We start from the raw sequence: 57,671 nt of genomic DNA on the forward strand, positions 1-57,671 counted from the left end.
ACCTAAGCCCGAAGCAACAAACCAGCAATCGCCAATCCGCTTGAGTTTCTTAAGAGCGAGAGACTTCGTCGCCAGCAGCGCCGCCGCCCTCGTTCAGTGAGTGGGCTTATAGAGCTAACCCCTTTTCTAAGTCAACACACCAAGCCAAAGTTTTTTGACATTTTTGTAACATGTTGATTCAGCTGCCATTTTCCTCGCGCTCCTTATCCACAGGCGGCGTTTTCGCGACAAATTTCCGAAGATTTCTTTATCGGCTGGTCAAAAAATCCTCGAATTACCGCCCGTAATTGGCGAAAGATCCCGTGAAAACAGTGCTTTGAGCCAATTTATGGTTAATCGAGGATTAAACCTACGCTGGCCGGCGAGTTTCCGTCACAAATCAGCAGCTGCAATTTCGGAACCTATCACCGATTGAGGTGTTGTCTTTCCCATTGAAGGAAGGAGACCGACATGGCTGCCAACACCGATGACATCAGAGCATCTGTCAGCAAGGACATCGCTGCGCTCCAGCAGGAAGTCTCTCGTCTGCAGAAGATGATTTCCGCCCAAGGCGCCGAGGCCTATTACGAAGTGCGCGGCCGCGCCGGCAAGGCCTACGATGAAGCCTTGCCCCGCGCAAAAAACGCCGTCGCCCAAATCCGGGCCGAAGGGGCAGCCGCCGCCGGCGCCGCCCGCGAGCATGCGGCAGCAACGACCACCGCACTGGTGCTTGCCGGGGCGGTCGGCTTCCTCTTTGGCTACCTGCTATCCGGCAATTCACAGCCGCAGCCTCGCCATTGGTGGCACTGAGCGCTCAATCCGCCCCGAAGCCAGCTCTATTACGCACCTGCCGACCCATTTTCGGCAGGGTGCGTAAACGCTTATGTCTCAGAAAAACCAATTTTTAATGCGAGGGATGGCAACATAAAAAACGAACGGGAGGACAACCAATGGACAATAAGAGGGCCAATTGCATCATTGAAGTCAGCGCCGACGGCGTCAACGGCCGTTACGCGGTCGGCATCATGAATATGCGTCAGGCGCTCGACCTGCCTGAAATGCCAAGCCTGTCCTATACCCATCCCGACCCAGTAAAGGCTGCTGCCGGCATCGTCGTCAGTCGCAAGGAACTGGCCGGCTTCATGGCCTGCCGCTGAGGCGGCGCGACCAACCGGTTTTTCACCCAGACGGCGCTTTATCCGAAGCGCTGACATCGTTTTGCGCCCTATCATTCCTTGGTTTTAGTTTGTCATGCTGGCATCGTTGGGCCGTTCGTGCCAAGAAGCGGCATCGAGGCTGGACATGGATGGCAGATGAGGGACCGGCGCCCATCGCATAAGACACGCGTGCGGCTGAAGCCTGCCGCCGATATGGCAGGCAAGCGGGTCACCCTTCCGCGCGCCCTTTCCAAGCTCGGCTATTGCTCCCGTACCCAGGCCGAACGGCTGATTGCCGAAAGCCGCGTCGCCGTCGACGACCGTATCGTCAGCGATGCCTCTGCATGGGTCGATCTTTCGACGGCGAGGATCAGTGTCGACGGACTTGTCATCGCCGCCGAGGCGAAAATCTATCTGATGCTCAACAAGCCACGCGGGCTCGTCACGACCCGCCATGATCCCGAGGGCAGGCCGACGGTCTATGATTGCCTCAAGAATTTCGACATCCCGCACCTCTCTCCGGTCGGCCGGCTCGACAAGGCAAGCGAAGGCCTGCTGCTTTTCACCAATGACACCGAGTTCGCCCAGACCCTGCTCGATCCGATCACCCATGTGACCAAAACCTATCATGTCCAGATCGACCGCCTCATGGACGACGAGGAAATTGCCGCTATGACATCCGGCATCCGGCATGACGGCGAGTTGCTGACGGCAACCGCCACACGACGCCTGCGCCAGGGCGACAGGAACTCGTGGATCGAGGTCGAGCTCGATGAAGGCCGCAATCGCCAGATCCGCCGTATGCTGGAGGCGCTCGGCACCGAATGCTTGCGCCTTGTGCGGGTCGCCATCGGCGGGCTCGAACTCGGGGAACTTCCAAAGGGCGCCGTGCGTGCGTTGACAGAGGCAGAGTTGCAGGGGTTGCGCCGACGAGCCGGCATGGAAAGGGCGAGACGTTGACCGATGTGCCGGAGATGGCGCCGCATGACTTCTGGCAGGAGATCCATCCGCCTGGCACCTTTCCCGACGATCGGGAATTCACCACCTTCTATGTCGCCGCGCTGGAAGACGGCCGCCAGCTTCGCCTGCCGATACGCGTGTTGGCAGATGGCGATCACGCCCTCGCTTCGCTGATCGTCAACCAGGCGAGCTTCGCCGTCCTCGACGCGTTGGCCGACGGTCTCGCCGAAAAGATCAAACCCATGGGCGTCGATGTCATCGCCGGCCTGCCGACGCTCGGCTTGACGCTTGCCGCCGCCGTTGCGCAGAAGCTCGGTCACGACCGCTACGTCCCGCTCGGCACCTCGCGCAAGTTCTGGTACCGCGACGAACTCTCCGTTCCTCTGTCATCGATCACCACCCCGACACAGGACAAGCGCCTCTATATCGATCCGCGCATGCTGCCGCTGCTGACGGGGCGGCGCGTCGCCCTGATCGATGACGTCATTTCCAGCGGCGCCTCGATCGTCTCGGGCGTTGATCTGCTGACGGCCACCGGCATCGAACCTGTCGTTATCGGCGCGGCCATGCTGCAATCGGAGCGCTGGCGCGATAGCCTCGCAGCCGCCGGGCCGCAATGGATCGCTCGCATCCGCGGTGTCTTCGCAACGCCCGTGCTGGAGCGGAATGCCGAGGGCCGTTGGCAGGTTTCGGCCCGACCGAAGAGATGAGATTGTTCAATTTTTGCCGGCTGGCGCCTCTGTACAGCAGATGAGGAACGACTACAGTCCGCCCAAGGCCTGTCACCCGGAAATCTGCAGCGGTTCCGGTACAGCGACATACCCCCATCGATGAAACACCGGATCCGCCCATGTCGTTCGAGCAAGCATCCCTGCTGATCCTTCTGCTGGCGATGCTCATTCTCTTCTCGCTCGAGCGCATACGCATCGAAGTGACTGCGATTGCTGGCCTGCTCGCCGGCTATGCGCTCGGACTTTATCCGGCCGACCAGATCTTCGCGGGCTTCGCCAGCCCCGTCGTTATCACCGTCATCGAAATCCTGCTGATCGTTCAGGTGCTGGCGCACGCCAAACTCTTCGACAGCCTCGCTGCGCGTGTCGCGGCCGCAAGACCGTCGAACTTCAAGATCATATCAGGCGCTTCCTCGCTTGCCGGCGTTCTTTCCATCTTCATGAACAATATCGGCGCCTTTGCAATCACCTTGCCGGTGGCGCTGCGGCTCGGCGTAGCACTCTCAATCCCCCGCCGTCAGCTCATCATGCCCATCTCGTTTGCCGCCTTGCTCGGCGGCCTCGTCTCGCTGATCGGCACGCCGGCCAACCTGCTCGTCAGCGACGCGCTCGCCAAGACGTCCGGTGCGGGTTTTCATTTCTTCGATTTCAGCTATGTCGGGCTGCCAGTCGCAATCGCCGGCATCCTGCTCATCGCCGTTCGGGTCCGATACCTGTTCCCGGAATCTGACGCATTGCCGGCAACGCTCGCCCAAGGCTCGCGTCGCATCGTTGTCGAACGTTGCATTCCCAATGCTTCGCCGCTGATCGGCACACGGCTTTCCGAGTGTCTGACCCGCTTCGGCATCAAACCGCACGCGCTGATCCGTGACGGCAATTTCGTTTTTGGCCCCCTCGACCAGTCGATGATCAGCGCGGGCGACGTGCTGCTTGCCGAAGGCGCCGATGACATCTTTGCCGGCCTTGCCGCCACACAGGCTCTGGTGGCCGATGCCCATCTGAATGGTCGGCCGCCAGATTTCACCCGGGTCGAATCCGTCGTCATGCCCGAAAGCACGCTGGTGGGTTCGCGCGTCAGCTCACTCGAAGTCTTCAACCATCGCGGCATCGCAGTCACTGCTCTTTCCATGCGCACACCGCGTATCGAAGGCCGCTTTCTCGATCTGCAACTGTCGATTGGCGATATATTGAGACTGGAAGGGCCGCGTGCGGCAATCGCCGAAGCGCTGGAGGAAAGCGAGTGCCTGCCGCTTGCTCCGACGGCTTCAGCCGAACCGGCCCTCCTCTCCTGGCGGCCTTTCGCATTGTTTGCCTGCGGCGTCGCGGCGTCGGCGGCGGGCCTGCATTCCGAGGTCGCTTTTGCGGGTGTCGTCCTCGTCCTCGCTTTGCTCAATCATCTCAACATCCGCCAGGCGATGGCCGACCTCAACTGGCCGATCATCATCATGCTCGCGGCGATGATTCCGATCGGCCAGGCGGTAGCCAGCACCGGGGCGGCCGAAACGATTGCCGGCTGGCTGAGCCTCATCGTGCCGGTTAACCATCCGCTTTCTGGCATCGCCCTCATCCTCTTCCTCGCGATGGCGCTGACGCCTTTCGTCAACAACGCGACGGTCGCAATCGTGCTCGCCCCGATCGCACTCGAATTTGCGAGGATCGGGCAGCACGCACCGGACGCCTACCTGATCGCGGTCGCCATCGGCGCCTCGCTCGATTTTCTGACGCCCTTCGGCCATCACAACAACACGCTGGCGATGGGCATCGGCGGCTACCGCTTCAGCGACTTCCTGCGGGCCGGCTGGCCGCTTGCCGTTGCAACTTACGGACTCGCTCTGTTTCTTCTGGCTCTGTTCTGGCTGTGATGCGATACTTCGGCTCGGCTTGACTTCGCCGGTAATGAAACTAGAGCAGGAAGCCATCAGCCAAATACAAGGACAGTCGAGCGCCGTGCGAATCCTCTCCGAAGCCCATTTCCCGGAACTGCCGAACTACTATCGCGGCAAGGTGCGCGAGAATTACGACCTTCCCGACGGAAGCCGCATTATCATCAGCACAGATCGGCTGAGCGCTTTCGACCGCATTCTCACTTGTATTCCCTATAAGGGCCAGGTGCTGACGCAGACGGCGCGTTACTGGTTCGAGGCGACGAAGGACATTTGCCCGAACCACGTGCTCGACTATCCCGATCCGAATGTGGTCATCGGCAAGCGGCTCGACATCCTGCCGGTCGAAATCGTCGTGCGCGGTTATCTCGCCGGCACCACCGGCACCTCGATCCTGACCCTCTATAAGAAGGGTGAGCGGGAGATGTACGGCATGCGTCTGCCGGACGGCATGCGCGACAATCAGATCCTGCCGGAACCCGTGATCACGCCGACCAGCAAGGAATTCGACGGAGGCCATGACGAACCGCTGACGCCCGCGGAAATCGTCACGCGCGGCCTTCTGACCAGCCAGCAGTGGGAGACCTTGTCGAAATATGCACTCGCGCTCTTTGCCCGCGGCCAGGACATGGCCGCGAAGCAAGGCCTGATCCTCGTCGATACCAAATATGAATTCGGCACCGACGGCGACGGCAACATCATTCTCGCCGACGAGATTCACACGCCGGACAGCAGCCGCTACTGGCTTGCCGAAACCTATCCGGCAAGTTTTGCCGCCGGCAAGCGCCCGGAAAGTTTCGACAAGGATTTCGTCCGCGCCTGGGTGGCGGAGCGTTGCGACCCCTACAAGGATGAAATCCCTGAAATCCCCACCGAACTGATCGAGCAGACCTCGGCCGTCTATATCAGGGCCTACGAGGCGATAACCGGCGAGCGCTTTGTCCCGGACAATAGCGGCGAGACGCCGCTTGCCCGTGTCCGCAACAACCTCGTCCCCTATTTCCCTTGAACAGGCGACGTGCGAAAGCCGCCGGGCCTTGCATCGGCTTGGCAGTTTTCGCTGAATAGCGCTAGCATCGGCAAAAAGGGGTACCGGGCGAGGCCCGGCGGGGGACGGATGGTAAGAAGGCCGAGACGCAAGGCCGAGGAAACGCGACAGGACATCCTCTCCATGGCGGAGATGCTGTTTCGCGAACGCGGCTTCGCCGCAGTGTCGATCGCAGATATATCAGGCGCGCTGCACATGTCGCCCGCCAATGTCTTCAAGCATTTCCGTTCCAAGGTGGCGCTGGTCGATGCCATCGCCGGGCGACATCTCGACAATGCCGCCGAGCGTTTCGTCCCTCTCGACCAGGACATGCCCGCGAAGGAGCAACTGCTCCGCTTCGTCCTGCGCCTGCTGGAGGGCCATCTGCAGGATATCCAGAAGAACCCTTACATTTTCGAAATGGTGCTCTCGACCATCGAGGCCAAACTCGAAGCCGGCAATCGCTATCGCGCCCGTATCGAGGAAAAAATCGGCGAGATAATCCGCAAAGGCATGGTGGAAGGACGTTATCATTGCCGCGATCCCGAGCGTGCGGCACAGACCGTCGCCGATGTGCTCGCCTGCGTGCTGCACCCTGTCCTCATCGTCCGCGACGATAAGGAGACGCTGGTGCATCGTGCCGAGGAAATCGTAGGCTTCGTCGATGCCGCACTGCAAAATAGCGCTTGCTAAGTGACGGTTGCTGACTTACGTCACTTCGTAAAGCTTTTGTTAGACTCGGGATTATGGCATTTGAGGCCAAGCTCATCCTGACGCTTATATAAGCCTGCGCTCGGCCCGGCCGGGCCCGTGGATCGAACGGCGATTGCCACCGCATGAGGGAATTCAGAATGATTTGGCGTGCCGTCCTCATCTCCTCGGCCCTGCTGGCCGGCGCATTGCTTGGCGCCTGCAGCGACAACGCCGGCAAGCCCGCGGGCAATGCCGGCGCGGCCGCGCAGCAGGCGACCCCCGTTGGCGTGATCGCCCTGACGAAGGCAAGTTTCCCGATCACGACAATTCTTCCCGGCCGCGCCGAAGCTTTCCAGACGGCCGATATCCGGCCGCAGGTAAGCGGCATCATCCGCGAGATCGCCTTTAAGGAAGGCGGCGAGATCAAGAAGGGCGACCTTCTCTATCAGATCGAGGATGCGCCCTATATCGCCGCCGTCGAGCAGGCCAAGGCGGCCATCTCCAAGGCCGAGGCGAGCGTGCCGAGCGCTGAAAGCAATCTCGAACGCTATCAGCGCCTCGTCGGCAGCGGCGCCACCCAGATCGAATACGAAACGGCTAGAACGACGCTTCTCCAGGCGAAGGCTGAAGTGGAATCGACGAAAGCAGCGCTTGCCGCCGCGCAGATCGACCTCGACCATACGAGAATCGTTGCACCCTTCGACGGTGTCATCGACCAGACCGCCCATAATGTCGGCAACGTCGTCTCGGCCAACCAGACGACGGCGCTGACGACGATCCGCCAGCTCGACCCGATCTACATCTCGCTCACCGAGTCGAGCACCAATCTGCTGAGGCTGCGCGACGCGATGGCCGCCGGCGATATCAAGGGCGCGGAGAATGTCGCCTTCCACCTGATCCTCGAAGACGGCAAGGAATATAATCAGCAGGGCAAGCTCGACATGTCGAAGCAGGTGGTCAGCGAGACCACCGGGACCTTCATCATCCGTGTGCTCTTCCCCAATCCCGATCGTATCGTGCTGCCCGGCATGTATGTCCGCGCCACGGTCGAGCTCGGCGCCGAAACCGGTTATGCGCTGCCGCAGCTGGCGACGAGCCGCGATGCCAACGGCCGGCTGACGGCGCAGTTCGTTTCCGCCGACGGCAAGGTCGAAACCCGCGCCTTCGAAAATAGCTCGCCCTCCAACAATTCCTGGCTGGTGACCGACGGCATCAAGGACGGCGATCAGCTGATCGTTACCGGCCTGCAGTCGGTCACGGCAGGCATGCCGGTGAAGCCGCTTCCGATGAAAATCAACGACAATGGCGTGGTCGTGGCTGCCGAGCAGCCCGCGGCCGGTGACGCTGAGAAGCCCGCAGCGAAGTAATCGCTCCGAGCCCGCATCGTCACCGTCTCAGCCGCACAGGAACAACCGATGGCCAAGTTTTTCATCCGACGTCCGATTTTCGCTTGGGTCATTGCGATCACCATCATGCTCGCCGGCCTGCTGGCGATCTTCACCCTGTCGATTTCGCAATATCCCGACATTGCCCCGACGACGGTGCGCATCAACGCAACCTATCGTGGCGCCAGCGCCGAGACGGTCGAAAAATCGGTAACGACGATCATCGAAGACGGCATGACCGGCCTCGACGACCTCACCTACATGACCTCGACCTCGTCGACCGGATCGGCCAGCATCCAGCTCACTTTCGGAACCAGCATCGATCCCGATATCGCCCAGGTGCAGGTGCAGAACAAGCTGCAGCTGGTCCAGTCGCAGCTTCCGGGCGACGTTATCGATGCCGGCATCAGCGTGACGCGCTCGACCTCGAGCATCCTCCTCGTCGGCTCGCTCGTTTCAACCGACGGCAAGCGCAATTCGGTCGATCTCGGCAACCTCATGTCGACCTCCATCGAGGACCAGATCCAGCGCCTGGAGGGCGTTGGCAGCATCAACGTCTTCGGTTCCGGATACGCCATGCGCGTCTGGCTCGATCCCTTCAAGCTGGTGAAATACCAGCTGACGCCGAGCGACGTCACGGCGGCGATCCAGGCGCAGAACACTCAGGTTTCCGTCGGTTCGCTCGGCGCCCAGCCGACGATCCCCGGTCAGCAGCTCAACGTCACCATCACCGCGCAAAGCCAGCTGACTACCGTCGCCGATTTTGAGCACATCATCCTGAAGGTCGAAAAGGACGGCGCGACCGTGCGCCTGAGCGATGTCTCGCGCATCGAGATCGGTCAGGAAAGCTATGGGGGCAGTTCGCGCTACAACGGCCTGCCTTCGAGCGGTTTCGCCGTCAACCTCGCGATCGGCGCCAACGCGATCGATACCGCCGCCCGCGTGCGGTCAGCACTCGATGTCATCGGCGGCACTCTGCCGGAAGGCGTGAAGATTACCTATCCCTACGACACGACGCCCTTCGTGGAATTGTCGATCGAGAAGGTCGTGCATACGCTGATCGAGGCAATCGTGCTCGTTTTCGTGGTGCTGCTCGTTTTCCTGCAGAATCTTCGGGCAACGCTGATCCCGACCATCGCCGTTCCTGTGGTGCTGCTTGGCACTTTCGGAGTGCTGGCGGCCACTGGCTATTCGATCAATACCTTGACGATGTTCGCCATGGTTCTGGCGATTGGCCTTTTGGTCGACGACGCGATCGTCGTCGTCGAAAACGTCGAACGCATCATGTCCGAAGAGAAGCTTTCGCCGCTCGAAGCGACGGAAAAATCGATGGGCGAGATCACCGGCGCCATCGTCGGCATTGCGCTCGTGCTGACCGCAGTCTTCATTCCGATGGCCTTCTTCGGCGGTTCGACCGGCATCATCTATCGCCAGTTTTCCATCACCATCGTCTCGGCCATGCTGCTGTCGGCGCTCGTCGCCATCGTGCTGACGCCGGCGCTCTGCGCCACGATGCTGAAGCCGGTCAGCGAACACAGGAAACACCGCGTCGGCGACTGGTTCAACCGCAACTTCACGCGCTCGACCAACGGCTATGTCACGACTATCGGCTATCTCTTGAAGCGGCCGATCCGCGTCATGCTGGTCTTCCTTCTCGTTGGCGCCGGCTGCGCCTATCTCTTCACCCGGCTGCCGAGTTCCTTCCTGCCGCAGGAAGATCAGGGCGTGCTGCTGACCATCGTCACCACGCCGCCAGGCTCGACGACGCAGCAGACTCAGGCCGTCGTCGAGAAGGTGGAAAACTACTATCGCGAGAATGAGAAGGATGCCGTCGAATCCGTCTTCGGCGCACTCGGCTTTGGCTTCAGCGGCTCCGGCCAGAACAGCGCCATCGTTTTCACCAAGCTCAAGGATTTTTCGCTGCGCACTGATCCAAATCTGAGCGCCCAGTGGGTTGTCAACCGGGCGCTTCGCAGCTTCTTTGCGATGCGCGAGGCACAGGTTTTCGCGCTCCTGCCGCCGGCGATTCAGGGCCTCGGCGTGTCGAGCGGCTTTTCCATGTATCTCGTCGATACCGGCGGCCACGGCAACGACGCGCTGACGGCTGCTTCCAAGCGCCTGATCCAGATGGGCAACAGCTCGGGCAAGATCGTGGCGCTGCGCAGCAGCAACAAGGAAGTCGAGCCGCAAATGCGCATCGTGCTCGATCAGGAAAAGATCGGCGCCATGGGCGTCGACATCGCTTCGGTCAATTCGATGCTGTCGATCATCTTCACCGGCCGCGACGTCAACGACTTCACGCTGAACGGCGAGATCAAGCCGGTCTATGTCCAGGGCGACGCGCCCTTCCGCATGCAGCCGGACGATCTTAATCACTGGTATGCCCGCAACACGGCCGGCGAGATGGTGCCCTTCTCCGCCTTTACCAAAACCGAATGGGTGAAGGGCGCACCTTCGCTTGCCCGCTTCAACGCCGTCAGCGCGATTCCGCTCGATGGTGCCGCCGCACCTGGCGTGTCCTCCGGCGATGCCATGAACGAAATGGAAGCGCTGACCGAGCAACTCGGCGGCGGCTACACGGTCGCCTGGCAGGGCATTTCCTATCAGGAGCGCCTTTCCGGCTCACAGGCGCCGATGCTCTATGCGATCTCGGTACTCGTCGTCTTCCTCTGCCTGGCAGCACTTTACGAAAGCTGGTCGATCCCCTTCTCGGTGATCATGGCAGTGCCGGTCGGCGTCCTCGGTGCGCTGGCGGCGGCAACACTCTTCGGCCAGGCCAACGATGTGTATTTCAAGGTCGGCTTGCTCACCACGATCGGCCTGGCGGCGAAGAACGCGATCTTGATCGTGGAATTCGCCAAGGATCGCATGGAAAGCGGCATGGGCCTTTTCGAGGCGACGTTGGAGGCGGCGCGGCTGCGCCTGCGGCCGATCATTATGACATCGCTTGCCTTTATCCTCGGCGTCGTGCCTCTTGCGATCGCCACGGGCGCGGGCTCTGCGGCCCAGAACGCTATCGGCCTCGGCGTTCTCGGCGGCATGCTGTCGGCAACGATGCTCGGAATTTTCTTCGTGCCGTCCTTCTACGTCGTCATTCGACGCATCTTTGCCACACGCGACAAAAATGCGGCAGGAGTGTGATATAAATGCACTGTGATAATGCTGTTCCGATTGCTACATTGCGCCCGACTGCTTCGGTGTGTGTGTTTGTGGTAGGACGAGGCGCGGCTGCGATAGTGAAGCATGAAGCTTCGGACAAGAATTGACTTGCTCGAGTACAGGATGAAATGAATGGTATCTCTTCGTTTTGCCACACCGGCATTATTGTTATTACTGTCGGGCTGCGTTGTTGGCCCGGATCATGCTCCTCCTGAAATGCCGCTGCCCGCCAAATTCGGAGAAGGCGGCACGAAAAGTGTAGGTGACGTTGCTACCGCAGCCTGGTGGACCGCCTTCAACGACCCTAAACTGAATGGCTATGTTCATGCCGGCCTCGATCAGAACCTGACGGTTCAGCAGGCGATCGAACGCATCAATGCGGCCTCTGCAAACGTCACCACCGCCGGCGCGGGCGCCCTGCCGAACCTGAATGTCGGCGCTTCGCACACGGTCAGTGGTCAAAAGGGCGAGCTGCGCTCGCAGTTCGACACACGCAACACCAGTGCCGGCGAAGTCCAGCTGACCTGGCTGCTCGATCTCTTCGGCCTCTACAAGCGCAGCACCGAAAGTGCTCTCGCCTCGCTCGATTCCGCATACGCATCCGCTGACGTCGCCAAGCTGACCCTCGTGCAGGATCTCGTCTCGAGCTATATCGATGTTCGCTATTATCAGCAGCGCCTGGCGCTTTCGAAGGCCAACCTGAAGTCCCGTCAGGAAACCTACGAACTGACCAAGTTCCAGCTTGAAGCCGGCGCCGCCTCGCGTCTCGACGTCGTTCAGGCCGAAGGCCTCGTACAGTCGACGCTCGCCGAAATTCCCGGCCTCGAAACCAACATCCGTATATCAGCCCATCACATCGCCACGCTGCTTGGCCTGCCGGCCTCGGCCCTCGTCGACGAGCTGCTGAAGGGTCGCGGTCAGCCGGTCTTCCGTGGCGGCATCAACTCGGGCATCCCGGCGGACCTGATCCGCAACCGTCCCGACATTCGCGTCGCCGAGCGTGATCTCGCTGCCGCAACGGCCAATATCGGTGTTGCCGAGGCGCAGCTCTATCCGAGCATCTCGCTCAGCGGCTCGATCTCGCCGTCCTACATCAACCAGCGCGGCATCCATGGCGACCTGACCCCCTGGTCCTTCGGCCCGACCCTCAACCTGCCGATCTTCGATGGTGGCCGTCTGCGCGCCAACGTCAAATCGGCGCAGTCCACTGCCGCGACCGCCTACCTCAACTGGAAGTCGACGGTGCTGACCGCGGTCGAACAGGTCGAGAACGCGCTTGCCGCTGTCCGCCGCGACGCCCGCACGGTCGCAGCCCTACAGGCTCAGGTGAAGACCACGCAGGAAACGCTCGAACTGTCGACCGCGTCCTACAAGGACGGCGCCTCCTCGCTGCTCGACGTTCTTGATGCACAGCGCCAGGTCTCGCTTGCCCAGGCAAGCCTTGCCCAGGCCGTCCAGCAGATGGCCAAGGACTACGTCTCGCTGAACATTGCGGTCGGGGGCGGCTACGCGCCCGGCGGCAAGACCACAGTAGCGGTGACGCCGGCGCCGGCAAAGGCAAAGGCCAAGAGCTGATCGGCATTTCGCCTTCCTGGAAATGCAAAACCCCGCGATCGCCTCGCGGGGTTTTTTCATGCCCGACGAATCCCGGAATAGTCGCGCGCCAGACGAATTTGGATTCGACAAACAGAAACGGCTGCTATAGGACTGATTAAACGATTAACCAGAATGCTCCTGACCATGGCTTCATCGCGCTCCGGACCGAACCTCAGCAGGATAGCGACCTCGCTCGGCGTCTCCATTGCCACGGTCTCGAATGCGCTTTCCGGTAAAGGCCGGGTCTCGGGGCAGCTGGTCGAACGGATCCGCGAACACGCCGCCGAACTGGGTTATGTCCCGAGCCAGGCAGGCCGCGCGCTCAGGACCGGCCGCAGCGGCGTTCTCGGCCTGGTTTTGCCCGATATCGCCAACCCTCTGTTCCCGAAGATCGCACAGGCGATCGAATTTGCCGCCTCCGCCGCCGGTTACGGCGTGCTGATCGCCGACTCCCGCGGCGATGCTGCCGCCCAGACCGAGGCGATCAATCGTCTCGTCGAACGCGGCGTCGACGGCATGGTCATTATTCCCCGCCGCGCCACCCGCATTTCGTCCGCCGCCTGCCCAGTCGCTCTCATCGACACCCCCTCGACGCCAGGCAACACCGTTTCCGCCGACCATTGGCAGGGCGGCCGCGAAATCGCTCTCCATCTCGCGGACCTCGGCCACCAGCGCATCCTCATCATCGGCAACAACCAGGAATCCAGCGTTCAGAACGACCGCGCCGATGGGGTTCGCGCCGGTATGCACGCGGGCATGCATGCCGAAACGCTGTGGATCGGGAAGGTGGAGCAGGATGGCGGCAGCGGCTGTCCGCTCGGCCTTGCCGAAAAGGTGCGGGAGGGTTTTACCGCTTTCGCGGCTCTTTCCGATCTGCAGGCATTACGCGCGCTGACCGAGCTGCAGCAGGCCGGCATCAGCGTTCCCGGCGATGTCAGCGTCACCGGCTTCGACGACCTCATCTGGTCGCCTGTTGTCACACCGTCGCTGACGACGGTCAGGATGGACATGGATAGAATTGCCGGAATTGCGGTATCGGCGCTGGCCGATACCATCAGTAAAAGCCGCACCCGGGAAGGCGCGCTCGTTACCGCGGAAATCGAACGCGTCCCAATGCAGCTGATTGTCCGCCAGTCGTCCGGGCCTGCGAGTCCGGCACCAAAAACCTCAGAGATGGAGAACATGTAAGATGAAAAAAGCTCTCATGGCGTCGGCGGCGCTTGCCGCAGTATCGCCGTTTGCCGCCTCCGCAGCCGAACGAACGCTGACCATTTCCGTCTATGCCTTCGCCCAGGACGACTTCAAGACGCTGGTCTATGATCCGTTCGAAGCCCAATGCGGCTGCAAGCTGGTGGTCGAGACCGGCAACAGCGTCGAACGGCTGGCCAAGATGGAGGCGAACAAGGCCAACCCCGTGGTTGATCTCGCCGCCGTTTCGATGGCGGATGCGCTTGCCGCATCGCGCGCCGGACTGACCGACAAGATCGATACGACGAAACTTGCCAATTTCGCCAAGCTCTACGACGTCGCCAAGGATCCCAACGGCGACGGCATGAGCGTTGGCTATACTTTCTATGCCACGTCTATCGCCTATCGTTCCGACAAGATGAAGATCGAGTCCTGGGCCGATCTTCTGAAGCCGGAATATGTCGGCCATGTCGCCTTCCCGAATGTCACCACCAATCAGGGCCCGCCGGCGCTCTATATGCTGGGCCTGTCGCTCGGCAAGGATACGCCTGATCTGCAAGGCCCGATCGCGGCACTGGGCGAGAAGAAGGACGACATCGTCACCTTCTACGAAAAGTCCTCGCAGCTCGTGCAGCTCATGCAGCAGGAGGAAATCTGGGCAGCCCCCATCGGCCGTTTCTCCTGGGCCGGCTTCACCAAGCTCGACCTTCCCGTCGCCTGGGCAACGCCGAAGGAGGGACAGACCGGCGGCATGAACGTGCTGGTGTTGACCAAGGGTTCGAAAAACCAGGATCTCGCCATGCAGTTCATGGATTTCTGGCTCTCGACCGAGATCCAGACCAAGCTCGCCGAAAAGCTGATCGATAGCCCTGCCAACAGCGAGGTCAAGCTTTCCGAAGCTGCCGCCGGCAACCTCACCTATGGCGAGGAAACGGCCAAGAGCCTCAAACTGATCCCTTCCGCCATCGCCCTCGACAACCGCGCCGGTTGGCTGAAGACCTGGAACGAGAAAGTCGGCCAGTAAAGCCCGCATGAAGCCGCCCCGGCCGCTCGCCGGGGCCATCTCCTCTCCTGGAAAGGCGCCTCATGTTCCAGAACCGCGCGGAAGCCTTGGCGCTTGCCCTGCCGGCAGCCGTCTTTGCGACGGTGGTCTTCCTGCTGCCCGTCGCAATCCTGCTGTCGGAGGGTTTTCGCGCCGGCGGCGCCTGGACACCGTCGGCGTACACAGGCTTCTTTTCCGAGACTCTGAACCGAACCGTTTTCCTGCGCTCCTTCCGGCTCGCCATCGAGGTCACCGCCGTCTCGGCCGTCATCGGCTACGCCGCAGCCTTTGCCATCGTCAACCTGCCGGCGAACGGCAAGGGCCGCATGATCGGCTTGATCACCCTGCCGCTGATGATCTCGCCGGTGGCGCGCACCTATGCGTGGATCGTCATTCTCGGCCGCACCGGCATCGTCAACCAGGCAATAACGGGTCTCGGTTTCAGCGCCGACCCGCTGCGCCTGCTCTTCACCGAAACCGCCGTCTTCATCGGCCTCCTGCAGCTCTTTCTGCCGCTGATGATCCTGTCGTTGATCAGTGCGCTCGAGAACATGCCGAGGGATGCGATCCCGGCCGCCCGCGTACTCGGCGCCAACTGGTTCCAGGTCTTTTGGAAGGTCGTCCTACCGCTCACGCGCGAGGGTCTCGTCATCGGCGGCACGCTTGTCTTTACCGGCTCGCTCACCGCTTACATCACCCCCGCCATCCTCGGCGGCTCCAAGGTGCTGATGCTCGAAACGCTGATGTACCAGCAGGTGTCCGTCGCCAATGATTTCGTCTCGGCAAGCGTCATCGCCTTCATCCTCATCGTCATGAGCTTTGCCGCCAACATCCTGCTGAAACGCCTTGCGACGGCGAGGAGCCGCAGATGAGCATTCGCCTTCTTTCGCCCGTCGTGCTCTTCCTGCTGCTGGTCTTCCTGATCGGCCCGTTTCTGATCATCATCGCCGCCTCGCTGTCCGCGGGCGACACGCTGGCCTTTCCGCCGCAGGGCCTGTCGCTGCGCTGGGTGATGAAGGTCTTCACCATCGAAAGCTTTCGCGACAGCTTCGCCATGTCGATGTTCCTCGCCGTCTTCGGAACGCTGGCAGCCCTCATCCTCGGCATCCCGGCCGCCTATGCCCTGTCGCGTTACCCGCTGCCCGCAGCAGAGACCGTCCGCACCATCGTCTCGCTGCCGATCATCGTCCCCGGCATCATCGTCGGCCTGGCATTGCTGCGTTATCTCGTCGTGCCCTTCGGCTTCAACATCACGCTCGCGCTCTTCTTCGCCCATGCGGCCCTCGTACTGCCCTATGCCGTGCGCGTCGTTTCGGCGAGCCTCGACAACCTGCGCTCGGATATCGAGGAAGCGGCCGTCCTGCTCGGCTCCTCCAGGCTCGGCGCCTTTTTCCGCGTGGTCATCCCGAATATCCGTGGCGGCATCCTGGCGGCCTTCATCCTCGGCTTCGTCACCAGTTTCAATCAAGTGCCGGTCTCTCTCTTCCTTTCCGGGCCAGGTGTCCGAACCCTGCCGATCGACATGCTGGGCTATATGGAAACCACCTACGACCCATCCATTGCGGCGCTCTCCGCCCTTCTCGCTTTCCTCTCGATCGGCATCGTCTTTCTCGCCGAACGCTTCCTGGGATTCTCGCGTTATGTTTGATGCCTATCTCCAACTCGACAAGCTGACGCTTCGCTATGGTGATACGGTCGCCGTGAGGGATCTCGACCTTGCGATCGCCAAGGGCGAGCTCGTCGCTCTTCTCGGCCCCTCCGGCTGCGGCAAGACGACAACGATGCGCGCCATTGCCGGCCTGCTGAAGCCCGCTTCCGGCCACATCCGCCTCGACGGCGCCGATATCACCCGCGTCTCCGCTAACAAGCGCGCCGTCGGCCTCGTCTTCCAGTCCTACGCGCTTTTTCCGCATCTGACGGTCTACGAAAACGTCGCCTTCGGCCTGCGCCTCAAGGGCATTTCGGGCGCGGATCTCGATGCCCGCGTCGGCGCTGGTCTGAAATCCGTCGGCCTGACCACTTTCGCCGGCCGCAGGCCCGCCGAACTCTCCGGCGGCCAGCAGCAGCGCGTGGCACTGGCGCGCTCCATGGTGATGGAACCGAAGGTGCTGCTGCTCGACGAACCGCTCTCCAATCTCGATGCCCGGCTTCGCCTCGAAATGCGCGCGGAATTGCAGCGCGTGCAAAAGGAGACCGGCGTCACCATGATCTTCGTCACTCACGACCAGGTGGAAGCCTTGGCGCTCGCCGACCGCATCGTCGTGATGCTGAACGGCGGCATCGAACAGATCGGCACGCCTGAGGAGATCTATAACAATCCCGCCTCCGCCTTCGTTGCCGATTTCGTCGGCTTCGAGAATGTCTTCGCCCTGAAGGATGGAAAGCTCGTGACGCCGCACGGCCCGGCAGCACTCTCCGATCCGCCGCCGCAAGCTGCAGCCGGCCTGGCCTGGCGCCCGCGGACAGTGACCCTCGGCTCCGGTCCGTTCCAGGGTACGGTGCACGGCACGTCTTTCGCCGGCAATACACGCGAATACCTCCTCCAAACGCCGCTTGGGCCGATCAAGGCCGAGATCGACGCAAACCTGCCGCCGCACGCGATCGGCAGCGCGCTCGCCTTCGATCTGCCGGTCGCCGGTGCAGCCAATCTCAAACGCTTCGGGTGACATCATGGGTGTGTGGATCGATACCGACATGGGCTTCGACGACATCGCCGCCATTCTGGTGGTGGCGCAATCGAAATATCAGATCGACGGCGTCTCACTGGTCTTCGGCAATACGCCGCTCGCGCAGGTGAGGATGAATGCCGCCGGCGCCGCCAGCGCCTTCGGCTGGACCTTTCCCATCCATACCGGCCGTGCCGCGCCCGTTCTCGGCAAGCTCGAAACTGCCCAGGCGATCCTCGGCGAAACCGGCATTCCGACGTCAGGCACCAGTCTACCGAAGGTCCCTCCCCGTGCCGAGAGCGATGCCTTCACCGCGCTCTGCCGCTGGCTCGAAGGCGACGGACCCCATCGCATCCTGGCGCTCGGGCCGCTCACCAATATCGCCGCCGTGGCGCTCGCCCGCCCCCATCTTGCTGTGCGCATCACCGAACTCGTCTGGATGGGCGGCGGCGTCACATCGGGCAACCATACGGCCTCTGCCGAGTTCAACGCGCTCGCCGATCCCGAGGCGCTGGCGATCGTTATCGCCCATGGCCTGCCGCTGCGCATGGTCGATCTCGACCTCTGCCGAAAGGTGCTGGCACGGCCTGAAGATGCCGAGCCGGTGCGCAGTGCGGGCGGCGCTAACGCCGAGCTGATCGCCGACATGTTCGCCGGCTATATCAGCATCGGCACCAGCCGCGGCCGTCCCGGCATGGCAATTTACGATCCCTCCGCCGCCGTGGCCTTCGTCGCCCCTGATATCGTCAGCTTCCGCCCCGCGCGCATCGACGTCGAACTGCAGGGCGCCCTCACCCGTGGCCGCACCGTCGTCGAGACCCGCGCCACGCATGCGACCTTCAACGCCCAATTCGCCGCCGATATCGACGTCGAGAAGGCGCGTAGCATCATTCTCGCCGCCCTGATCAACGAGGCCCGCAAATGAACGCCACTGCTCGTCAGGAACCTTTCGATCTCAACGATCCCGAATTGCGCGCCCGGGCAGTTGCCGCCGCCCGCGGCGACGCCCCATTCGATATGCTCATCACCGGCGGCCGACTGCTCGATGCGGTGACGGGCCTGATTCGGGAAGCCGATATCGGCCTCGTCGGCGCGCTCATCTCCAGCGTCCATGCCCCGGCGAGCCGCACGGATGCCATCGAGATCATCGATGCGACCGGCGGCATCCTGACGCCGGGCCTGATCGATACCCACATGCATGTCGAAAGCTCGATGGTGACTCCGGCGGAATATGCGAGCGCCGTCCTGCCGCGCGGTGTCACGACGGCCGTCTGGGATCCGCATGAATTCGGCAACGTCCATGGCCTCGATGGCGTGCGCTGGGCGATCGAGGCGGCACGTGTTTTGCCGCTGCGCCTGATCCTGCTCGCCCCCTCCTGCGTGCCGTCGGCGCCGGGCCTGGAGCTTGCCGGCGCTGATTTCGACGCCGCCGTCGTTGCCGAAATGCTGCGTTCGCCTGCTGTCGGCGGCGTTGCCGAAGTCATGAACATGCGCGGCGTCATCGACGGCGATTCGCGCATGAGCGCCATCGTCAACTCGGGCCTTGCCTCCGGCAAGCTCGTCTGTGGCCATGCTCGCGGCCTCACCGGCGCGGACCTCAACGCCTTCATGGCAGCGGGCGTCACTTCGGACCACGAACTCACCTCCGGCGCCGATCTCGCCGCCAAGCTTTCCGCCGGCCTGACGATCGAGCTGCGCGGCTCTCACGATCATCTCTTGCAGGAATTCGTCGAGGTGCTGAACGGTCTCGGCCAGCTGCCCCCGACCGTTACGCTCTGCACCGACGACGTCTTTCCCGATGAACTCTACCAAAGCGGCGGCCTCGACGATGTCGCCCGCCGCCTGGTGCGCTACGGCATGAAACCGGAATGGGCACTGCGCGCCGCGACCTTCAACGCCGCTCAGCGGCTGAAGCGTTCCGATCTTGGCCTTGTCGCCGCCGGCCGCCGCGCCGATCTCGTTCTCTTCGACGATCTCACGGAATTCCGAGCGCGCCTCGTCATATCAGACGGCCGCATCGTCGCCCGCAACGGCAGCATGGAGGCGGCCGTACAGCCGCTCGATCCGGCGCCGCTCATCAACTCCGTGAAGCTGCCGCCGCTCGCCGAGACCGATTTCCGCATCCCTGCGAAGGGCGCGCGCGTCCGCATCGCCACCATCGACCGTCCGCGCTTCACGCAATGGGGCGAAGCCGAAACCGAGATCCGAGACGGCTTCGTCGTACCGCCGGCCGGAAGCGCCATGATCGCCGTCGCCCATCGCCACGGAAAGGCCGGGGGCACCCCCCGCATCGGCTTCCTCACCGGCTGGGGCGAATGGCGCGGCGCCTTCTGCACCACCGTCTCGCATGATAGCCACAATCTCACCGTCTTCGGCGGCAATGCGGCCGACATGGCGCTCGCCGCCAACGCCGTCATAGCAGCCGGCGGCGGCATGGCAGTCGCCAAGGACGGCGCAATCCAGGCGATCCTGCCGCTGCCGCTCTCCGGCCTGGTCACCGACGCATCGCTGAGAGACACGGCTTCGGCCTTTTCCGATATCCGCAAGGCCATGGACAAAATCGTCGACTGGAAACCGCCCTACCGCGTCTTCAAGGCCTGCTTCGGCGCAACGCTGGCCTGCAATGCCGGTCCGCACCAGACGGACCGGGGGATTGCGGACGTGGTGACGGGGAAGGTTGTGGAAAGTCCGGTGCTGGAGATTTTCTAGGTCGAACGCATCTCAAAGCGAGGGGAGTGCCGTGCAGCCCTCCATCCGCCTACGGGCATCTGTCGCCGTGACCAACATAACCTATGGCCTATTTCGAAGTAGACATTCGGAATCAAACCTTCCTGACCAGGCCGAATGGCAGCACGTTATCAGATTCAAGCTGAGCTGCCGGCGCGGGCCGTCCAATGTAATATCCTTGGATCTGGTTGATACCGTACTGCTGCATCAGCCGCTGATGTTCAATGGTCTCAACGCCTTCAATGAGTATCCTTACGCCGCGATTGCGCAGCAGGCTGATGATGTCAAGCAACATCCTCTTCCCTTTTTCCGTGTTGCAATCATGGAGGAAGGATCGATCGATCTTGACGGTGTCGAATTCTATGAGGCGAAGCCACGAGAGCCCGGCAAACCCTGTGCCGAAGTCGTCCAGCCAGACTTGAGCGCCTAGCTTTCTCAGGTCGCTGATGCAATGAACCACGGTCTGGTCGATTTCCAGCTCAACGCCTTCGGTAATTTCGAAAGCAAGCCGAGCACCCGTCACGCCGAATTCTGCGAGAGTCGCAGCGACATAGCTGGCGAAACCTGGCATTTTAAGCTCAATCGGCGAAACGTTGACGCTGGCAACTTGCACCAAGCCGGTTGCCAACAAGTCTCGGCAAACGGTGCGAATTGCCCACCGGCCGAGTTCAACAATCGAACCTGTCCTTTCCGCAACTGGAATAAACTTAGCAGGTGATACCTGCGTCCCGTCCAACATCCTCAAACGCATCAAAGCTTCAACACCGTCCGTCTTGCCTGTCTGAATGTTGCGGATCGGCTGATAGACGAGTGAGACAAGGCCGTGTTCAATCGCGATTTTCAAGGTCGCGGCTATATCCTCGCTGTCATCGCTAGTCTGCGGGTCTTCGGGATCGAAGACCACGAGGGTGTTGCGACCCGTTGCCTTGGCGGCATAAAGCGCGCGATCGGCTTCATGGACGACCTTGTCGACCTGTTTGGTCTCATCCCGCGTATAGGACACACCGACACTCACGGTGATGACGGCGGTCCCGTCCCGCCTGTGCTCGTGTGGCCAAGCCAACGCTCGGACGTCAGCACAAATTGCTTCTGCCAGTTCGGTAGCTCTTTCCCAATTCGGCATTGGCGTGATGACGATGAATTCCTCGCCTCCGTATCGCCCGATGATCGAGCCCCAGGACGAGGCCACGCTTTGGAGAAGCTGCGAGACGGCGACAAGGCACCGGTCACCTTCTTGATGGCCGTAGCAGTCGTTATAATGTTTGAAATAATCGACATCGATAAGCAGGACGGCAAAGGGCGCCTTATGGTCCTGCCAGCCTTGCCAATAATCACGCAGACGTTGATCAATCGCCCGGCGATTTTCCAGCCCGGTCAACGAGTCGGTGTTCGAGAGATGCAAAAGGGCCTTACCTCTTTCGTCGGCAGCAGCTTGCTGCAAACTCGCTTCAAGAGCATTCAGGAAGACTTTATAGCGCTCTCTGTTGAGTTGAAGGTTCACGTAAGAGGTAAAAATAAAGCAAGAAATGCAGAACGCTCCGAGGATCAGCTTATGAAGAAGCAGCATCGGCGCGAATAAACAGAGGGCGCCGATGAAGATGAGCATGTTCGTTACGGAGGCCGCAAGAGCTAGCGGAAACCGGAAACTGAAGAACAGGTTGACGCTCATCATAAAGATCGAGCCGAAAACCATATAGTATGAGAAGGCGTCCGTGACCGTGGTCATCTGCGCGGTGAGAAGCCAGACAAGATAAGCTGCCAGCACGGACACCGCCGCAGCCATATCGACCGTATCGGCTTTTGCCTTGCGGTAGAGCAAGAGCTCCAACACGCACAGCGCACCGGCGCCAACCGCCAATCGACCGGCGATCGTGTACCGGACTACGTCTCCAATAAAGAGATAGTCGGTGAAAGAGTATGCAAGGTAAGCAGCCACCGCTATCCAGAGGCCGTTGCGCGTAGCGGACTTTCGGCCGCTCTCGCTCTTCTGCTTATAGAGACGGTGCAACTGTTCTGGCGACAGCGTCGGCCCTATGGTGGCGACTGCGGTCTCGGCTAACACGTGCATCATGCCCCTGCCACCCAACATACTGCCACAGTTGCCCTACGCACTGCTAGCTGACGCTGGATAGCCCTGCGCAGACTCCACATCAACCGATAACGCTCCACCGAGCCCTAAGCAGGCAGAGTATCTGTCGGGTTCACTAATATTTTCTAAAATTAAGACGTGCACGAACACCGTGCTCCAACCTTGACGCTTGACCAGAGAATGACGAAGATTTTATTCAATGTTTAAATCTTTATTCTCAATGAGGTTTCCGTGGCTCAGCCCCTATTTTCCCTTGATGGCCAAAGCTTGATTACACCGCAGTCCGTCAGCAATCAGTTCCCCTCACCTCACCACGATAATCAAACGGACCTCCTGCGAACTGCAGAGGCTGAGTTTGCGATTATCATCAACATTGCAATGCAGCGGTTCGGCGCCGGGAAAGACCTGCCTGGTGCAGTCAGGTGGTTAATTGGTCAGCTCCATGACATCCGTCAAAAATTCGGTGCTGTTGTATGGCAGAAGCTCATCCCATTTATCCAGGCTCATTCCTCGTCAAAGATTCTGCAGCAGTGCCCGTTCACGCGTTGGTCCTTTGAAAAACCCCGCGGCTATTCCGGTGATGCCAGTCTCATAGACTTTATTTATGGGCATCCGGCGGTAGCCGAAGAAGTGGCCAGGTCCACCCTTCTCGGGCTGGATATCTTTGAATACACGATCAACGCTCCCGGCCCGATAGCGGTCAGGGAACGTCGCGACATCCTGACCCGCTACGTCGATGACACCGCTGCGCAAACGGGTTCGGACACCGAAGTCCTGGCCATCGCCGCCGGTCACCTTCGCGAGGCCGAGGCATCAAAAGCACTTGCAGAAGGCCGCCTTAAGCGCTGGGTTGCTCTTGATCAGGATCCGCAAAGTATTGGCTCGATCGCCAGCCAATTCCATGGGACTTCTGTCGAGCCTATCGACGGATCCGTGCGCGGCTTGCTCGCGCGAAAGCATCAGCTTGGCACCTTCGATCTGATCTACGCAGCAGGACTGTACGATTATCTCGCCGATAAAGTAGCAATCCGGCTCACGCAGATTTGCATGGAAATGCTGAAACCGGGCGGCGTTTTTCTATTTGCTAACTTCTCCGATGAGATGGCGGATGACGGATATATGGAATCCTACATGAATTGGGAGCTCCTCCAGCGTTCCGAGGCCGACATGTGGCGTATTGCCGATGCCAGTGCAGCGGAAAACACGGTTGAAAAGACGGTCTGGTTCGGTGCCAATCGCAACATCATTTACGCCACCATCAGGAAGCTGCCGTAAGTCGCGACGGCCGCGCCCGGCCTCACTGCTACAGACCGGCCGGGAACATTTGCATCTAGAGAGAGTTAGCAAGCGTCGCAGATAGGCGGACAATACCAGCTGATCATAAGGCGCCACCGCTCGTGATGATCGGGGTTGTTGCTTGGACTGGCAGGCTGGGCCTGGTTCCGTCATCCGCCGGTCGTCGCAGTGAGTGGCCTCGCGCTGTGGGCGTCCCTGCTGGCTTCCCCTCTCGAACGGATCCACTACACGCTCTTCCTGCTGCCCGTGCTGTTGCACCATTGGCAGCGCCCGTGGGCATGGCTCGCGGCAGCAGCGCTGGTCATCCCGGTCCCCGTCATACTCGGTTACTTCGGAACCTCCCGCTTGAACCAGCTGACGGCAGGATCCATTTACGCCTGGCGCTCGTACTGATGCTCATCGGCCTGATCACCGCGGAGCTGAAACGACAGGCTGCGGCGGCTCACGAAGCCTTTCTGCGATAAATGCGCCAATAAGCCGTCTCCCGCACCAGCGCATAGTGGCGGGCGATATAGTGGGCATAAAGATCGCGCAGCCCGTTGCCCGTCCAAATTTCGATCGGCCATTTCGGATCCAGGATAAAATCAACGTCGGCGAACATCTCTTCCGCGGCCGGATGATCATACGGTCCAAGAGTTCGCCCCCAATGATACCAGACGCTGTCGCCTACGGGCGGCGTCAGCCCCAGGCCGGCGGAGAAGGGATTGACGAAATCGAGAACCGCAACGTGCTCATCAGCGGAGATCAGTTGCGACAAGGCGCCCAAAGCGTCAGCCAATGTCTTGTTGTATCCCTCGAAATATTCGTATTGGCCGGCGCTCCACATCTCAACGAGCCTGATCTCGGAAAAGGCCGGCAGCGGGATTGGTTTGCCTCGGCCGCCAGCAGCGTAATAGGCATGAATTGCGAGCGATGCGGCGTTGCCGACGGCGGCGGGCAATAACAGGAACCCCAGGAGTAGCGGCAGGGCGAACCGCGCATTCCGGTATCGGGAGAGGAGTTTGGCGCGAAAGAGGCTTTCCGTGATGATGGCAGCGCCTGCACCCAGCGTCAGAATACCGGCTGTCTGGAAATTCTGCCCGATTAACAGGATTCCGGTTGTGCCGCAGAAGGCAACGAAGAGCAGATGCCGATAACTCGGCGCCAAGCTGAGAACGGTGAGCGCAACCGCCAGATAGACAAGCAGGTCGGCGAGATTGTTCCGCACCAAGTGACCGAGGGCGGTCAACTCCAGAAGGCCGCCGCTGTTTTTTGCTGAAAGGCGAAGGTCAGCAAGGTAGTTGAACCCGCCGCGCCAGATGATTTCAATCGCGATGATGCTGAAGGCGATCATCCCGAGCGCCAACCTCACCCAACCGATCTGGCGACGATCGAAAAGCATGAACAACAGGAAGGCAAGCCCTACGACGCCATAGGTGATCTTGGTGTAGAGCATCAGCAACACAAGGAGACTGGCGCATGCGGCGTCGACTACCTTGCTACTCCCGGCGGCCGGCAAGCGAGGCAGATACATCACCAGCAGTAACCCCAGCGACGCCCATCCAATCCGGTTGTAGAACATGGCAAAGGTCAGCTCCCCTATCCGCTCGCCCGGATTTGCGGGAGCCGCAGCTATCAAGAGCAGGAAGATCGCAAGCGGCAGTCCGAACGCCTTATGCATCCGGCTGCCCACGATTTCCGCGGCAATAACCGCGAGTAGGAGAACCACTATCGCCATTCCAGCCGGCATCGCGCCGCCGATATTGCCCGCCAAGCCATAGCCGACAGCGGGAATATAAAATGTCAGCGGCCCGAGCGCCGAATGGAAGTCGACATTCGGCACCTGGCCACGCACGATGCGATGAGCACCATCCAGGAAAACGAAGAGGTCGTTGACGTACTTGGTCGTCGCCGTTCGGCCAGGCAAAGCGAGAAGGCCGACGAAAACGAAACCCATGCCAAAGATGACAGCCTGCGACCAATTCAACCGCGAAGCCGACCGCGATGCGCCGTTTGCGGCTTGCACCGACCTTTCCGTCCCAGTCACTGCGCCTCGCTTTGCGCCTTCGCCTGACGCCACTGGTAGACCGTCCACTCCGATGTCTTCTGAACGACCTCGAACCGGGCTGAAAGAAACGGGCCGTACAGCGCCTGCAAGGGCAGGCTGTTGATTCCGGTTTTAGGCACCATGACGATCTTTACATCGGCAAAGAGCACTTCCGGTGGGATATAGGCTTTTTCGTTGATATTGCGGTTCCAGTGAAACCAGGCGGTGTCACCGGCAGGCGGGCGAATTCCGAGCCCCGCTGAAAAAGGGTTGACGAAATCAAGCACAAAAACGCGCTCCGGCGGCACCGGCAATGCCTGCAACAGCGCTCCCCCGGTGACGATGTCGTCGAGATAACGCCTTATGAAGTCAGGCTCGCCGCCGGGCGGATCGATCTCCCGCACATCGTCAAAACGCGGCAGCCCAAGCGATTGCCCGGCTTTCTCAGCCGCAAGCGATGTATGCAGAATGAGGGCCGCGGCATGGTGTACGATCGGCGGCGACAGGAATAAGATCGCGAGCACCGAAAGAGCGCCGGCAGGAAGAGCCAAACCTCCTGTCCTTCTCCCGTCATCGCCTTGCTGAAGCCAGGCGGCTTTCTGCACCAGAGCGACTGCGCCGCAGTAGAGCGTGATGATGCCCCAGCTGTGGGCGTTCTGATTGATGATCGCCAGGCCGGCGCCTATGCAGAACCCAGAGAAGAGAAGATCTCGGAAGCTGCGGGTTTGCCAGATGGCGATCAAAGCGAAGGTCGCGAACACGACGAGGTCGGAAAGGTTCTCACGCAGGTTCTTCAGGATGCTGGCGACGTCATGGCCGCCGCTGACACGCGCCGCCGCCCGCAGATCCTCAATGTGCTGAGCGGTTCCGCGCCAGAAGAACTCGATGGCGATCATGGCCAGCCCCGTCAACGCCAGGGCGATCAGGACCCAGCGGCGCTGCTGCCGATCCAGTAGGATGATGACGAGAAAGGCGGTTCCGGCGAGCCCGTAGGTCGCCTTGGTATAGAACGAGACGAGCAGAAGAAAGACGGCGGCAAGAGCATCGGCGGCATCGTTGCGCCCGCGCGCGGGCTGCGGCGTCAGGTACATGACCAGCAGCAGGCCGAGCGCGACCCAGCCGATGCGATTATAGAACATCGCGAAGGAAGGATACCAGATGGAACTGCCGAGATTGATCGGCGCCGCGAGGATGAGAATGAGAAATATGCCGAGCGCGGCCGCCAATGACGGGTTGAGGCGGGATACGAGGATGCGGATCATCGCCGGGATGAAGGCGACGACAACGATAGCCATTCCGACCGGTATGGCAGCGCCGAAATTCCCCGTCAGTTGGTATCCAGCCGCCGGAAGATAATAGACGAGTGGCCCGAGCGCCGTGTGGAAATCGCGGTTCGGCACCTGACCGAACGCGATGCGGTGCGCTCCGTCGATAAAGACCAGCACGTCATTGATAAAGGCGGCGTTGATGGTCCTTCCGGGCAGGGCAAGCATGGCCGCACAAGCCAATGCTGTTAGAATGATCGCGCCTTCCGCCGACAGTAACCGCCGTATCCTCGCCGCCGGTCGCTTGCTGGCACCTGCTCTCGTTCCGATGGCCGCGTAAGCGGCGTGATTGCCTGGTTCCGTCATAGCCGCAACCTCTTGAAGATCGGCTCCGGGATTGATCGGATCACCGTCATCAGCGGTCGCCATATTCGTCTGACATAGACGACGTCCCCGCCCCTGCTGCCCTCGGCGACAGTAAAGATTTTTTGCGCGACCTCCTGAGGTTCGGCTGTGAGAAGCGGTGGGAGCTTCATCGCATTCGTCATGCGTGTCCGAACGAAACCGGGCTTCACGGTGAGCACGCGCACCCCGGACCCGGACAGCCTGTTCCTGAGGCCGGACAAGAAGGCGGTCAGCCCGGCTTTGGCGGCGCCATAGACATAGTTGGACGCGCGTCCACGATCGCCGGCAACCGAGCTTATGCCGACGATGGTACCTGATCCTCTCGCCGCAAAACGTTCCGCCAGAAGACCAAGAAGCAAAGCTGGTCCTTCAAAGTTCGTCCGCATGATCACGGCGGCGTGCTCGAGTTCCTGTTCGGCGCGAGACTGCTCGCCCAGTTCGCCAACGACACAGACCGCCGTGTCGGGCAGGGGCGAAACGACGCCCACGAAATCTTCGAAGCGGTCGGTTGCGAGGATATCGAGCTCGTGAACCAGGACATCGGCGCCGGTCCGCGCGCTGATGTCGTCGGCCTCGCGTTGTACGGCGGAGCGCTTTCGTCCGGTGAGAAGCACATTCCATCCCGCCTCGGCATAGATCAGCGCCGTCGCGCGACCGATATCCGATGTCCCGCCTATCAGGAGCAGTGTCTTGCCGATCGCCTTCATATGCCGAGCCTCTTTGCCAAGCGGGAATTAAAGTGACGATCGGCGCCGGTTACTTTGCGTAGCTCTTTGAAAGCAGACAACCGAGGGTAACCGGCTTCGAATGTGTGACGTGACTGCCGTGCATCCTTGGCGAGATAGAGCCGCCCCCCTGCCTTGACAACCAACTCGTCGATTTCGTCGAGCAGCCGAAACACCTCCTGCGTGACGGGAAGGTCGAGTGCGAGCGTGTAGCCCGGCGCAGGAAAGGACAGCAGCCCGCTCCCGCCCCCCAGCTTCTTCAGAACGGCAAGAAAGGAACCTTTTCCCGAACGCGCGAAGCGCTCGAGAATGCCGCTCAGGACCGCCAGCGCCTCCTGGGCAGGAACCACGCACTGATGCTGCAGAAAGCCCCGCCTCCCGTAAAGCCGGTTCCATTCAAGGATGCCGTCGAGAGGAAAGAAGAATTTGTCCCAGTGGACCAGCGATGTCATGGCCGCCTTTCGCGCTCCCGCCCGGAAATAAATCTCGTTGAAGGCTGCTACGCTTGTTTTGTTGAGCATCCATTGCGGCAGGTCGAATGGCAGCGAAAACCTCCCCGCGTTTTTCGCTGCAAAACGACCGGCATCCGGCATGCCGCCGACCTGATCCCGCGTCGCGTGTTCGCCGGCGAAAATCAGCGAGCGTCCAAGGGAAGCGCCTTGCGAAAGGCAATCGATCCAGGCGACCGAATAAGTGACATCTTCGGTCTGCTGCAGCGCCTTCAACGCGTCGCCAAGATTTTCCGCGACGATCGTCTTCTGCGCGATCCAGCCGGATTCGATCGGCTTCAAGCGGAAGGTCGCTTCCGCGATGATCCCGGTCATGCCCATGCCACCGACCGTCGCGAAGAAAAGCTCGGGGTTGCGCGTGCGGCTACAGATGAGGATCTCTCCGCCGGCGACTACCAGCTTGAGCTCGCTGACATGGTCGCCGAAGCCGCCGTCGCAATGATGGTTCTTGCCATGCACGTCAGAGGCGATCATCCCGCCGACCGTGACAAATTTCGTGCCCGGCACCACAGGCGGAAAATAGCCCCTCGGGACAAAAGCGCGCAAAATGTCCGAGAGCATTACGCCCCCTTCCACGGTCAGTGTCGCACCGGTGGGATCGAAGTTTCGCATCCGGCTCAGTCCACGACACATCAGGGTGGCCTGTTCGCCGATTGCCGCGTCACCGTATGAACGCCCATTTCCGCGCCCGATCAGGCCCACGCGAGCCGCCACGGTGCCTGAAAGCGCTTCCGGCAGCTGGCAGTTGATTGCCTGGCTCTCGTGGCGCGGATAGCGTCCCCAGCCCTCCATGAGTTTGTTACACCTCCTCTGGTTTGAAGACGAATTTCCGGTCCATTGCGTATTTGGAGATGTAGCCGATCGCCAAGCCGAGCGCTCCGCCGGTATATTTTGCGAGCTCCGTCTTCCAGACGGTCCAAAAAGCAATTTCAAAACCCCAGAATATGAGCGTCGTCAGGACACTGAACAGGCCGTAAAGCGCCACCTTGAGCATCTCGTCGCCGGGTGACGTGTAGCCGTCGAAGAAGATCCATCTTTTGTCGAGGACGTATTTCAAGCCGAAGCCGGCAGCGGTCCCTGCGAGCATCGATGGCATGAGGCTCGGCGATGGCGCCAGCTGCATGACAGTAGCCTGGACCGCGAAGTTGGCGGCGGTGGAGAGCATGGCGAAGGCGAGGTAGCGGGTTGCGAGGCCCGCGGAAGTGCTTCGCTCTGAGGACTGACGACCCATTCGGCCACCTCACATTGCTGCAATGACAAGTACGCCGGCAACGCCGAGCGTGACGAGGCTGACCTTGTCCTTGATCGCGAAGACGACTGGATCGTCATGCATCTGCCCTCGGTGGGCGAGCATAAGGATACGGGCAATCCAGCAGGCAAGGATTGGTCCGGCCAACCACAGCATGGCTGGCCTGGTGTAGATGTCTTGGGCACTGTCGCTCGCGGCATAGAGGGCAAATAGCGTCAGCGCGTTCATCCCCGCTCCAGCAGCCAGGGCGCCCACCATACCAATATCCGCCTTCCTGTAGTCGCGGCTCTTGGAGTCCGGCAGGTGCGCGGCGCGGCGCGAAATGAGCTCGGTGTATCGCTTCACCAAAGCGAGCGAGAGGAACCAGCTCATCATGAAGGCAAGCAGCCAGGGCGATGGCCACACGGAGACAGCGGCAGCGCCGCCGATTACCCGCGTTGTGTAAAGAGAGGCGAGCGCCACCACGTCCAGGATCATCTTTCGCTTGAGGAAGAAAGAGTAGGCCGTGGTCAGGGCAAAGTATCCCGCGAGTACGAGCACGAAGACGGGTGACACCATGGCGGCCACCGCAAGCGACAGAAAAAGCATGATCGGGATTGCCAGCAGAGCGTGCGACAGCGGGATCTCGCCACAGGCAAGGGGTCTGCGGCATTTGGTTTTATGGCGGCGGTCGTCCTGCAGATCGACCAGGTCGTTCAGGAGATAAACGCCCGAGGCACAAAGCGAAAAAGCCACCAAAGCGAGGCCCGCATTCACAAGGCTATGGAGGTCAAAGAGTTGATTTGTCAGTAGCGGGACAAAGACCAACCCATTCTTGACGTATTGATGCACTCGCAGCGAACGCGCCCAAGTCCGCCATGTCGGTTTGTCGTGGCTAAGATGCTCGACGTCGTCGCATTGGCGCGCAAGCTCCCGCGCAACTGCCGCCGATGTCCTTATGGCATAGGACTTTGCGGCGTGGCGCCAGACTGGCAGGTCGGCCAGATCATTGCCGATATAGTCGAAGCCACCCTCCCCGAACGCGGCGACGAGCTTTGCCGCCTTCATCTCGGCGGCACAGTTCATTGTCTCATTCGTTGCAAACCAGCCGGTAAAGAAGCCGAGGTGGTCGGCAACCGCGCAAACCAGCCGTTCGTGGGTTGCAGAAGCGAGATAGACCGAACGCCCCTCCTCCTGTGCGACGTTGATGACCTTCAGCACTTCCGCGTCATAAGGAAGGATAGCCGGATCGAAATCCGCTGGTTGAGAAAGTCGGTGCTTCAGACACGCCTTTCCGGCGGACAGCGACCTGATGAAGTCGACGATCGAATGCGGCCGGCGGCTAAGTTCAGAAAAGACCGTCTCGATCAGCAGGTCCGATCGAACGAGGGTGCCGTCGAGATCGACCACTAAAGGGCGGGGCAGCAGCGGTCTTTGGAGGTTCGGTGGGCGGCCCACCGGCGATGCAGCGGGCTCAGCTTCAGGCCACTCGTCCTCCTCGGCTCTTGGCAGAAAATCTCTTCGCAGCTGGAATTCATGATGCAGCTCGTTCAAAGGATTTCCCTTATGCTTTGACACCGTGAAAGCCCGCCGAACCACGGCTAAGCAGTTTGGTTCCATCATCAAAAAGGGTGAGGCGCGTCCGACTGGGAGAACCTTATCGGAGGTTGAGTTTTTTCGGCCATGAGCCAGAGTTTTCCCGGAAAAATTGTTCCGTCAACGACCATGATATCGGCTGTCGTTGTTGCGTCCCATACATTTTTCGCGCAATCGCTGGCCCGGTCGATGGTGGCAGTGTGTCTTCGGCGCCGGTTGAAGGACGACATTTTCAGCCGTCATCTGGGGAGACCTCAGAGGCGGCGGTGGTGCGCCTTGATCAAGCAGGTGTATTGTGCGCTCTCGCAAGACGTTGGATTCGGGAGTTCAAAGCGCCGGGAGTGTGGTGCCGAGGAACTTGCGCAACATTACAGCGTTTCTGAATATCCTCTTCCGCTCGGTTGTCGGCGACATCCCAGCCTTTTTCCCAGGTCCGCATGACAACACAACAGATAATCTCATTTTCTGTTATCGCTCTCATGATGGCAATCTTTATATGCAGGATTTCGGCCTGCTGCCACTCGCTCAGCGAGAGGTGCTGCTCGGCACCCGCCGCCGCGCCTTCATTCCGCTTCTTATCCTGGCGCTCGCGATGGCAACGACCGCGGTCGGCCTCGCGCCGGTTCCGATGGCCTTCTTCGCAGCCGCCCTGGGCATGGTCGTTTTTCGAGCTGTTCCACTTGCCGATGTCTATAAATCGGTTGATGGACCGATCCTCGTGCTGCTCGCGGCCCTTATTCCCGCCTCGGACTCCTTGCGCACCTCCGGCGGCAGCGATTTGATTGCCGGCTGGCTGAGTGGGGCGGCGATGAATCTGCCGGCATGGGGTGCGCTCGGCCTGATCTTGGTGACCGCCATGGCCGTTACGCCCTTCCTCAACAACGCCGCGACGGTCCTTGTCATGGCGCCGATCGCCGCCAGCTTTGCAACGGGTCTAGGCTTCAGACCGGAAGCCTTCCTGATGGCGGTAGCCATTGGCGCGGGTTGCGACTTCCTCACGCCTGTCGGCCATCAATGCAACACGCTCGTCTTCGGTCCCGGCGGTTACAAGTTTTCCGAATATCCGCGTCTCGGCTTGCCGCTGTCGGCGTTGATCATTCTCGTTAGCGTGCCGGCGCTGCTATTTGTCTGGCCGGTCAACTAGCGTGGAACGACGTCTCACTTCCGAATAGTCGTGCGTGACTGCCACAGCGCCGCAAAACAGCGAAAACGGAGCAATGGACATCGCTTAAACCTTCAACTCCCCCTCCACCAACGCCACCCAGTAAGCCGCCCCGTATCCAAGCGCCTCATCGTTGAAATCATAAGCCGTGTTGTGATGCAGCGCCCCATCGACCGCCGGCCCGTTGCCCAGCCAGACATAACAGCCCGGCGCGTGCTGCGCGAAGAAGGCAAAGTCATCTCCGGCTGTCGATGGCGGAAAACTCCTCCGCACTTTTTCACCAAAGACGGTGCCGGCGGCGGCAAGCGCCCGTGATGTCGCATCCGCATCATTGACGACAGATGGTATCCGCCGCTCAAAACGATAATCGGCTGATACGCCGTACATCGCAGCCGTCCCACTCGCCAGCCGACCGATTTCGGTTTCCAGCTGGTCGCGCACCTCAGGCGAATAGGCCCGTGCCGTTCCGCCGATCTCCACAATATCGGGAATGACGTTCAACGCCTTGGCATCGCCCGCCTGCAGGAAGCAGGCGCTGACGACCGCCGGCTGCAGCGGGTCGACAACGCGGCCAACGATCGTCTGCAGCGATGACAGGAAAGTACCGGCTGCCGTGATCGGATCGCGGCCGAGATGCGGCTTGGCGCCGTGCGTGCCGACGCCGCGAAAGGTGATGCGCCAGCTGTCGGAGGAGGCGAGCTGCGGTCCCTCGGCCACGGCGATCTCGTCGACCGCAAGCCCCGGCATATTGTGCAGGCCATAGACGGCATCGCAGGGGAAAAGCCGGAAGAGCCCCTCCTCGACCATGCGCTTCGCCCCGCCGCGCCCCTCTTCGGCCGGCTGGAAGATGAAATGCACGGTGCCGGAAAAATTCCGCGTCGCCGCCAGATGCCGTGCAGCGCCAAGCAGCATTGCCGCATGCCCGTCATGGCCGCAGGCATGCATCTTTCCCGGTACGGTCGATTTATAGGGCCGCTCCGCGATCTCAGGCATGGCGAGCGCATCCATATCGGCTCTCAACCCGATCCTGCGCGTGCCATTGCCGACTTGCAGCGTGCCGACCACGCCGGTGCCGGCAAGCCCGCGATGCACGGCGATGCCGGCCTCATCGAGAAGCTTTGCGGCGATACCGGCGGTGCGCTCCTCCTCGAAACCGAGTTCCGGATGGGCGTGCAGATCGCGGCGCAAGGCGGTGAGGAACGGCAGATCGTCCTTGATCCGGGCAGGAATGCTCATGGGCCTGGATATCCCTCCATGTGAAACGGGCGCCCGAACGGCGCCCGCGTCAGATCATTCGTTGTTCATCAAACAACTCGCGAATTCAACCCCTGAACAGGATGATTTTAGGCTAGGCCTAAAATCTGAATCCTGTTCTCAATTAAAGACTTAGAGCATGATGTCGTCCGAAAACCGCTGACACTTTTCGGCATCATGCTCTATGCTTCTTCGACGAACACCTCCTCGCGCTTCTTCCTGACGCTCGGCAGGAAGACGACGATCAGTACGGCGACCGCGATTGCCAGAAGCGTGGCGCTGATCGGCCGCGTGATGAAGGTGCTGGGGTCACCGCGCGACAGGATCATGGCGCGTCTGAGATTCTCTTCCAGCAACGGCCCGAGCACGAAGCCGAGCAGCAGCGGCGCCGGCTCGCAGCGGAGCTTGGCCAGCACATACCCGATGAGGCCGAAGAAGGCGACGGCATAGAGGTCGTAGACGTTGGAATTGACGCTGTAGACCCCGATCGAGCAGAAGGCCATGATGATGGGGAAGAGTACGTAATAAGGCACCGTCAAAAGCTTCACCCAGAGCCCGATCAGCGGCAGGTTAAGGATGACGAGCATCAGATTGCCGATCCACATCGAGGCGATGATGCCCCAGAACAGCGCCGGCTGCTCGGTGGCGACGTTCGGGCCCGGCACGATGCCCTGGATGATCATCGCTCCGATCATCAGCGCCATGACGGGATTAGCCGGAATACCGAGCGTCAGCAGCGGAATGAATGAGGTCTGCGCGCCGGCATTATTGGCCGATTCCGGCCCTGCGACGCCGGCGACAGCGCCCTGGCCAAATTCCTTCGGCGTCTTCGACAAGCGCTTTTCCACCGTGTAGGAGGCGAAGGAGGCGAGGATCGCCCCGCCACCCGGCAGGATGCCGAGCGCCGAACCGATCGCGGTGCCGCGGATGATGGGCGCGATCATCTCCTTGAATTCCTGGCGCGAAGGCAAGAGACCCGATACCTTGGCCATCAGCACCGTGCGTGTCGACTCTCCCTCGAGATTGCGCAGGATTTCAGCGACACCGAAGACGCCGACGGCGAGCGCCACGAAATTCAGCCCGTCGGCATATTCACGGATGCCGAGCGTGAAACGCGGCGTGCCGGTATAGATATCGGTGCCGACGAGGCCGAGCAGCAGTCCGAGCGCCACCATCGCCAAGGCCTTGACAACTGAGCCATGAGCCAGCGCGATCGAGGAAACGAGGCCGACGATCATCAACGAGAAATATTCAGCCGACCCGAATTGCAGTGCGATGTCGGTCAGCGGCGGCGCGAAGACCGCAACGAGAAAGGTCGAGACCGTTCCGGCGAAGAACGAGCCGAGGGCCGCGATCGCCAGCGCCGCCCCCGCCCTGCCCTTCCGCGCCATCTGATAGCCGTCGATCGCGGTGACGGCAGACGAGGATTCGCCCGGCATGTTGATGAGGATCGCCGTTGTCGAGCCGCCATATTGCGCGCCGTAATAGATGCCGGCGAGCATGATGAGTGAGGAGACCGGCTCAAGCTGGAAGGTGATCGGCAAAAGCATGGCGATCGTCGCCGTGGCGCCGATGCCGGGCAGCACGCCGATCAGCGTGCCGAGCAGCACGCCGATCAGGCAGAAGAGAAGATTGTCGAGCGTTGCCGCCGTGGCAAAGCCGAGCGCGAGATTGCTGAAAAGATCCATCGTCGCCTCCTAGAACCGGACCCAGGGGCCGAACCGCTCGAACGGCAGTCCGAGCCCATAGCTGAAGACGGCGACCGAAAAGATCGTCAGCAGCAGCGACAGGATGACCGCGAACACCAGGTTCATCTTGCGCGACGCAAAGCACGCGATGAAGGCTGTGAAGAACAGCGCCGGCGCAAATCCAAGCCCGCGCACCGTCAATCCGAAGAAAACGGGAGCCGGCAGAATGAAGAGCATGCCGCGCCAGGCGAAGGGATCGACCGGCTCCCCCTCCACACGCAGCGCCTGAATGAAGATGATCGCGCCGAGAAGTATCAGCGCGCACGCAAGAATGAACGGGAAATAGCCGGGACCCATGCGCAATGCCGTGCCGAGGTCGAGCCCGACCGACTGATAGGCAAAGAAAGCGCCGGTCGCGATGAAAAGCGCGCCGCAGATCGCATTGGTACTATCGAGACTGATGGATTTCATGGTGTCTCCTGGAGTTGGAGATGGTTCACGTGACGCTGCAGCGATTGCCCCTCATCCGCCTGCCGGCACCTTCTCCCCGCTTGCGGGGAGAAGCCGCAAGCCTCTCGCCTTTTCCGCGATTGCTCAGGGCAGGTCCCCTCTCCCCGTTTGCTGGGAGAGGGTCAGAGTGAAGGCTATTCCTGGCACATCCCTCACTAGTCCGCATATTCCCCGGCAGCCTCGATCACCGGCTTCCAGCGGGCGATCTCGCTTTCGAGCTTGGCTTTCAAAGCAGCAGGCGTCGCATCTGCATCGGAAGACGGCGCCGTGCCGAGTTCGGCGAAGCGGGCGCCGACATTCGGATCCTTCAGTGCCAGCTGCAGCGACTTCGACAGGCGCTCGTTGATCGCGGCCGGCGTACCCTTCGGCGTGTAGATTCCATGCCAGATGCCGACTTCGAAGCCCGGCAGACCGGCTTCGACCGCCGTCGGTACGTCCTTCAGCACGTCGAGGCGCTTCGGTGAGGTCACCGCGTAAGCCTTGATCGTGCCGCCCTTGATCTGTTTCGTCGTGTTGGTGGTCTGGTCGCACATGATATCGACCTGGCCGCCGAGCAGATCCGTCATTGCAGGGCCGGTTCCTTTATAGGGAACGGTCGTGAGCGGCGTCTGGATGGCGCTCATGAACATCATGCCGCAGAGATGCGAAGCCGCACCGATGCCGGCATTGGCGACGGTCACCTTGTCCTTGTTGGCTTTGACATAATCGATCAGTCCCTTGAGATCGGAAGGCTCGAAATCCTTGCGCGCGACGATCGTCATCGGCACCTCGGTGACGAGGCCGACATACTCGAAGGCGCCGAGCGTGTCGTAGGCGAGCTTGCGATAGAGCGTGGCGCTGGTCGCCATGCCGATATGGTGCAAAAGAATGGTGTAGCCATCGGGGTCAGCGTTCGCCACCCGGCCGGCGCCGAGCGTGCCGCCGGCACCGCCGACATTTTCAACGACGATCTGCTGACCGAGATCCTTCGACATGGATTCAGCCACCAGGCGCGCGACGGTATCGGTCGGGCCGCCCGCCGCAAAGGGAACGACCATGGTGATGGTGCGCTCGGGATAGGTTTGCGCCGAAGCGACGCCGGCGAGAAGAGAGACCGCGGCAGCCGCGGTCAGGCCGAGCATGGCCTTCAGGATTTTCATCATTTCCTCCCTGATGAAACAACAAGCCCGCCGACACATCCTCCGCGCCGGTTCGGATTGCCTATTTGCCGACGGGAGAAATCGAGCCGCAATCACTACCGTCGCGTCCGCAAGACGATTCTGCGGCAGTGCAATGCAGCATGGGTCGATTTGGAAACAAACGGCATAGGCGATGGGTGGATTTCCACCCATCGCGCGACGTTCCAGGGCTGCAGCACCATTACCCTCGGAGAATGCCACCGGGAACCCGAAGTCAGCTTTCGGTGGTCAGCATCCGCTTGTCGAGGCCATATTTTTGCATCTTTTCGTAAAGGGTCTTGCGGGAGATGCCGAGGGATTCATAAACCGGCCTAAGGCTGCCGCCATGCGCCACCAGCGCGCTGGCGATAATCCCTCGCTCGAATTCGGCGACCCGCTCCGCAAGTCCGGTTGCCTCCTCGGTCTGCCGTCCGCCATTGTCGAGCCCAAGGACCAGCCGGTCGGCGGCATTCCTCAACTCACGCACGTTGCCCGGCCAGTCGCGCTGGGCGATGTCGGAGATCACCTCCGGCGGCACGGCCACCTCGTCGCGGCCGTAGCGGGCGGCCGCTTCCCGCACCAACTGCAGGAAGAGCAGCGGAATGTCTGCCCGCCGCTGCGGCAGTGACGGCACGTGCAGCGTCGCGACGTTCAGCCGGTAAAGAAGATCGGCGCGGAAGCGGCCGGCCGCGACCTCCGCCTCCAGATCGACCTTGCTCGTCGCGATGAACCGCACGTCGAGCGGCACGATCTCGTTCGATCCGAGCCTGGAGATCACCCGCTCCTGCAGCACCCGCAGGAACTTCGCCTGCAGGTCGAAGGGCATGGAACCGATCTCGTCGAGCAGGATGGTGCCGCCGCGCCCGTGTTCGAATTTTCCGTAACGCGGCCTGACGGCGCCGGGAAAGGCGCCGGCCTCATGGCCGAAGAGCTCGCTCTCGATCAGATTTGCCGGCAGGGCGGCGCAATTGATAGCAATGAACGGCCGGCTCGCCCGAGCGCTGATATCATGAAGTGCGCGGGCCACGACCTCCTTGCCCGCCCCGGTATCACCGACGATGAGCGTATCCGCATCGCTGGCGCCGATCGCGCGGATGCGATAGCGCAGATCCACCATCACCTGGGTGCGCCCCGGCAGCCGCGCCTCGAGATCGTCGCGCTTTCCGGCGACGGCTTTCAGAATCCGGTTTTCGAGCACCAGGCCGCGCCGCTCCATCGCCCGGCGGATGACGCCCGCGAGCATTTCAGGCGTGAACGGTTTTTCGATGAAATCATAGGCGCCTTCGCGCATCGCCTTCACCGCAAGTTGCACGTCGCCGTGACCGGTGACGAGAATGACCGGCACCTCCTGATCGATCTCACGGATCTTTTGCATCAAAGTCATGCCGTCCATGCCGGGCATACGGATATCACTGATAACAACGCCGGGAAAACTGTAACCGATCAGCTCCAGCACATGATCGCCGCTCGAAAAGATCTCGACGCTGAAGCCGGAGAGCTCCAGCGCCTGCGCCGTCGAACGGCGCAGCTCTTCTTCGTCATCGACCAGCAGGATCTTCGCATCGTTCATTCCGCCGCCTCCGGCATCGACCCTGCCGCCGATTGCAGCTCGATGCGGAACATCGCGCCCCCCTCGGGATGATTGGCAGCCGTCAGGCTGCCGCCGAAATCCTTGACGATGTTGTAGGAGATCGAAAGCCCGAGGCCGAGTCCCTTGCCCACACCCTTGGTCGTGAAGAAGGGGTCGAAGATGCGCTCGGCGATTGCCGCCGGCACGCCGGGTCCGTGATCGCGCACCGTCAGCACCACCTTGCCGGCCTCCTCGAGGGCCGAAATCTCGATGCGCCTGTCATCCAGCCCTTCCACCGCATCGGCCGCGTTGGAGATAACATTCACCAGCACCTGCTGCAGACGTACCGAACCGGCGCGCACGACCGGCGGCCGCGTTCCGAGATCGAGCCGGAGCTCGGCGTCCGCCGCCTTCAACCGCCAGGCGATGATCTCCAGCGTGTCGCGCATCGCCTCGTCGAGGGGGACCGGCCCGAGCTTCTCGTTCGGTTTGCGGGCGAAGTTGCGTAGGTGCCGGCTGATCGAGGCCATGCGGTCGATCAGCCCGCCGATCCGCCTTATATTGTCGCGCGCCTCCTCCGTCCGGCCTCGATCGATCAGCACTGAGGCGCTGTCCGTATAGGTCTTGGCGGCGGCGAGCGGCTGGTTGAATTCATGCGAAAGGGCAGCCGACATCTGCCCGAGTCCGGCGAGTTTGCCGGCCTGAATGAGATCGGCCTGGGTCTGGCGCAGTTGCTGCTCGGTCAACCGCCGCTCCGCGATCTCCTCCTCGATGCGGCTGTTGACGCGGGCAAGATCCGCCGTGCGCTCCTCCACCCGCCGCTCCAGCTCGCCCCGCGCCTCGGCCTGCATCTGCATGCGCTCGGCAAGTCGCGCCCGCCGCTGGCGAATGACCGCCACAGCAAGCCCGGCAATGCAAAGGATGAGAAAGACGGCGACAAGCGCGGTGCGCGCCTGAGCGCGGATGGAGCTCGTCTCCATCAGCACATTCACCGTCCAGTCCTCCGCCGGCATGTAATGCGACAGCACCAGATACTCGCTTGCGCGCCGATCGCTCGCCAGCGTCATCAGATCATGCGGCTCGAAGCGATGACGCGTCACCGGCAGCGCCGTCAGCTTCGCATTGGCATAGCGCCGCGACGCCTCGGTGCGTGCGATACGATCGGCCGTCAGCGGCAGGATCGCGCCATAGAGCCACTCCGCACTGCCGGACATGAAGATGATGCCCTCGGGATCGGAGACGAAGATCTTGTATTCGCCGCCGCTCCAGGAGGATTCGATCATGTCGATATCGACCTTGAATACGATGACCCCGCGAATATCGGCGCCGACCCTAATCGGCGCAGAGAAATAGTAGCCGCGCTTTAGCGACGTGGTGCCGAGAGCGTAGAACCGGGCTTGCCGGCCTTCGATCGCTTCCTGGAAATAGGGCCGGTAGTTGAAATTCTGGCCGACGAAGCTTCCCGGGCCATCGTAATTGCTCGCCGCGATCGTCTCCCCGTCCGGCTTCACCACATAAATATCGGAGGATTTCAAAAGCCCGTTGATCTCCTTGAGATAGAGATTGGCCGCATCGCGAAGCGCCATGTCGTCGGGCGCGCTGACCAGTTCCTTGATATCGTCATGATCGGCGATCAGCGCCGGCAGCGCCTCGTAGCGGTTGAGGTGGCCGCTGAGTGCCGAGACGGCAAGGCGCAGCGCCGTTCCCGCCTGCGCTGAAGCCTCCTGCATATAGGCGCGCGTCGCAATCGCACTTCCATAGGTGAAGAAGGCGAAAATGACGAGCGGCACCAGCAGCAGCGCCGCGATGGCACGAGATCTCGAAGACAGATCCGGCTCCTCCCTTTCTGCCTTCACTCCCCCAGCAAGGCATACCCGCCGACCTAGTTTAATGAGGCAAGCAGGGATTTCCAAGGGCTCGCCGAAACTTGACACTCGGCGGGGCCGGATATCCTATTGCTGCACCGCAAGGAGACCCGTTCATGAGCGACGACCAGACGCCCGCCGACAGCAAGCTCACCAGCTCCAAGCGCCGTTGGGCGTCAGAGGGCAAGTTCCTGACCGGGCGCATCAGTAGGCCCGAGGCCGAGCGCCTGCCGCCCGGCCAGCACCTGGTCAAGAACTGGCCGGTGCTCGATCTCGGCCAGCAACCGGTCATTTCAACCGAGAGCTGGCGGCTTGAAGTACGCGGCCTGGTCGAAACGACACTCACCCTCACGTGGACCGATTTTCAGGCGATCGAACAGAGCACTGGGGTGAGCGACATTCACTGCGTCACCACCTGGTCACGCTACGATAACAAATGGAACGGCGTTTCGACGCGGGATCTGCTCGATCGCGCCATGCCGAAACCGGAAGCAGCCTACGTCATGCTGACGAGCTACGACGGCTATACCACCAACCTGCCGCTCGCCGATTTCGCCGCCGAGGATGCGATCCTGGCAACCTCCTGGGAAGGCCTGCCGCTGACACCGGAGCACGGCGGCCCGATGCGGCTCGTCGTGCCGCATCTCTATTTCTGGAAAAGCGCCAAGTGGCTGCGCCGCATCGAGCTAATCGCCGCCGACGAGGCCGGCTTCTGGGAAAAGAACGGATACCATATGCATGGTGATCCGTGGCGCGAGCAGCGCTATTCCGACGACTGAGCCTTCGGCCGCGAGACGCGGCGTAGTGCAAGAACGGCAAGACCAAACAGAGCGGCCAACCCCGTCAGTGAGACCATGCTGGCAGGATGAAGCGGCACCTTGCTCCAGCTCGGCCTGACGATATTGGCGGTGTTGAATGCCTCGCCGCTGAACTGGCAGGTGATGAAGGCAAGTCCGCGGCCCGCCATCTCGGCGTCGATGGCCGAGATGATTTCGCCCGCCGCGGTTGCCTCCCGCGGCATCTCACGCATCGCCATCAGCACGGCTTTCGTCGCCGCGAGATAGGCATGGGCGCATTCGTTGAAAGGGCTCTCCTCGTCCGTCACGCTGCCCGGCATCCGTCCCCAGAGGCAATAGGAATACTGGATTTCCGAGTAGTTCAGGACACGCCGGAACGGTTCGTTCGTATCGGCCGCCCGTGACGCCAGCATGCTGATGCTGCTCCGATACTCCGAAATGACCGCCATCTCGCCGTGGGAAATTGCCGGAATATCGAGCCCGGCATGGGAGCCGCCAGAGCTGCCCCCATGGGCGAGGGCACTTCCGATAAACATTGGTAATAGGCTCGCGATGAGACCGAGAAAAGCAAACCTGCCGATTTGCCGCATCACCGGAACGCCGGCCGCGGTCCACTCCTGGCGGCAAGACCCCTTTCTGCCAGCACTCCGAAACAAAGACCGAGCGTTGCCCATAGGATCGCGTGCATTCCGAGCGAGGTCGTGCGGAACCGCCAGAGCACCATCGCCGAGAAATTCTCCGGCACCTCGTTGATCGGCGGCAGCAGATAGAGCACGAAGCCGATGAAGACGAGATAGGCGATGCCGGCGATGATCGCGCCGTTCCAGAGACCGAAGCGCTCGCCAAGCCGGCGCGACAGTGCGATCGCGGCAACCAGCGAGGCGAGCGAAACGACGATCATCAGGAAGAACAGTTCGGTCCTGACGCCGATCGTATCGGGATTGCCGACAGCTGGCGGGTTGGCCGGATATTTGATGCCGGGAACGAGCACGACCGCCACGAAGGCGGCAATGGCGATGACGGCCGAAGTGCCGCGCGCCGATAGGCTGCTGAAGCGGCCGTGTACGAAGGCGAAGGCGAGCGAAAAAAGCCCGCCGACGGCGATGCTGTAGGCCATGACGCCGGTGAAGAGGCCGAGACCGGCCTGCGTGGCGCGGCTGACAATTTCAGGCTCGGCAGCTTCGCCCGCCGCCTGGGCTTTCGCCTCCTCGAAGGCGATTGCCGCATCGACCAGCGGCTCGCCGAAGATATGGGCGAAAGCGAAAACGAGGATGCCAGCAATCAGGCCCGCGAGCATGCCGCGAAGCAGAAGCTTTCCAACCATCTCAATATTCCACTAAGCATGTCGCACAAAAGTGTGCAGCAGTTTTGCGATAACGACATGCGTAAACAAAGACCTAAAGCGTGAGAAGCGAATCTGAAAGATCGCGATGCGCTTTAGTGGCAGGGAAAGCCCAGGAGATGGCGGCCGTCATGCACGAATTCGTGCACATACATGCCGTTGAACAGCGCCATCGCGCCTTCCTCGGTGCCGACGAAATAAAGAACGATGAGCATCAGCAGGCCGCCGAAAACCGCCCAGGGCAGGATTTCCCCTACAGGGATTGGCGCCGGTGCCGCAACGGGCGCGAAAGTGGTGTCAGACATGTATCCCTCCGGAATGACGCGTTCAGTCGAAAGAGTGTTGTGCGGCAGGGTCTGACTTCCAGCGTAAAGAACTTCGAAACGCTGGTCACAGTGGCGCGACCGCGCCGGATTTCCACCGGCTTCCAAACCCGCAACAGCACGGTTATATCTGGACGCCGAAGAGACTGTCAACGAAACTTCGAGACGCCGGCGAAGGGTCGTCCCCACCGTATTGCGAAGATCGGAACAACCGTGAATACCCGCCTCACCTGGATCTGTCACGGCGCCACGGCGGCGAGCCGCAAGGCCCTGTTCCCGCTGGATGAGCCGCTGGAAGACAAGGCCTCTGAAGAAGCCGCCGGGATGACTGCCCTGCCTCGCGCCGACCGGATCGTCACGAGCCCGGCTTTGCGTGCTCGCCAGACCGCTACAGCCCTCCGTCTCGACGCTCAAATAGAACAGCGGCTTGCCGACTGCGACAATGGCCGCTGGGCCGGCAGGCCGATTGCGGCAATCGGCACCGAAGAGCCGGAGAACCTCATGGCTTGGATGAGCGATCCGGAAGCCGCCCCACATGGCGGCGACAGTTTTCTCGGTCTGCGGACGCGCGTCGCCGGCTGGATGGATGAGCAATCCACGCTCGGCGGCCATGTGATAGCCGTCACCCACGCATCGATTATAAGAACAGCGATTGCGCATGTGCTTCAGGCTCCCCTCCCCTCCTTCTGGCTCGTCGATGTCGAGCCGCTGGTGGTCGTTCGGATGACCAGCAATGGACATCGCTGGTCGCTGCGCCTCTAGAGAATTAGACATCCCTCATACTATCCAGCCTTACGCAAGCAAATCGCGTCATCTCTATTGAACCGGGTCTGACCGGGACTACTTCCTTGTCCCAAGGAGACGGAAGCTATGGCATATGATTGGAGTGGGGAGCGTACGCGGCGCCTGCGCTTGATGAGGGTCGTGACGTTCACCTTAGTTATGGTCGGTCTGGTCGTCAGCGTTCCGCTGCTGATCGTCACCGCGTGAAGAGCGAGACAGGGCGAGCGATGCGACAGCACGCTCGCCCTCGTTCTTTCGTGGGGCTCCCCTCGTCTTGAATCCGGACATCCTCTAGTCTTCGAAGCAGCACCAGCGAAACGCCGTAGCGCGCGGCTTACGTCCCGACAGCACCGCAACGGACGGGCTGCCACCTCCAACAATTCGCCTTATGGTTTCAACGAACATTTCAGATTTTCGTGATAGTCCGGCAGAGGGTGGAGATGGAGAATGCGATAATGCCTGCGTTTTTCCGAAGCAGGGCCGGAAGGCAATGCGTGTCGGTTGTGGTTTTCGGAGTAACCCTCTGGATCCTCGGCACGGTGCTGCACTTCGACGACCGCCTCGTCTCCTTCATGACCGATTTCGGCGAGTACGGGGCGGATAAGCTCGTTCTGGCTCTCGGCATCGCTGGCGCGATGAGCTTCATCTATTCGGTGCTGCGCATCGCCGACCTGCGCAAGGAAATGGAGCTGCGCGCCACTGAACAGGCTAAGGCCGATTGGACGGCAACCCACGACCATCTGACCAAGCTGCCGAACCGCTACGCCTTCGAGCGCAAAATCCTCTCACGGCCAGTCAGAAGCGGCGAGGCCGAGATCGAGGAATGGGACGACAACGTCACGATCTTCTCCGTCGACCTCGACGGCTTCAAAAAAGTCAACGATCTCGTCGGCCACAAGGGCGGCGACGTGTTGCTGGTCGAAGTTGCCAGACGCATCTGCGCGCTTGGCAACGCGGATTGCGTTTACCGCTTCGGCGGTGACGAATTCATCATCGTCGCCTTTTCCCTGACGGCAGAGCGCGAGGAGCGTTTCGCCAAGTTGCTGATCCAGGCCGTCACCCGGCCGATCCATATCGATGGCTTTGCCGTCGAAGTCGGCGCCAGCGTCGGCTATGATCGCTGGCTTGAGGGTAGCGAGCCGCTGGAAGACGCCGCCCACCGTGCGGATCTCGCCATGTATGAGGCCAAATCACGAGGCCCTAACCATTATCTTGTCTTCGAAACTTCGATGCAGGACAAGGTAACGGAACGCGCCTCTCTGGAAAGCAGGCTGCGCGCGGCAATCGCCGACAAGGCGATCATGCCTTTCTATCAACCTTTGATTGATTTGAAAACGGGCCAGCTTTGCGGTTTCGAAGCCCTCGCGCGGTGGGTCGGCGAGGATGGTATCAATATTCCGCCGCCTGTTTTCATCGACATTGCCGAGGAAACCGGGATGATCACCCCCCTGTTCGAGGATCTCCTTGCGCAGGCCTGCGGCGATGCGCTCACTTGGCCGGCGCATGTCACGTTGTCCTTCAACGTCTCGCCGGTACAGATGGAAGACAGGCTGCTGACGTCCCGCATCCTCAAAGTCCTTTCGGCAAGCCGGCTGCCGCCGCAACGCCTGGAGGTCGAGATCACCGAAAACGCGCTGATTCAGGATCCCGCTATCGCCGCCGTCATTCTCGAAGAGCTGCATGCGGCCGGCATTCAGATCGCCCTCGATGATTTCGGCACGGGCTATTCGAGCCTCGCCCAGCTCGCCCGCTACCGCTTCGACAAGATCAAGATCGACAAAAGCTTCATCGCCACCTATCGCGATGACGAACGCCAGGAAAAAATCGTCCGCGCCATGCTTGGCCTCGGCAGAAGCCTCAACATCAAGACGACTGCGGAAGGTGTCGAAGAGCATGGCCAGCTTGCGTTCCTGTTGCAGCTCGGCTGTGACATCGGCCAGGGCTATCTTTTCGGCAAGGCGATGCCCGCCGCCGAGGCAAGCATCTTCATCCGCGATCGCAACGCCAATCTGGCGTCGACGGGCTGACCCTAGCGTAATTCAACAAAACTGCCCCAAGCTTTGGCATTTCTGTCGGCCGCCACACACCGTCAGCATGTTGCGCATGGGCGGCCATACCTTTCCAGCGGGAGTTTCGGCGCTAAGTTCGGGGATCGTGACGACTGTGCGGAGTCTCTGAAGACATGTCATCCACCGACCTCCTCCTGACCTTCAACGCCGGCTCATCGACTGTGAAGGTCGGCGTCTTCTCGATCGATGGTGCCGAGGCACGACACCTCGGAAGGGGCGTCATCGATCTCCGCGCCGAGCCGCTCTGCTTCGGCCTGACCAAGGGAGAGCAGACATTCGATATGCCGCTGAAGGCGGAGGTGACGGACGATCTGCACGGGGTCATCGACGAGACCTTCACGCGTCTCGCCGATCATTTCGACATGGCGGCCGCAGCCGTAGCCGGCCACCGCGTCGTCCATGGCGGCGAGCGCTTCATGAGCGCCGTCGCGCTTGATGACGCCGCCACCGATGGGATCGAAGCGCTGATCCCGCTCGCTCCCCTGCACCAACCGCAAGCGCTGCGCTTCATCCGCGCGCTCCGTCACCTGAAGCCGCATCTTGTCCAGACAGCCTCCTTCGACACGGCCTTCCATGCCACGCAGGACGATCTCGTTCGCCGCCTCGCCATACCCCGTTTCCTGCATGAGGAGGGCATCAAGCGTTACGGCTTCCACGGGCTTTCTTATAAGTTCATCGCCAGTGAACTCGCTCGCAAGGCGCCGCATACGGCAAGGGCTGTGGTCGCCCATCTCGGCAGCGGCGCCAGCCTCTGTGCGATGGAAGACGGCATCAGCCGCGATTGCAGCATGGGCTTTTCGACCCTCGACGGCATCCCGATGGCGACACGCCCGGGCTGCCTCGATCCCGGCGTGATCCTGCACCTGGCAGGAGAGAGAAAACGGTCCCTGGGTGAGATCGAGGATCTGCTCTATCACCGCTCAGGCCTGCTCGGCGTCTCTGGCATCAGCGCCGACACGCGCGATCTGTTGAAGGACGGCCGGCCGGAAGCGCGCCAGGCGATCGACCTTTTCACACTGCGCATTGCCGGCGAGATCGGCCGCATGGCGGTAACCCTCCGCGGCCTCGATGCCGTCGTCTTCACCGCCGGCATAGGCGAGCATCAGCCGGAAATCCGCGCCGGCGTGGCGAAACGCCTGTCCTGGCTTGGCCTTTCGATCGACGAGAAGGCCAATGCCGCCAATGGTTTCACGATCAGCACCAGGGAAAGCCGCATTGTCGCCCATGTCATTGCCACGGACGAAGAACAGGTGATCGCCGATGAAGCGCTGTCCGTTCTTCGCGCCCGCTGATCCAGATCAATGGCGCGCCGGCGCTAACGGCTAGACTGACGTTGAACGTGTTTTCGAACGGGAGAAGCCAATGGAAAAGCATGTCTCGACCGCCGCCGCCCTGACCGATGCTGAACTCACCCTGATTGACCGCTACTGGCGGGCCGCCAACTATCTCTCGGTCGGCCAGATCTACCTGCTTGCCAATCCGCTGCTGCGCGAGCCGCTGAAGTCAGAGCACATCAAGCCCCGTCTGCTCGGCCACTGGGGCACGACGCCCGGCCTCAACTTCATCTATGCGCATCTGAACCGCCTCATCCGAGCCCGCGATCTCGACGTCATCTACATATGCGGCCCCGGTCACGGCGGGCCGGGCATGGTCGCCAACACCTATCTCGAAGGCACCTACAGCGAAATCTATCCCGATATTTCCGAAGACGCCGAGGGGATGCGCAGGCTCTTCCGCCAATTTTCCTTTCCCGGCGGCATTCCAAGCCATGCGGCGCCGGAAACACCGGGGTCGATCCATGAGGGCGGCGAACTCGGCTACGCCCTCGTCCATGCCTATGGCGCCGCCTTCGACAATCCCGACCTCACCGTCGCCTGCATCGTCGGCGACGGTGAGGCCGAAACCGGGCCGCTCGCCGCCAGCTGGCATTCCAACAAGTTCCTCAATCCCGCCCGCGACGGCGCCGTTCTGCCGATCCTGCATCTGAACGGCTATAAGATCGCCAATCCGACCATTTTAGGCCGGGCGGGTGACGACGACCTCCGACGTCTCTTCGAAGGCTACGGCTACGAGCCGCTTTTCGTCACCGGCCATGAGCCGCGCGACATGCACCAACAAATGGCTGCGACGCTGGACCGGGTCTTCGAGCGCATCCGCGAGATCCAGGAGCAAGCCCGCAGCGGCAAGAGCACAGCCGGCTGCCCGCGCTGGCCAATGATTGTGCTGCGCAGCCCCAAGGGTTGGACAGGCCCAAAGGAGGTCGACGGCAAGAAGGTGGAAGATTTCTGGCGAGCCCACCAGGTGCCGGTCTCCAACTGCCGCGGGAATGACGACCACCGCAAGATTCTCGAGGACTGGATGCGCGGCTATGATCCCGAAGACCTGTTCGGCGCCGACGGCCGGCTGAAACCGGAACTGCGGGCGCTTGCCCCCGCTGGCAAACGCCGCATGGGCGCCAATCCGCATGCCAATGGCGGCCTGCTGCGCAAGGAATTGGCCGTGCCCGATATTCGGGATTATGCAGTCGACATCGGCAAGCGCGGCAGCGTTGTCGCCCAATCGACGGAGATCCTTGGCCATTACCTGCGTGACACGATGAAGCTCAACGCCAAGGCGGCAAACTTCCGCATCTTCGGCCCCGACGAGACGGAATCGAATCGCCTCGGCAGCGTCTTCGACGTCACCGACCGTGTCTGGATGGAGGACATCGAACCTTATGATGTCCACCTCTCTCGCGATGGGCGTGTCATGGAGGTGCTCTCCGAACATCTCTGCCAGGGCTGGCTGGAAGGTTATCTCCTGACTGGCCGGCACGGCCTCTTTTCCTGTTACGAGGCCTTCATCCACATCATCGATTCCATGTTCAACCAGCACGCCAAATGGCTGAAGGTGACGCGCGAGCTCGAATGGCGAAAGCCGATCTCATCGCTGAACTACCTGCTGACCTCGCATGTCTGGCGACAGGACCATAACGGCTTCAGCCACCAGGATCCTGGTTTCGTCGATCTCGTCGCCAACAAGAAAGCCGACATCGTCCGCATCTACCTGCCGCCGGACGCCAACAGCCTGCTCTGGGTCGGCGATCATTGCCTGCGCACCTATGACCGCGTCAACGTCATCGTCGCTGGCAAGCAGCCGGAGCCGCAATGGCTGTCGATGGACGAGGCGGTGAAACATTGCGAGGCCGGCATCGGCATCTGGCACTGGGCAAGCAACGAGGAGGACACGATCTCGCCTGATCTCGTCATGGCCTGCGCCGGCGATGTCCCGACGATGGAAACGCTCGCCGCCGTCGATCTTCTGCGCAAGGCCATTCCCGAGCTGAAGATCCGCACCGTCAATGTCGTCGACCTCTTGGCGCTGCAATCCAGGGACCAGCATCCGCATGGCCTTTCCGACGAGGCCTTCGACGCGATCTTCACCGCCGATAAGCCGGTCATTTTCGCCTATCACGGCTATCCCTATCTCATTCACCGCCTGACCTATAAGCGCACCAACCACGAGAACATCCACGTCCGCGGCTTTATCGAGGAAGGCACGACGACCACGCCTTTCGACATGACCGTCCTCAACGAACTCGACCGCTACCATCTCGCCATCGAAGCCATCGAGCGCGTGCCGGGCCTGAAGGAGAAGGCCAAAGACGCGCTTGCCGCCTTCCACGGCAAGCTCGCCGAGCATCACGACTATGTCAGGGAATACGGAGAGGACATGCCGGAGGTGCGGGACTGGACGTGGCCGGCGGCGTGAGGCGAGGACGAGGAATCGCCGGAGAAGTCCGAGGTTTTGATATTCCCGGGTAGGCACAGGTGTTTCTGTTAGGCAGCCTCAATCGGGTGGGTCACTGGCATCTAACAACCGCAAACCTAGCAGCATCCGACATCATGCTTGGTGGCATAGCTGCATCAAATGGAACTGGTTTTGATAACAGAGACGCCAATCGCGCGTAGGCTGGCATTGATTAGCTCAGGAATGTTGGGCAAGTTTACTCTTCACGATTGTTGCAAATATGATCCGCAAGACAGTACAATGATTCCCAAAATATCAGTAAAATTTCTTGATGCAATGTTGGCTTCATTACTGGCTGTCGAAATATTATACATCATAAATAACATGCATTTCTACGTAAACTTGGAGTTATATAGAATTTACACCAGCGGTCTATACAGGAATTTTGATAGGATAAGCGAACATGACGAGATGTTCGTGGCCGCGAACAGAATGATTGACTGCAAGAAAGCTTCAACAGGCAGCGCAGCCAGCATTGATATTATGGCGTATTCTATCTTTTTTATTGAAACATCAATGTCTCTTGAGGTGGCTTATAAGAAAACCGAAAATGGGCATTGCGTAGATCATATAATGTTCAGGACCACGCCGGGTTAGTTCACTAAACGATCTGCAGAAAATCGAGTATCTGGCGCCGTAGAGATCGCGCCGGGGGGCTCCGTGAGTGATTGCTGTTATGCACCCTCAAGCCGAACCTTCTCCCTCACGCGCCAGACCCGCGGCGTTTCGCCGGTATATTTCAGGAAGAAGCGCGAGAAATAGGCCGGATCGGCAAAGCCGAGGCGAAATCCGATCTCCTGAACGCTGCCGATGGTAAAGACGAGCTGACGCTTCGCTTCCTCAATGAGTTTGCCGGCGATCAACTCATGCGGGGTGTTTCCCGTCATCGACCGGACGATACGGGTGAGATGCGTCGGGGAAATGCCAAGTTCCCCGGCGTAGAAGGAAGCCGGCCTGTGCGATCGAAAATGCTGCTGGATCAGTTCATCCAGCATCTCCATCCGCCGCTCGTTCTCGTTTGTCGGAAGCTCCTGCGCATGTCCTTCATGCGAAATCCGCGCCGTCAGCCGCAACGCCAGCCCGACATAGGCAGCCAATACCTCGTTGCGGCCACCGCGGCGGTTTTCGAATTCGTCGCCGAGCCGCCTCAGCGTCTGCATGACATAGGCAGCCTCGGCGTTATCGGGATCAAGGAGCGTCAGATGCGGCATCGCCAACCACTCGCCGAGCTGGCTTCGCTCGCCGGGCGGGTGGCTGAGATGGGACCTCAAGATGGTGATCACCAGGCCGTCGATATCACGTGAGAAGCGAAAGCCGTGATCAAGCCCAGGGGGAACCGTGATGACCGCCGGCGGACGGATGGTATGGCTCCTCTTGCCGAAGATCGCATCGCCCGAGCCCGCTTCGATGTATAATATCTGAAAGAAGCTCTCGTGGCGGTGAAGCCGAATTTCCCATTGATGCAGGCTGCTGCGGGAGCGGATTGTTTCGCAATGCAACCAGAATTCCGGAGATCGCCCGGTATTTTCGCCATAGAGCTCGTAGGTCGGTATATGCCTGCTCATCGGCTTCCTCCCGTGCCAATGTTCGATAAATGCAATTTTTTGGCCGGAATGTCCATTGTCGCGGCAATGGCGGCGCGGCAGAATCTGACAAAACGCAAAAATGCAAGGGAGGAAGCATTTGCGAACCCAGGTCGCAATCATCGGTTCGGGGCCATCCGGCCTGCTGCTCGGTCAGCTTCTGACCGAAGTTGGAATTGACAACGTCATCCTCGACCGCGTGAGCAAGAACTATATCCTCGGCCGCGTCCGCGCCGGCGTGCTGGAGGAAGGCACTGTCGGGCTGTTGGACGAGGCCAAAGCTGGAAGAAGATTGCATGCCGAAGGCTTGCCGCACGACGGCTTCTCGCTGGCCTTCGACGGCCGCGACCATCGCATCGATCTTCACGAATTGACCGGCGGCAGGCGCGTGACCGTTTACGGACAAACCGAGGTGACGCGCGATCTTATGGAGCGGCGGGAAGCTTGTGGCGCCCTTTCGATCTATGATGCCGCCGATGTGGCTCCGCATGATATCGACCGTGGCTCGCCCTTCGTTACCTACGCGAAGGATGGTATCAGCCACCGCATCGATTGCGATTTCATCGCCGGCTGCGACGGCTTTCATGGAATAAGCCGCAGAGCCGTTCCCGAACGGGCGATCCGAAGTTTCGAGAAGGTCTATCCCTTCGGCTGGCTCGGCCTGCTTGCCGACGTGGCGCCGGTCAGCCATGAACTGATCTACGCCAACCACGCGAGGGGCTTCGCGCTCTGTTCGATGCGCTCGGCCACGCGCAGCCGCTACTATATCCAGTGCCCGCTTGACGCGAAGATCGAAGACTGGAGCGACGAGCGCTTCTGGGACGAGTTGAGACGGCGCCTGCCGGCCCATCACGCCGAAGCATTGACGACCGCCCCATCCTTCGAAAAATCGATCGCTCCGTTGCGCTCCTTCGTCGCCGAGCCCATGCGTTTCGGCCGGCTCTTTCTCGTCGGCGACGCCGCCCATATCGTGCCGCCAACCGGCGCCAAAGGGCTGAACCTTGCAGCTAGCGATGTCCATTACCTGTTCTGCGGGCTCCTCGAGCATTACCGCGAAGGCTCCGACAGCGGCATCGACGCCTATTCGCAGACGGCGCTCGCCCGCGTATGGAAAGCCGTGCGGTTTTCCTGGTGGATGACGACCATAATGCACCGATTTCCCGATACCGGCGATTTCGATCAGAAGATCCAGGAAGCCGAACTCGACTATCTCACACATTCCCGTGCGGCCTCGACGGTGCTCGCGGAAAACTACGTGGGACTGCCGTTCTGACACGAAGATCGAGCATGAAAGTCGCGCATAGACGCAGCGAACAACGAGTGGTCATGACCACGCAGAACCATAACCGGCAAATCATGTGTTTGGGGATTTATTTCATTTTACATCACCATTTCGCATGACAAGCTAACCAGAAATTCAATACGGCGCTGGAGTACGCCGAAAAGGGAGAGAGAAAAATGAGGAAGCTGTTTCTGGCCGCCGCTGCGGCAATTGTTATGGGCACCAGCGCCTATGCCGACACGATCAAGGTCGGCGTCATCGGGCCGTTCTCCGGTCCCTTCGCGCTCCAGGGCAAGAACTTCAAGGCCGGCATCGAAGCTTATATGGCTGTCAACGGCAACAAGGTCGGCAGCGACGCGGTCGAGATCGTCTACCGCGACGTGCCGCAGGCCGACCCGGCCCAATCCAAGGCGCTGGCGCAGGAACTGATCGTTAAGGAAAAGGTCCAGTATCTCGCCGGCTTCTATTTCACCCCCGACGCCATGGCGGTGACGCCGATTCTGAAGCAGGGCAACGTGCCGATGATTATCATGAACGCCGCCACTTCGGCGATCGTGACCAAGAGCCCGCTCGTGGTGCGCACCTCCTTTACGACGTGGCAAACCTCGACGCCGATCGCCAAGGTCGCTTTCGACGCAGGCGTCAAGAAGGTGATCTCGGTCGTCAGCGATTACGGCCCCGGCATCGACGCCGAGAATGCCTTCAAGGCCGGCTTCGAAAAGGCCGGCGGTCAAGTGGTCGAGGCCATCCGCATGCCGCTTGCCACCAACGATTTCAGCCCGATCATGCAGCGCATCAAAGATTCCGGCGCCGAGGGCGTCTTCGCCTTCTTGCCGTCGGGCCCGACGACGCTCGGCTTCGTCAAGGCCTACAACGAGAATGGCTTGAAGGCCGCCGGAATCAAGTTCTTCGCGCCGGGGGATCTGACGCAGGAATCCGATCTGCCGGCGCTCGGCGATGCCGCACTCGGCATCCAGACGACCTTCCACTATGCCGTTTCCCACGACTCGCCCGAGAATAAGGCCTTCGTCGAGGCTGCCGCCAAGGCGATCGGCAACAAGGCAGAGCTCTCCTTCCCCTCCGTCAGCGCCTATGACGGCATGTATGTCATCTACAAGATGATCGAGGCGACGGGTGGCAAGCAGGATGCAGAGAAGGCCGTCGACGCGGTCAAGGGCCTAGCCTGGGTGAGCCCGCGCGGCCCGGTCTCGATCGATCCGGAAAGCCGGCACATCACCCAGAACATCTATCTGCGCGAAGTCGTCAAGGCCGATGATGGGACCTACATCAACAAGGAGATCCAGACGTTCGAGAAGCAGGGCGACCCGGGCCTTGCGGCGGTAAAGTAAGATTGCGGCATCCGGACCGGCGGGCTCGCGCATCGCGCCCGCCGCATCGAAGTAAGGTATTTTCATGCAGACAGTCTTCAGCATCGCCGTCGACGCCTTTGCCTATGGCATGGCGCTCTTCGTGATCTCGATCGGCCTTTCCGTGACCATGGGGCTGATGCGTGTCGTCAACCTGGCGCATGGCGCCTTCGCCATGATCGGAGGCTACATCGCCTCCTATGCCGCCCGTGACCTCGGTCTTAGTTATGCTGTCGCAGTCGTCGCGGCCGTCTTCGTCACGATCATCATCGCAATTCCGCTCGAGCGTTTTCTCTACCGCCGGATCTATGGCGCCCCTGAACTGACCCAGGTGCTGATGACAATCGGCATCACTTTCTGCGTCATCGGCATCGCGAACTACGTGATGGGACCGACGCTGAAGACGATACCGCTTGCCGGCGCCTTGCAGGGATCGGCCGATCTCGGATTCCGCACCATTCCCGTGCACCGGCTTTTCGTCATCTTCTGCGGTCTCGCCGTTGCGCTCGCCCTGTGGTTCGCGATCGAGCGAACGAGCTTCGGGGTCAAGCTGCGCGCCTCCGTCGACGATGCGGCGATGGCTGCCGCACTCGGCGTGCGCACCGAGATCATCTATGCGGTGAGCTTTGCCGTTGCCGTCGGGCTTGCCGCCTTCGGCGGTGTGGTCGGCGCCGAACTGCTGCCGGTCGAACCTTACTACGCGCTTCGCTATATGGTGACCTTCCTCGTCGTCATCTCCGTCGGCGGCGCCGGCTCCATTCCGGGCGCGCTGATTGCCTGCCTGCTGCTTGGCGCCATCGATACGACGGGACGCTATCTGATGCCGGAATTCGGGGAATTCTTCTTCTATCTCGCCGTGATCGCCATCATCTGCATCTTCCCGCGCGGCCTTGCCGGAAGGATGAAATAGGATGACGCTCGTCATGAACAACGAAACCGAACGCCTCCGGCATCGGCGCGCAGTGAATGCCGATCTTCTCGGAGTAGCGGCCATCACGGCCATCGCCGCGGTCGGCTATTTCGCCTTTCCCGACAATCTGGCGCTTCTGACGCGGATGATCACGATCGCCCTGCTCGTCCTGTCGCTCGATCTCGTGACCGGTTATTGCGGTGTCGCAACGCTCGGCCATGCCGCGCTGTTCGGCTCAGGCGCCTATGCCGCCGGAATTTTGTCGGCGCATTACGGCATCAACGATCCGCTGCTGATGATGCTTGCAGGCATATCAGGAGGCGCGGTTGCCGGACTGCTCAGCGGCGCGATTATCCTGCGTGCACACGGACTGCCGCAGCTCGTGCTGTCGATTGCGCTCATCCACCTCTTCCATGAATTTGCCAACAAGGCCTCCGCCTGGACGGGAGGCAGCGACGGGCTTTCCGGCATCGCGCCGGATCCGATATTCGGCATTTTCGAATTCGATCTCTACGGCCACACCGCCTTCTTCTTCGGAATGACGCTGCTCGTCATCGTCTTCGTGCTGCTGCGATTGCTGGTTCGCTCACCCTTCGGCATGCTCTGCCGCGGCATCCGGCAAGACCCGCTGCGCATCCGCGCCATGGGCGGCTCGCCGAAGGCCGCTCTCATCAAGATGTACGTGATCTCAGGCGCCGTTGCCGGCGTCGGCGGCGCGCTGAATGCGATCTCGACCCAGGTCGTCGGGCTCGACAGCCTGTCCTTCACGCAATCGGCCGAAGCGCTTGTCATGCTCGTGCTCGGCGGCACCGGTTCCCTCTTCGGCGCGCTCTCCGGCACCGTCATCTTCATGTTCTTCGAAGATTATGTCTCGGCCGCCAACCCCTTTCACTGGCTGACCATGGTCGGCGCCCTGCTGATCGCCGTAGTGCTGTTTGCGCCGAAAGGCCTCTACGGAACGGCCGCCGCCTTGATCGGCCGCCGGAAGGAGACGCGCGCATGAGCCCGGTCTTCGAAGTAACCAATCTCAGGAAAGCCTTCGGCGGCCTTGCCGTCACCAATGATGTCTCGCTGGCAATGGCGCCCGGCGACCGCATCGCGCTGATCGGCCCGAACGGCGCCGGCAAGACCACCTTCGTCAACCTCGTCACCGGCAATCTCTCCCCCGATTCCGGCGAGGTTCGCCTCGGCGGTGAGGCGGTGACGAAGGTGGATGCGATCGGCAGGGTCAAACGCGGCCTCGTCCGATCCTTTCAGGTGACGCGGCTTTTTCAGGATATGACGCCCGCCGAACATGTGGGGCTCGCCGTCCTTCAGCGTGACGGAAAGACCCGCAAGATGTTCGGGAATTTCCTCGCCATGCCCGACGTCATGGCGGAGGTCGACGATCTCCTGGGTAAACTCGGGCTGGCCTCGCTGATGCATCGCAGAGTCAGCGAGATCGCCTATGGCCAGCAGCGGCTCCTCGAAATTGCCGTGGCGCTGGCGCTGAGGCCGAAGGTGCTGCTGCTCGACGAGCCTGCGGCCGGCGTGCCGCAAAGCGATACCGGCCGAATCGAACAGGCGCTGGCCGACCTTCCCGCCGATCTCGCCGTCCTGATGATCGAACACGACATGGACCTCGTCTTCCGTTTTGCCAAGCGCGTCATCGTGCTGGCGGCCGGCGCGATCATCTTCGACGGCCTGCCGGCCGATGTCACCAAGGATGCCCGCGTGCGCGAGGCCTATCTCGGGAGCTATGCCAATGCCAGCCCTGTCGCTTGAGGTTGAAAACCTGTCGGCCGGATACGGGCCGACGCGGGTGCTCGAAGGCATCTCCTTCACCGTGCCGGCGGGCGCCCGTCTAGCAGTGCTCGGCCGTAACGGTATGGGCAAGACCACGCTCCTGGCAACGCTTGCCGGCCAGACCAGGCGGTATCAAGGCCAGATCCACCTCGGTGGTTCGGATGTCACCGCAGCACCGAGCGCAACACGCGCCCATAAGGGCCTCGGCTATGTGCCTCAAACACGCTGCGTCTTTCCGACGCTGACCGTCGAAGAGAACCTTTTCGTCGGTCTGAAGGCGCGGCCGAAGACGGCACTGGAGGAAGCTTACATCCTGTTCCCGCGCCTGAAGGAGCGCCGCCGCAACCTCGGCAACCAGCTCTCCGGCGGCGAGCAGCAGATGCTTTCAACAGCCCGCACCATTCTCGGCCGCCCGTCCGTTCTGTTGCTCGACGAACCGTTGGAGGGCCTGGCGCCCGTGATCTGTGAGGAACTGATGGCCGCCTTTACAGAACTCGCCAAATCAGGCGACATGACGATCCTTCTGGTCGAACAACGCATCCAAAGCGCGCTCGACTTCGCCGGTCGGGTCATCATCCTCGAACGCGGCAGGATGGCCTGGACCGGAACGCCGTCGGACTTGTCGAGGGATCACGAAGCAGTAGAAAGCTTGCTCGGAGTGGGCGGCCTGCATTGAAGCAATCAATGCAGTATATCGTCATGACTACGTCATCATCAGGCTGGCAGACGTCGAAGCCAATGCCTCTACTTGGATATTTGAGCTGCAGAAAAATTACCTCTGCTGGATTTGATAGGTTGAATTGACCTGACGCTCCGTCAATTTCGTTGCCAAGCACCCGATAGGGTTGCATATTTGAGCAATACTTCAGACGGGAGGTAGAAATGGCAAACCACAAGCCGATCGCAGGTGACGTATACCAGCCTATTTTCGACGTCGACAAGCCGATTGACGGCAACATTCTGGACAGCACCAGTTACATGGATGCCGACGGAGATCTTGTGCGTCTCAACTTCGTGAACGGGCAGCGAATTCCGCAACCGTCCAATCCGGATGGACCGGCCACGACGACGACGATCGAGGGAAAGTACGGCACGCTGACCGT

At 61.1% G+C, this 57,671-nt stretch carries 48 protein-coding genes, 1 pseudogene and 1 riboswitch (1 of these 50 running past the window's edge); of the genes and pseudogenes, 32 read left to right on the forward strand and 17 right to left on the reverse strand.

The features are described from left to right. Nucleotides 1–450: 450 nt before the first annotated feature. The 17 genes from QWJ46_RS09560 to QWJ46_RS09640 all read left to right on the forward strand — a co-directional run bounded on the left by QWJ46_RS09560 (nt 451) and on the right by QWJ46_RS09640 (nt 20,175). On the forward strand, nt 451–789 hold the full coding sequence (locus QWJ46_RS09560) for a hypothetical protein (RefSeq protein WP_085779272.1): 339 nt from the start codon (nt 451–453) through the stop codon (nt 787–789). Between the two features lie 140 nt (nt 790–929). Further along, nucleotides 930–1,136 (forward strand): hypothetical protein, encoded by a 207-nt coding sequence (locus QWJ46_RS09565; RefSeq protein WP_184455132.1) that lies wholly within the window; start codon nt 930–932, stop codon nt 1,134–1,136. A 156-nt stretch (nt 1,137–1,292) separates the two neighbouring features. Beyond that, a complete protein-coding gene (locus QWJ46_RS09570) occupies nt 1,293–2,096 on the forward strand; it encodes a pseudouridine synthase (protein ID WP_302750910.1) in 804 nt (267 codons plus the stop codon). Nucleotides 2,097–2,110: 14 nt separating this feature from the next. Continuing rightward, nucleotides 2,111–2,806 (forward strand): phosphoribosyltransferase, encoded by a 696-nt coding sequence (locus tag QWJ46_RS09575; RefSeq protein WP_184455147.1) that lies wholly within the window; start codon nt 2,111–2,113, stop codon nt 2,804–2,806. Nucleotides 2,807–2,946: 140 nt separating this feature from the next. Next, nucleotides 2,947–4,689 (forward strand): SLC13 family permease, encoded by a 1,743-nt coding sequence (locus tag QWJ46_RS09580; RefSeq protein ID WP_302750912.1) that lies wholly within the window; start codon nt 2,947–2,949, stop codon nt 4,687–4,689. 85 nt (nt 4,690–4,774) lie between these two features. Next, on the forward strand, nt 4,775–5,719 hold the full coding sequence (locus tag QWJ46_RS09585; RefSeq protein ID WP_302751172.1) for a phosphoribosylaminoimidazolesuccinocarboxamide synthase: 945 nt from the start codon (nt 4,775–4,777) through the stop codon (nt 5,717–5,719). Between the two features lie 108 nt (nt 5,720–5,827). Then, nucleotides 5,828–6,430, forward strand: coding sequence for a TetR family transcriptional regulator (locus tag QWJ46_RS09590; protein ID WP_302750914.1), 603 nt, complete (start codon nt 5,828–5,830; stop codon nt 6,428–6,430). A gap of 158 nt (nt 6,431–6,588) precedes the next feature. Then, entirely contained in the window at nt 6,589–7,797 is a 1,209-nt protein-coding gene (locus tag QWJ46_RS09595; RefSeq protein ID WP_302750916.1) for an efflux RND transporter periplasmic adaptor subunit, read from the forward strand. Nucleotides 7,798–7,845: 48 nt separating this feature from the next. Continuing rightward, complete coding sequence (locus QWJ46_RS09600; protein ID WP_302750918.1) at nt 7,846–10,956, forward strand: efflux RND transporter permease subunit; 3,111 nt, start codon at nt 7,846–7,848, stop codon at nt 10,954–10,956. Nucleotides 10,957–11,106: 150 nt separating this feature from the next. After that, a complete protein-coding gene (locus tag QWJ46_RS09605) occupies nt 11,107–12,549 on the forward strand; it encodes an efflux transporter outer membrane subunit (RefSeq protein WP_302750920.1) in 1,443 nt (480 codons plus the stop codon). A 165-nt stretch (nt 12,550–12,714) separates the two neighbouring features. After that, nucleotides 12,715–13,758, forward strand: a complete 1,044-nt coding sequence (locus QWJ46_RS09610; RefSeq protein ID WP_184455119.1) for a LacI family DNA-binding transcriptional regulator — start codon at nt 12,715–12,717, stop codon at nt 13,756–13,758. A gap of 1 nt (nt 13,759) precedes the next feature. Beyond that, a complete protein-coding gene (locus tag QWJ46_RS09615) occupies nt 13,760–14,782 on the forward strand; it encodes an ABC transporter substrate-binding protein (protein ID WP_302750921.1) in 1,023 nt (340 codons plus the stop codon). 62 nt (nt 14,783–14,844) lie between these two features. Further along, nucleotides 14,845–15,672 (forward strand): ABC transporter permease, encoded by an 828-nt coding sequence (locus QWJ46_RS09620; RefSeq protein ID WP_302750922.1) that lies wholly within the window; start codon nt 14,845–14,847, stop codon nt 15,670–15,672. Further along, on the forward strand, nt 15,669–16,448 hold the full coding sequence (locus tag QWJ46_RS09625; RefSeq protein ID WP_184455116.1) for an ABC transporter permease: 780 nt from the start codon (nt 15,669–15,671) through the stop codon (nt 16,446–16,448). The genes QWJ46_RS09620 and QWJ46_RS09625 overlap by 4 nt, the downstream gene beginning before the upstream one ends. Beyond that, the gene (locus tag QWJ46_RS09630) at nt 16,441–17,466 is read left to right on the forward strand and encodes an ABC transporter ATP-binding protein (RefSeq protein ID WP_302750924.1); all 1,026 of its coding nucleotides are present in this window, start codon (nt 16,441–16,443) and stop codon (nt 17,464–17,466) included. Before QWJ46_RS09625 ends, QWJ46_RS09630 begins: the two co-directional genes overlap by 8 nt. A 4-nt stretch (nt 17,467–17,470) precedes the next feature. Continuing rightward, on the forward strand, nt 17,471–18,391 hold the full coding sequence (locus QWJ46_RS09635; protein WP_302750926.1) for a nucleoside hydrolase: 921 nt from the start codon (nt 17,471–17,473) through the stop codon (nt 18,389–18,391). Beyond that, nucleotides 18,388–20,175, forward strand: coding sequence for an adenine deaminase (locus tag QWJ46_RS09640; RefSeq protein WP_302750928.1), 1,788 nt, complete (start codon nt 18,388–18,390; stop codon nt 20,173–20,175). Before QWJ46_RS09635 ends, QWJ46_RS09640 begins: the two co-directional genes overlap by 4 nt. A 112-nt stretch (nt 20,176–20,287) precedes the next feature. Here the strand turns inward: QWJ46_RS09640 and QWJ46_RS09645 are convergent, their stop codons facing one another. Then, nucleotides 20,288–22,261 carry a bifunctional diguanylate cyclase/phosphodiesterase gene (locus QWJ46_RS09645; RefSeq protein WP_184455145.1) on the reverse strand — a complete coding sequence of 658 codons (1,974 nt, stop codon included), beginning with the start codon at nt 22,259–22,261 and terminating at the stop codon, nt 20,288–20,290. A 252-nt stretch (nt 22,262–22,513) separates the two neighbouring features. On the opposite strand from QWJ46_RS09645, the gene QWJ46_RS09650 reads away from it, so the two are divergent. Both QWJ46_RS09650 and QWJ46_RS09655 read left to right on the forward strand, forming a co-directional pair. Further along, the gene (locus QWJ46_RS09650) at nt 22,514–23,557 is read left to right on the forward strand and encodes a class I SAM-dependent methyltransferase (RefSeq protein WP_184455112.1); all 1,044 of its coding nucleotides are present in this window, start codon (nt 22,514–22,516) and stop codon (nt 23,555–23,557) included. 138 nt (nt 23,558–23,695) lie between these two features. Continuing rightward, nucleotides 23,696–23,971: a hypothetical protein gene (locus QWJ46_RS09655; protein ID WP_302750930.1), complete on the forward strand. Its 276-nt coding sequence runs from the start codon at nt 23,696–23,698 to the stop codon at nt 23,969–23,971. A 49-nt stretch (nt 23,972–24,020) separates the two neighbouring features. Here QWJ46_RS09655 and QWJ46_RS09660 read toward each other — a convergent pair whose 3' ends face one another. The 6 genes from QWJ46_RS09660 to QWJ46_RS09685 all read right to left on the reverse strand — a co-directional run bounded on the left by QWJ46_RS09660 (nt 24,021) and on the right by QWJ46_RS09685 (nt 31,290). Then, nucleotides 24,021–25,412, reverse strand: a complete 1,392-nt coding sequence (locus QWJ46_RS09660) for a hypothetical protein (protein ID WP_302750932.1) — start codon at nt 25,410–25,412, stop codon at nt 24,021–24,023. Between the two features lie 188 nt (nt 25,413–25,600). Continuing rightward, the gene (locus QWJ46_RS09665; protein ID WP_302750934.1) at nt 25,601–27,235 is read right to left on the reverse strand and encodes a hypothetical protein; all 1,635 of its coding nucleotides are present in this window, start codon (nt 27,233–27,235) and stop codon (nt 25,601–25,603) included. Continuing rightward, a complete protein-coding gene (locus QWJ46_RS09670; protein ID WP_302750936.1) occupies nt 27,232–27,981 on the reverse strand; it encodes an SDR family oxidoreductase in 750 nt (249 codons plus the stop codon). Before QWJ46_RS09670 ends, QWJ46_RS09665 begins: the two co-directional genes overlap by 4 nt. Continuing rightward, nucleotides 27,978–29,300, reverse strand: a complete 1,323-nt coding sequence (locus QWJ46_RS09675; protein WP_302751173.1) for an FAD-binding oxidoreductase — start codon at nt 29,298–29,300, stop codon at nt 27,978–27,980. The genes QWJ46_RS09670 and QWJ46_RS09675 overlap by 4 nt, the downstream gene beginning before the upstream one ends. A 7-nt stretch (nt 29,301–29,307) precedes the next feature. Then, nucleotides 29,308–29,739: a GtrA family protein gene (locus tag QWJ46_RS09680; RefSeq protein WP_302750938.1), complete on the reverse strand. Its 432-nt coding sequence runs from the start codon at nt 29,737–29,739 to the stop codon at nt 29,308–29,310. A 9-nt stretch (nt 29,740–29,748) separates the two neighbouring features. Beyond that, nucleotides 29,749–31,290 carry a UbiA family prenyltransferase gene (locus QWJ46_RS09685; RefSeq protein ID WP_184455107.1) on the reverse strand — a complete coding sequence of 514 codons (1,542 nt, stop codon included), beginning with the start codon at nt 31,288–31,290 and terminating at the stop codon, nt 29,749–29,751. Nucleotides 31,291–31,825: 535 nt separating this feature from the next. Here QWJ46_RS09685 and QWJ46_RS09690 point away from each other — a divergent pair. After that, nucleotides 31,826–32,476: pseudogene (locus tag QWJ46_RS09690) on the forward strand (SLC13 family permease); the annotation flags it as partial. A gap of 84 nt (nt 32,477–32,560) precedes the next feature. On the opposite strand, the gene QWJ46_RS09695 reads toward QWJ46_RS09690, so the two are convergent. From QWJ46_RS09695 to QWJ46_RS09720, 6 genes are all read right to left on the reverse strand, one after another. Next, nucleotides 32,561–33,730 (reverse strand): M20 aminoacylase family protein, encoded by a 1,170-nt coding sequence (locus QWJ46_RS09695; RefSeq protein WP_302750943.1) that lies wholly within the window; start codon nt 33,728–33,730, stop codon nt 32,561–32,563. 200 nt (nt 33,731–33,930) lie between these two features. After that, nucleotides 33,931–35,436 carry a tripartite tricarboxylate transporter permease gene (locus QWJ46_RS09700; RefSeq protein ID WP_086083013.1) on the reverse strand — a complete coding sequence of 502 codons (1,506 nt, stop codon included), beginning with the start codon at nt 35,434–35,436 and terminating at the stop codon, nt 33,931–33,933. 9 nt (nt 35,437–35,445) lie between these two features. Then, nucleotides 35,446–35,907 (reverse strand): tripartite tricarboxylate transporter TctB family protein, encoded by a 462-nt coding sequence (locus QWJ46_RS09705; RefSeq protein WP_302750945.1) that lies wholly within the window; start codon nt 35,905–35,907, stop codon nt 35,446–35,448. 194 nt (nt 35,908–36,101) lie between these two features. Beyond that, nucleotides 36,102–37,085, reverse strand: a complete 984-nt coding sequence (locus QWJ46_RS09710; RefSeq protein WP_302751174.1) for a tripartite tricarboxylate transporter substrate-binding protein — start codon at nt 37,083–37,085, stop codon at nt 36,102–36,104. Between the two features lie 253 nt (nt 37,086–37,338). Further along, nucleotides 37,339–38,673: a sigma-54 dependent transcriptional regulator gene (locus QWJ46_RS09715; protein ID WP_302750947.1), complete on the reverse strand. Its 1,335-nt coding sequence runs from the start codon at nt 38,671–38,673 to the stop codon at nt 37,339–37,341. After that, nucleotides 38,670–40,529 carry an ATP-binding protein gene (locus tag QWJ46_RS09720; protein WP_368046080.1) on the reverse strand — a complete coding sequence of 620 codons (1,860 nt, stop codon included), beginning with the start codon at nt 40,527–40,529 and terminating at the stop codon, nt 38,670–38,672. The genes QWJ46_RS09715 and QWJ46_RS09720 overlap by 4 nt, the downstream gene beginning before the upstream one ends. 125 nt (nt 40,530–40,654) lie before the next feature. On the opposite strand from QWJ46_RS09720, the gene QWJ46_RS09725 reads away from it, so the two are divergent. Further along, nucleotides 40,655–41,317, forward strand: coding sequence for a sulfite oxidase-like oxidoreductase (locus QWJ46_RS09725; RefSeq protein ID WP_302750949.1), 663 nt, complete (start codon nt 40,655–40,657; stop codon nt 41,315–41,317). Here the strand turns inward: QWJ46_RS09725 and QWJ46_RS09730 are convergent. The 3 genes from QWJ46_RS09730 to QWJ46_RS09740 all read right to left on the reverse strand — a co-directional run bounded on the left by QWJ46_RS09730 (nt 41,302) and on the right by QWJ46_RS09740 (nt 42,982). Beyond that, nucleotides 41,302–41,871, reverse strand: a complete 570-nt coding sequence (locus QWJ46_RS09730; RefSeq protein WP_302750950.1) for a hypothetical protein — start codon at nt 41,869–41,871, stop codon at nt 41,302–41,304. The two genes, QWJ46_RS09725 and QWJ46_RS09730, sit on opposite strands and share 16 nt — an antisense overlap. Nucleotides 41,872–41,924: 53 nt before the next feature. Further along, entirely contained in the window at nt 41,925–42,659 is a 735-nt protein-coding gene (locus QWJ46_RS09735; protein ID WP_302750951.1) for a CbtA family protein, read from the reverse strand. A gap of 113 nt (nt 42,660–42,772) precedes the next feature. Then, complete coding sequence (locus QWJ46_RS09740) at nt 42,773–42,982, reverse strand: CbtB domain-containing protein (RefSeq protein WP_085779300.1); 210 nt, start codon at nt 42,980–42,982, stop codon at nt 42,773–42,775. 25 nt (nt 42,983–43,007) lie between these two features. After that, nucleotides 43,008–43,157: riboswitch (cobalamin riboswitch) on the reverse strand. Nucleotides 43,158–43,213: 56 nt separating this feature from the next. Between QWJ46_RS09740 and QWJ46_RS09745 the strand changes: the two genes are divergently transcribed. The 4 genes from QWJ46_RS09745 to QWJ46_RS09760 all read left to right on the forward strand — a co-directional run bounded on the left by QWJ46_RS09745 (nt 43,214) and on the right by QWJ46_RS09760 (nt 49,602). Beyond that, a complete protein-coding gene (locus tag QWJ46_RS09745; RefSeq protein WP_302750952.1) occupies nt 43,214–43,762 on the forward strand; it encodes a histidine phosphatase family protein in 549 nt (182 codons plus the stop codon). 476 nt (nt 43,763–44,238) lie between these two features. Beyond that, complete coding sequence (locus QWJ46_RS09750; protein ID WP_302750953.1) at nt 44,239–45,810, forward strand: bifunctional diguanylate cyclase/phosphodiesterase; 1,572 nt, start codon at nt 44,239–44,241, stop codon at nt 45,808–45,810. Nucleotides 45,811–45,965: 155 nt separating this feature from the next. After that, entirely contained in the window at nt 45,966–47,144 is a 1,179-nt protein-coding gene (locus QWJ46_RS09755) for an acetate/propionate family kinase (RefSeq protein ID WP_302750954.1), read from the forward strand. A 70-nt stretch (nt 47,145–47,214) separates the two neighbouring features. Beyond that, nucleotides 47,215–49,602, forward strand: a complete 2,388-nt coding sequence (locus QWJ46_RS09760; RefSeq protein ID WP_302750956.1) for a phosphoketolase — start codon at nt 47,215–47,217, stop codon at nt 49,600–49,602. A 713-nt stretch (nt 49,603–50,315) separates the two neighbouring features. On the opposite strand, the gene QWJ46_RS09765 is transcribed toward QWJ46_RS09760, so the two are convergent. Beyond that, entirely contained in the window at nt 50,316–51,206 is an 891-nt protein-coding gene (locus QWJ46_RS09765; protein WP_302750958.1) for a helix-turn-helix domain-containing protein, read from the reverse strand. Nucleotides 51,207–51,324: 118 nt separating this feature from the next. Here QWJ46_RS09765 and pobA point away from each other — a divergent pair, with 118 nt between their 5' ends. From pobA to QWJ46_RS09800, 7 genes are all read left to right on the forward strand, one after another. Continuing rightward, on the forward strand, nt 51,325–52,497 hold the full coding sequence (pobA, locus tag QWJ46_RS09770; protein ID WP_302750960.1) for a 4-hydroxybenzoate 3-monooxygenase: 1,173 nt from the start codon (nt 51,325–51,327) through the stop codon (nt 52,495–52,497). Nucleotides 52,498–52,682: 185 nt separating this feature from the next. Beyond that, a complete protein-coding gene (locus QWJ46_RS09775; RefSeq protein WP_302750962.1) occupies nt 52,683–53,855 on the forward strand; it encodes an ABC transporter substrate-binding protein in 1,173 nt (390 codons plus the stop codon). 64 nt (nt 53,856–53,919) lie between these two features. Next, nucleotides 53,920–54,783 (forward strand): branched-chain amino acid ABC transporter permease, encoded by an 864-nt coding sequence (locus QWJ46_RS09780; protein WP_302750964.1) that lies wholly within the window; start codon nt 53,920–53,922, stop codon nt 54,781–54,783. 1 nt (nt 54,784) lies between these two features. Further along, nucleotides 54,785–55,786, forward strand: a complete 1,002-nt coding sequence (locus QWJ46_RS09785; protein WP_184455089.1) for a branched-chain amino acid ABC transporter permease — start codon at nt 54,785–54,787, stop codon at nt 55,784–55,786. Then, nucleotides 55,783–56,547 carry an ABC transporter ATP-binding protein gene (locus QWJ46_RS09790; protein WP_085779309.1) on the forward strand — a complete coding sequence of 255 codons (765 nt, stop codon included), beginning with the start codon at nt 55,783–55,785 and terminating at the stop codon, nt 56,545–56,547. Before QWJ46_RS09785 ends, QWJ46_RS09790 begins: the two co-directional genes overlap by 4 nt. Continuing rightward, a complete protein-coding gene (locus QWJ46_RS09795) occupies nt 56,528–57,244 on the forward strand; it encodes an ABC transporter ATP-binding protein (protein ID WP_302750968.1) in 717 nt (238 codons plus the stop codon). Before QWJ46_RS09790 ends, QWJ46_RS09795 begins: the two co-directional genes overlap by 20 nt. A 206-nt stretch (nt 57,245–57,450) precedes the next feature. Then, a protein-coding gene (locus QWJ46_RS09800; protein WP_302750970.1) for a VCBS domain-containing protein crosses the window boundary here: on the forward strand, nt 57,451–57,671 show its start. The gene runs 613 nt beyond the window's last position; 221 of the gene's 834 nt are visible here — the first part of the coding sequence; the start codon lies at nt 57,451–57,453; its stop codon lies beyond the right edge, outside the window.

It is taken from the genome of Rhizobium sp. CBN3, from assembly GCF_030518245.1.
GTDB lineage: Bacteria > Pseudomonadota > Alphaproteobacteria > Rhizobiales > Rhizobiaceae > Rhizobium > Rhizobium aethiopicum_A.

Excerpts from the sequence above, each read along its gene's own strand:
- QWJ46_RS09560 (WP_085779272.1), top strand. The coding sequence starts at position 451 with ATGGCTGCCAACACCGATGACATCAGAGCATCTGTCAGCAAGGACATC.
- QWJ46_RS09565 (WP_184455132.1), top strand. The coding sequence starts at position 930 with ATGGACAATAAGAGGGCCAATTGCATCATTGAAGTCAGCGCCGACGGC.
- QWJ46_RS09570 (WP_302750910.1), top strand. The coding sequence starts at position 1,293 with ATGAGGGACCGGCGCCCATCGCATAAGACACGCGTGCGGCTGAAGCCT.
- QWJ46_RS09575 (WP_184455147.1), top strand. The coding sequence starts at position 2,111 with ATGGCGCCGCATGACTTCTGGCAGGAGATCCATCCGCCTGGCACCTTT.
- QWJ46_RS09580 (WP_302750912.1), top strand. The coding sequence starts at position 2,947 with ATGTCGTTCGAGCAAGCATCCCTGCTGATCCTTCTGCTGGCGATGCTC.
- QWJ46_RS09590 (WP_302750914.1), top strand. The coding sequence starts at position 5,828 with ATGGTAAGAAGGCCGAGACGCAAGGCCGAGGAAACGCGACAGGACATC.
- QWJ46_RS09595 (WP_302750916.1), top strand. The coding sequence starts at position 6,589 with ATGATTTGGCGTGCCGTCCTCATCTCCTCGGCCCTGCTGGCCGGCGCA.
- QWJ46_RS09600 (WP_302750918.1), top strand. The coding sequence starts at position 7,846 with ATGGCCAAGTTTTTCATCCGACGTCCGATTTTCGCTTGGGTCATTGCG.
- QWJ46_RS09605 (WP_302750920.1), top strand. The coding sequence starts at position 11,107 with ATGGTATCTCTTCGTTTTGCCACACCGGCATTATTGTTATTACTGTCG.
- QWJ46_RS09610 (WP_184455119.1), top strand. The coding sequence starts at position 12,715 with ATGGCTTCATCGCGCTCCGGACCGAACCTCAGCAGGATAGCGACCTCG.
- QWJ46_RS09615 (WP_302750921.1), top strand. The coding sequence starts at position 13,760 with ATGAAAAAAGCTCTCATGGCGTCGGCGGCGCTTGCCGCAGTATCGCCG.
- QWJ46_RS09620 (WP_302750922.1), top strand. The coding sequence starts at position 14,845 with ATGTTCCAGAACCGCGCGGAAGCCTTGGCGCTTGCCCTGCCGGCAGCC.
- QWJ46_RS09625 (WP_184455116.1), top strand. The coding sequence starts at position 15,669 with ATGAGCATTCGCCTTCTTTCGCCCGTCGTGCTCTTCCTGCTGCTGGTC.
- QWJ46_RS09630 (WP_302750924.1), top strand. The coding sequence starts at position 16,441 with ATGTTTGATGCCTATCTCCAACTCGACAAGCTGACGCTTCGCTATGGT.
- QWJ46_RS09635 (WP_302750926.1), top strand. The coding sequence starts at position 17,471 with ATGGGTGTGTGGATCGATACCGACATGGGCTTCGACGACATCGCCGCC.
- QWJ46_RS09640 (WP_302750928.1), top strand. The coding sequence starts at position 18,388 with ATGAACGCCACTGCTCGTCAGGAACCTTTCGATCTCAACGATCCCGAA.
- QWJ46_RS09645 (WP_184455145.1), bottom strand. The coding sequence starts at position 22,261 with ATGCACGTGTTAGCCGAGACCGCAGTCGCCACCATAGGGCCGACGCTG.
- QWJ46_RS09665 (WP_302750934.1), bottom strand. The coding sequence starts at position 27,235 with ATGACGGAACCAGGCAATCACGCCGCTTACGCGGCCATCGGAACGAGA.
- QWJ46_RS09670 (WP_302750936.1), bottom strand. The coding sequence starts at position 27,981 with ATGAAGGCGATCGGCAAGACACTGCTCCTGATAGGCGGGACATCGGAT.
- QWJ46_RS09675 (WP_302751173.1), bottom strand. The coding sequence starts at position 29,300 with ATGGAGGGCTGGGGACGCTATCCGCGCCACGAGAGCCAGGCAATCAAC.
- QWJ46_RS09680 (WP_302750938.1), bottom strand. The coding sequence starts at position 29,739 with ATGGGTCGTCAGTCCTCAGAGCGAAGCACTTCCGCGGGCCTCGCAACC.
- QWJ46_RS09695 (WP_302750943.1), bottom strand. The coding sequence starts at position 33,730 with ATGAGCATTCCTGCCCGGATCAAGGACGATCTGCCGTTCCTCACCGCC.
- QWJ46_RS09700 (WP_086083013.1), bottom strand. The coding sequence starts at position 35,436 with ATGGATCTTTTCAGCAATCTCGCGCTCGGCTTTGCCACGGCGGCAACG.
- QWJ46_RS09705 (WP_302750945.1), bottom strand. The coding sequence starts at position 35,907 with ATGAAATCCATCAGTCTCGATAGTACCAATGCGATCTGCGGCGCGCTT.
- QWJ46_RS09710 (WP_302751174.1), bottom strand. The coding sequence starts at position 37,085 with ATGAAAATCCTGAAGGCCATGCTCGGCCTGACCGCGGCTGCCGCGGTC.
- QWJ46_RS09715 (WP_302750947.1), bottom strand. The coding sequence starts at position 38,673 with ATGAACGATGCGAAGATCCTGCTGGTCGATGACGAAGAAGAGCTGCGC.
- QWJ46_RS09725 (WP_302750949.1), top strand. The coding sequence starts at position 40,655 with ATGAGCGACGACCAGACGCCCGCCGACAGCAAGCTCACCAGCTCCAAG.
- QWJ46_RS09730 (WP_302750950.1), bottom strand. The coding sequence starts at position 41,871 with ATGTTTATCGGAAGTGCCCTCGCCCATGGGGGCAGCTCTGGCGGCTCC.
- QWJ46_RS09735 (WP_302750951.1), bottom strand. The coding sequence starts at position 42,659 with ATGGTTGGAAAGCTTCTGCTTCGCGGCATGCTCGCGGGCCTGATTGCT.
- QWJ46_RS09740 (WP_085779300.1), bottom strand. The coding sequence starts at position 42,982 with ATGTCTGACACCACTTTCGCGCCCGTTGCGGCACCGGCGCCAATCCCT.
- QWJ46_RS09750 (WP_302750953.1), top strand. The coding sequence starts at position 44,239 with ATGCCTGCGTTTTTCCGAAGCAGGGCCGGAAGGCAATGCGTGTCGGTT.
- QWJ46_RS09755 (WP_302750954.1), top strand. The coding sequence starts at position 45,966 with ATGTCATCCACCGACCTCCTCCTGACCTTCAACGCCGGCTCATCGACT.
- QWJ46_RS09760 (WP_302750956.1), top strand. The coding sequence starts at position 47,215 with ATGGAAAAGCATGTCTCGACCGCCGCCGCCCTGACCGATGCTGAACTC.
- QWJ46_RS09765 (WP_302750958.1), bottom strand. The coding sequence starts at position 51,206 with ATGAGCAGGCATATACCGACCTACGAGCTCTATGGCGAAAATACCGGG.
- QWJ46_RS09775 (WP_302750962.1), top strand. The coding sequence starts at position 52,683 with ATGAGGAAGCTGTTTCTGGCCGCCGCTGCGGCAATTGTTATGGGCACC.
- QWJ46_RS09780 (WP_302750964.1), top strand. The coding sequence starts at position 53,920 with ATGCAGACAGTCTTCAGCATCGCCGTCGACGCCTTTGCCTATGGCATG.
- QWJ46_RS09785 (WP_184455089.1), top strand. The coding sequence starts at position 54,785 with ATGACGCTCGTCATGAACAACGAAACCGAACGCCTCCGGCATCGGCGC.
- QWJ46_RS09790 (WP_085779309.1), top strand. The coding sequence starts at position 55,783 with ATGAGCCCGGTCTTCGAAGTAACCAATCTCAGGAAAGCCTTCGGCGGC.
- QWJ46_RS09795 (WP_302750968.1), top strand. The coding sequence starts at position 56,528 with ATGCCAGCCCTGTCGCTTGAGGTTGAAAACCTGTCGGCCGGATACGGG.